At 71.1% G+C, this 55252-nt stretch carries 45 protein-coding genes and 1 pseudogene (1 of these 46 running past the window's edge); 15 read left to right on the top strand and 31 right to left on the bottom strand.

What is annotated here, in order from left to right:
* A partial coding sequence (gene tmk / locus AB0C12_RS22760; RefSeq protein WP_360551939.1) for a dTMP kinase occupies positions 1-2311 on the bottom strand: 2311 nt, incomplete at its 3' end.
* Positions 2312-2556: 245 nt separating this feature from the next.
* Between tmk and AB0C12_RS22755 the strand changes: the two genes are divergently transcribed.
* Complete coding sequence (locus AB0C12_RS22755; RefSeq protein WP_360550970.1) at positions 2557-3762, top strand: amino acid deaminase/aldolase; 1206 nt, start codon at positions 2557-2559, stop codon at positions 3760-3762.
* A 1-nt stretch (position 3763) separates the two neighbouring features.
* Here AB0C12_RS22755 and AB0C12_RS22750 read toward each other — a convergent pair whose 3' ends face one another.
* Complete coding sequence (locus tag AB0C12_RS22750) at positions 3764-4393, bottom strand: TetR family transcriptional regulator (protein WP_360550968.1); 630 nt, start codon at positions 4391-4393, stop codon at positions 3764-3766.
* Positions 4394-4530: 137 nt separating this feature from the next.
* Here AB0C12_RS22750 and AB0C12_RS22745 point away from each other — a divergent pair, with 137 nt between their 5' ends.
* Positions 4531-5820, top strand: coding sequence for a D-arabinono-1,4-lactone oxidase (locus AB0C12_RS22745; protein WP_360550966.1), 1290 nt, complete (start codon positions 4531-4533; stop codon positions 5818-5820).
* Positions 5821-6397: 577 nt separating this feature from the next.
* On the opposite strand, the gene topA is transcribed toward AB0C12_RS22745, so the two are convergent.
* The 6 genes from topA to AB0C12_RS22715 form a co-directional block, all read right to left on the bottom strand.
* Positions 6398-9226, bottom strand: a complete 2829-nt coding sequence (topA, locus tag AB0C12_RS22740) for a type I DNA topoisomerase (protein WP_360550964.1) — start codon at positions 9224-9226, stop codon at positions 6398-6400.
* A gap of 198 nt (positions 9227-9424) precedes the next feature.
* Positions 9425-10285: a hypothetical protein gene (locus tag AB0C12_RS22735; protein ID WP_360550962.1), complete on the bottom strand. Its 861-nt coding sequence runs from the start codon at positions 10283-10285 to the stop codon at positions 9425-9427.
* Positions 10286-10318: 33 nt separating this feature from the next.
* Complete coding sequence (locus tag AB0C12_RS22730; protein ID WP_360550960.1) at positions 10319-10849, bottom strand: hypothetical protein; 531 nt, start codon at positions 10847-10849, stop codon at positions 10319-10321.
* Between the two features lie 74 nt (positions 10850-10923).
* Complete coding sequence (locus AB0C12_RS22725; RefSeq protein ID WP_360550958.1) at positions 10924-13290, bottom strand: sodium-translocating pyrophosphatase; 2367 nt, start codon at positions 13288-13290, stop codon at positions 10924-10926.
* 308 nt (positions 13291-13598) lie between these two features.
* Positions 13599-14039, bottom strand: coding sequence for an ATP-binding protein (locus AB0C12_RS22720; RefSeq protein ID WP_212993691.1), 441 nt, complete (start codon positions 14037-14039; stop codon positions 13599-13601).
* The gene (locus AB0C12_RS22715; protein ID WP_212993692.1) at positions 14036-14407 is read right to left on the bottom strand and encodes an STAS domain-containing protein; all 372 of its coding nucleotides are present in this window, start codon (positions 14405-14407) and stop codon (positions 14036-14038) included. The genes AB0C12_RS22720 and AB0C12_RS22715 overlap by 4 nt, the downstream gene beginning before the upstream one ends.
* A 141-nt stretch (positions 14408-14548) precedes the next feature.
* Here AB0C12_RS22715 and AB0C12_RS22710 point away from each other — a divergent pair, with 141 nt between their 5' ends.
* Entirely contained in the window at positions 14549-16978 is a 2430-nt protein-coding gene (locus tag AB0C12_RS22710) for a DEAD/DEAH box helicase (protein WP_360550955.1), read from the top strand.
* Here the strand turns inward: AB0C12_RS22710 and AB0C12_RS22705 are convergent.
* The 7 genes from AB0C12_RS22705 to ssd form a co-directional block, all read right to left on the bottom strand.
* On the bottom strand, positions 16949-17296 hold the full coding sequence (locus tag AB0C12_RS22705) for an Rv3654c family TadE-like protein (RefSeq protein WP_360550953.1): 348 nt from the start codon (positions 17294-17296) through the stop codon (positions 16949-16951). The two genes, AB0C12_RS22710 and AB0C12_RS22705, sit on opposite strands and share 30 nt — an antisense overlap.
* Positions 17293-17610: a TadE family type IV pilus minor pilin gene (locus tag AB0C12_RS22700; RefSeq protein ID WP_360551937.1), complete on the bottom strand. Its 318-nt coding sequence runs from the start codon at positions 17608-17610 to the stop codon at positions 17293-17295. Before AB0C12_RS22700 ends, AB0C12_RS22705 begins: the two co-directional genes overlap by 4 nt.
* A gap of 65 nt (positions 17611-17675) precedes the next feature.
* Positions 17676-17804, bottom strand: a complete 129-nt coding sequence (locus tag AB0C12_RS22695) for a DUF4244 domain-containing protein (RefSeq protein WP_360551935.1) — start codon at positions 17802-17804, stop codon at positions 17676-17678.
* Positions 17805-17973: 169 nt separating this feature from the next.
* A complete protein-coding gene (locus AB0C12_RS22690; protein WP_360550951.1) occupies positions 17974-18684 on the bottom strand; it encodes a type II secretion system F family protein in 711 nt (236 codons plus the stop codon).
* A gap of 196 nt (positions 18685-18880) precedes the next feature.
* Positions 18881-19654, bottom strand: coding sequence for a hypothetical protein (locus AB0C12_RS22685; protein WP_360550949.1), 774 nt, complete (start codon positions 19652-19654; stop codon positions 18881-18883).
* Positions 19651-20865, bottom strand: coding sequence for a TadA family conjugal transfer-associated ATPase (locus AB0C12_RS22680; protein ID WP_360550947.1), 1215 nt, complete (start codon positions 20863-20865; stop codon positions 19651-19653). Before AB0C12_RS22680 ends, AB0C12_RS22685 begins: the two co-directional genes overlap by 4 nt.
* On the bottom strand, positions 20862-21959 hold the full coding sequence (ssd, locus tag AB0C12_RS22675; RefSeq protein ID WP_360550945.1) for a septum site-determining protein Ssd: 1098 nt from the start codon (positions 21957-21959) through the stop codon (positions 20862-20864). The genes AB0C12_RS22680 and ssd overlap by 4 nt, the downstream gene beginning before the upstream one ends.
* Before the next feature lie 243 nt (positions 21960-22202).
* Between ssd and AB0C12_RS22670 the strand changes: the two genes are divergently transcribed.
* Positions 22203-22583, top strand: a complete 381-nt coding sequence (locus AB0C12_RS22670; RefSeq protein WP_360550943.1) for an STAS domain-containing protein — start codon at positions 22203-22205, stop codon at positions 22581-22583.
* Between the two features lie 324 nt (positions 22584-22907).
* Positions 22908-23708 (top strand): HAD family hydrolase, encoded by an 801-nt coding sequence (locus AB0C12_RS22665; protein ID WP_360550941.1) that lies wholly within the window; start codon positions 22908-22910, stop codon positions 23706-23708.
* Positions 23709-23981: 273 nt separating this feature from the next.
* Here AB0C12_RS22665 and AB0C12_RS22660 read toward each other — a convergent pair whose 3' ends face one another.
* Together AB0C12_RS22660 and AB0C12_RS22655 are read right to left on the bottom strand one after the other, a co-directional pair.
* Positions 23982-24461 carry a PH domain-containing protein gene (locus AB0C12_RS22660; protein WP_360550939.1) on the bottom strand — a complete coding sequence of 160 codons (480 nt, stop codon included), beginning with the start codon at positions 24459-24461 and terminating at the stop codon, positions 23982-23984.
* Positions 24462-24542: 81 nt separating this feature from the next.
* Entirely contained in the window at positions 24543-25286 is a 744-nt protein-coding gene (locus AB0C12_RS22655) for an oxidoreductase (RefSeq protein ID WP_360550937.1), read from the bottom strand.
* 220 nt (positions 25287-25506) lie between these two features.
* Between AB0C12_RS22655 and acs the strand changes: the two genes are divergently transcribed.
* From acs to AB0C12_RS22625, 6 genes are all read left to right on the top strand, one after another.
* Complete coding sequence (acs, locus tag AB0C12_RS22650) at positions 25507-27492, top strand: acetate--CoA ligase (protein WP_360550935.1); 1986 nt, start codon at positions 25507-25509, stop codon at positions 27490-27492.
* A 273-nt stretch (positions 27493-27765) separates the two neighbouring features.
* On the top strand, positions 27766-30174 hold the full coding sequence (locus tag AB0C12_RS22645; protein WP_360551933.1) for an immune inhibitor A domain-containing protein: 2409 nt from the start codon (positions 27766-27768) through the stop codon (positions 30172-30174).
* Between the two features lie 115 nt (positions 30175-30289).
* Positions 30290-30649, top strand: coding sequence for a hypothetical protein (locus AB0C12_RS22640; RefSeq protein WP_360550933.1), 360 nt, complete (start codon positions 30290-30292; stop codon positions 30647-30649).
* A 149-nt stretch (positions 30650-30798) separates the two neighbouring features.
* Positions 30799-33183 carry an immune inhibitor A domain-containing protein gene (locus AB0C12_RS22635; RefSeq protein WP_360550931.1) on the top strand — a complete coding sequence of 795 codons (2385 nt, stop codon included), beginning with the start codon at positions 30799-30801 and terminating at the stop codon, positions 33181-33183.
* Between the two features lie 109 nt (positions 33184-33292).
* Complete coding sequence (locus tag AB0C12_RS22630) at positions 33293-33757, top strand: hypothetical protein (protein WP_360550929.1); 465 nt, start codon at positions 33293-33295, stop codon at positions 33755-33757.
* 18 nt (positions 33758-33775) lie between these two features.
* Positions 33776-34696 carry an alpha/beta hydrolase gene (locus tag AB0C12_RS22625; protein ID WP_360550927.1) on the top strand — a complete coding sequence of 307 codons (921 nt, stop codon included), beginning with the start codon at positions 33776-33778 and terminating at the stop codon, positions 34694-34696.
* A 6-nt stretch (positions 34697-34702) separates the two neighbouring features.
* Here AB0C12_RS22625 and AB0C12_RS22620 read toward each other — a convergent pair whose 3' ends face one another.
* From AB0C12_RS22620 to AB0C12_RS22600, 5 genes and pseudogenes are all read right to left on the bottom strand, one after another.
* The gene (locus tag AB0C12_RS22620) at positions 34703-35068 is read right to left on the bottom strand and encodes a hypothetical protein (protein WP_360550925.1); all 366 of its coding nucleotides are present in this window, start codon (positions 35066-35068) and stop codon (positions 34703-34705) included.
* Positions 35065-36063: an SseB family protein gene (locus AB0C12_RS22615; protein WP_360551931.1), complete on the bottom strand. Its 999-nt coding sequence runs from the start codon at positions 36061-36063 to the stop codon at positions 35065-35067. Before AB0C12_RS22615 ends, AB0C12_RS22620 begins: the two co-directional genes overlap by 4 nt.
* Positions 36064-38379: 2316 nt before the next feature.
* Positions 38380-38769, bottom strand: a pseudogene (locus AB0C12_RS22610) (SseB family protein); the annotation flags it as partial.
* A gap of 252 nt (positions 38770-39021) precedes the next feature.
* Complete coding sequence (locus tag AB0C12_RS22605) at positions 39022-39315, bottom strand: WXG100 family type VII secretion target (protein ID WP_360550923.1); 294 nt, start codon at positions 39313-39315, stop codon at positions 39022-39024.
* A 24-nt stretch (positions 39316-39339) separates the two neighbouring features.
* Positions 39340-39663 (bottom strand): WXG100 family type VII secretion target, encoded by a 324-nt coding sequence (locus AB0C12_RS22600; RefSeq protein WP_360550921.1) that lies wholly within the window; start codon positions 39661-39663, stop codon positions 39340-39342.
* 313 nt (positions 39664-39976) lie between these two features.
* On the opposite strand from AB0C12_RS22600, the gene eccE reads away from it, so the two are divergent.
* The 3 genes from eccE to rarD all read left to right on the top strand — a co-directional run bounded on the left by eccE (position 39977) and on the right by rarD (position 43590).
* Positions 39977-41839, top strand: coding sequence for a type VII secretion protein EccE (gene eccE / locus AB0C12_RS22595; protein ID WP_360550919.1), 1863 nt, complete (start codon positions 39977-39979; stop codon positions 41837-41839).
* Between the two features lie 328 nt (positions 41840-42167).
* Positions 42168-42551, top strand: coding sequence for a phage holin family protein (locus AB0C12_RS22590; RefSeq protein WP_360550917.1), 384 nt, complete (start codon positions 42168-42170; stop codon positions 42549-42551).
* A 91-nt stretch (positions 42552-42642) separates the two neighbouring features.
* A complete protein-coding gene (gene rarD / locus AB0C12_RS22585; protein ID WP_360550915.1) occupies positions 42643-43590 on the top strand; it encodes an EamA family transporter RarD in 948 nt (315 codons plus the stop codon).
* Between the two features lie 13 nt (positions 43591-43603).
* On the opposite strand, the gene AB0C12_RS22580 is transcribed toward rarD, so the two are convergent.
* The 3 genes from AB0C12_RS22580 to AB0C12_RS22570 form a co-directional block, all read right to left on the bottom strand.
* Positions 43604-44311 carry a zf-HC2 domain-containing protein gene (locus AB0C12_RS22580; RefSeq protein WP_360550913.1) on the bottom strand — a complete coding sequence of 236 codons (708 nt, stop codon included), beginning with the start codon at positions 44309-44311 and terminating at the stop codon, positions 43604-43606.
* On the bottom strand, positions 44308-44823 hold the full coding sequence (locus AB0C12_RS22575) for a sigma-70 family RNA polymerase sigma factor (protein ID WP_212989641.1): 516 nt from the start codon (positions 44821-44823) through the stop codon (positions 44308-44310). The genes AB0C12_RS22580 and AB0C12_RS22575 overlap by 4 nt, the downstream gene beginning before the upstream one ends.
* A gap of 90 nt (positions 44824-44913) precedes the next feature.
* A complete protein-coding gene (locus tag AB0C12_RS22570) occupies positions 44914-45708 on the bottom strand; it encodes an IclR family transcriptional regulator C-terminal domain-containing protein (RefSeq protein WP_212989640.1) in 795 nt (264 codons plus the stop codon).
* A gap of 153 nt (positions 45709-45861) precedes the next feature.
* On the opposite strand from AB0C12_RS22570, the gene AB0C12_RS22565 reads away from it, so the two are divergent.
* Complete coding sequence (locus tag AB0C12_RS22565) at positions 45862-47073, top strand: MFS transporter (protein WP_360550910.1); 1212 nt, start codon at positions 45862-45864, stop codon at positions 47071-47073.
* A 123-nt stretch (positions 47074-47196) separates the two neighbouring features.
* Here AB0C12_RS22565 and AB0C12_RS22560 read toward each other — a convergent pair whose 3' ends face one another.
* The 6 genes from AB0C12_RS22560 to AB0C12_RS22535 form a co-directional block, all read right to left on the bottom strand.
* Positions 47197-48168, bottom strand: coding sequence for a polyprenyl synthetase family protein (locus tag AB0C12_RS22560; protein ID WP_360551929.1), 972 nt, complete (start codon positions 48166-48168; stop codon positions 47197-47199).
* Between the two features lie 1680 nt (positions 48169-49848).
* A complete protein-coding gene (nuoN, locus tag AB0C12_RS22555; protein ID WP_360550908.1) occupies positions 49849-51381 on the bottom strand; it encodes an NADH-quinone oxidoreductase subunit NuoN in 1533 nt (510 codons plus the stop codon).
* Positions 51382-51383: 2 nt separating this feature from the next.
* Positions 51384-52922, bottom strand: coding sequence for an NADH-quinone oxidoreductase subunit M (locus AB0C12_RS22550; RefSeq protein ID WP_360550906.1), 1539 nt, complete (start codon positions 52920-52922; stop codon positions 51384-51386).
* Positions 52919-54844, bottom strand: coding sequence for an NADH-quinone oxidoreductase subunit L (nuoL, locus tag AB0C12_RS22545; protein ID WP_360550904.1), 1926 nt, complete (start codon positions 54842-54844; stop codon positions 52919-52921). Before nuoL ends, AB0C12_RS22550 begins: the two co-directional genes overlap by 4 nt.
* Before the next feature lie 12 nt (positions 54845-54856).
* Positions 54857-55156, bottom strand: coding sequence for an NADH-quinone oxidoreductase subunit NuoK (gene nuoK, locus AB0C12_RS22540; RefSeq protein WP_203772979.1), 300 nt, complete (start codon positions 55154-55156; stop codon positions 54857-54859).
* Positions 55153-55252, bottom strand: the final stretch of a protein-coding gene (locus AB0C12_RS22535; RefSeq protein WP_360550901.1) for an NADH-quinone oxidoreductase subunit J. 674 nt of this gene lie beyond the right edge of the window; the window shows 100 of its 774 coding nt (coding positions 675-774); its start codon lies off the right edge, out of view — the gene reads right to left on this strand; it ends in the stop codon at positions 55153-55155. Before AB0C12_RS22535 ends, nuoK begins: the two co-directional genes overlap by 4 nt.

Below are 55252 nucleotides of genomic sequence, written 5' to 3'. Positions count from 1 at the left end.
GGTCATCCGACGCGGGCCGGGACACCATCACGGTCGCGTTCGGGTCGTCCGGCGTGGACCGCGGTAAGGCCATGGTCGCGTCGGCAGGCAGGGCCATCGTGTCGTCCGGGCCCGCGCCCGGGCGGATCACCATCGTGTCGTCCGGGCCGGCGACCGAGGCCGGCCGGACCACGATCGTCTCGTCCGAGCCGCTCGTCGCCACCGCGCCCGACCCCGTGCGCATCACCAGCGTCTCGTCGGGTCCCGCGTGCGGCGGGACCACCATCGTGTCCGCCAGGTCCGGCGCGTTCAGGTCCGGGCCCGGCGGCACCGCGGTCGACGCCGGGTCCGGGTGGCTGTCGTCGCCTTCGGTGAGCATCGCGTTGAGCCGGGTCGCGACCGCGTCGGCGATCTCGTCCGCCGGGCGGGCCGCGTCCAGCACCAGGTAGCGCTTCGGGTCCGCCGAGGCCAGGTCGAGGAAGGCGTAGCGGACGCGTTCGTGGAAGGACCGGGACTCGCTCTCCAGCCGGTCGGTGCCGAGGCCACGCTTGTCGACCCGGCCCAGCCCCACGGTCGGGTCGACGTCGAGCAGCACCACCAGGTCCGGCTTGAGACCGCCGGTCGCCCAGGAGGACAGCCAGGAGATCTCCTGGACCGGCAACGTGCGACCGGCCCCCTGGTACGCCAGCGACGAGTCCACGTACCGGTCGCTGATCACCACCGCGCCGCGGCCCAGCGCCGGGCGCACGACGGTGGCCACGTGGTGGGCCCGGTCGGCGGCGTAGAGCAGCGCCTCGGCGCGCGGCGACGGCGCGTCGGCGCCCTCGCCGTTGGACAGCACCAGGCTGCGGATCCGCGCGCCCATGTCCGTCGCGCCCGGTTCGCGGGTCACCACCACGTCGTGCCCGGCCTCGATCAGGGCCTCCGACAGGCGGGTGACCTGCGTCGACTTGCCCGCGCCCTCGCCACCTTCGAAGACCACGAAGATGCCGTGCCGGGTGAAGTCCTCGCCTGGTGACAGCGGGCGGCCACGGATCGAGCTCCACAGGTCGGCCAGCACCGGTACGCCGCGCTTGTCGTCCATCTGGCGGAACGCACTGATCCCGGTCCAGACGCCGATGACGCCGGCGACCAGCAGCAGGATGCGGGTGGAGGAGATGTCGACCGAGAGGCTGCCGGCCGAGATGGTGCGGGAGCTGCCCAGGCCGACCAGGACACCGGCCAGCGAGATGGCCAGCAGCAGGACGAGCCGGGCGCCGATCTGCACGACGGCGAAGACCCGGCCGCGTACCTCGTCGTTGACCTGGCCGCCGAGCAGGGTGACGCCGGCCAGGAACGCCATGCCGGCGCCCGCGCCCACGAACAGCGCACCGAAGAGCGCCATGGACAGGTGGAACGCCACGGACAGGAAGCCGACCGCGCCGCTGGCCAGCACGATGCTCATGCCGAACCAGCGGCGCCGGGACAGCTCCTTGACGATCATCGGGCCGAGGCCGATGCCGGCCGCCAGGCCGATGAACAGGGTGGCGAAGAGCAGGTAGAACGCGGCGTCGCCGGCGCCCAGCGAGGCGGTGAAGAACCGGGCGGTGCCGATGACGATGCCCGCGCCGGCGAACGCGCCGAAGATGCCGAGCACCAGGCCGCGGACGAACGGGGTGCCGCCGATGTACTTCCAGCCCTCGACGAACTGGCGGAACATCGACGTCTCGGCGTTCTTCTCCTTGCGTTCGCGGTGGCCCTCGCTGATCTCCTTGATGCCGAAGAAGACGACGGCGGCCGTGGCGGCCCGGGAGAAGGCGTTGATCCAGAGCGCGATCTGCACCGGCTCGGCCCAGTCCGGCAGGCCGCCGATCGGGCCGCGGACGACACCGTCGAGGGCGGCGAGCGCGAGGGCGGCCAGGATCGGGGTGATGCCGTACGTGGTGATCAGCGTGAGCTGGTTGGAGACCTCGAGGCGGCCCTTGGGGATCAGGTTGGGGACCGCGGCCTCCTTGGCCGGGATCCACATCAGGGTGACCGTCTCGCCGATGAAGGTGGCGATGACCGCCCAGGTGACGATGAGGCCACCGGAGTCGCTGAGCAGGGCGACGACCGGGATCGAGCCGTACACGAAGAAGCGCAGGACGTCGCAGATGACCATGGTGTAGCGCCGGTCGAACCGGTCGGCCATGACGCCGGCGATCGGGCCGAGCAGCAGCGCCGGGAGCAGCCGGATCGCGATCGTGCTGCTGAACGCGCTGCCCTGCGCGACGCTGCCGGTGACCTGCTGGGAGGCGAACAGCGCGGTGGCCAGGGTGCCGATCCAGTCGCCGAACGAGGCCACGCTGAGCACGAGCCAGAGCCGCCGGAACGGGCGGATCCGCAGCACGGAACGCAGCGCCGCCGCCCCGGAGAGGTCCACCGGGGGGCTGGCCTCCTTGCGCGCCGAGCTCGTTTCGGTGTCGATGGCCCTACCTCCCCGTGGTCATTGCTCGAAGCACTCTAACGGGCGCCCCTGACAGACCGCGGGAACGCTCATTCGGGTGGCGCAAAAATGAAGGTGTTTCGCATAAGGCCGGGACCCGTTAAGTTGCCGTTGTGATCGTCGAACGCAGTGCGCTGCAGAAACGCCTGGACCGTGCCACCGACGGCCTGGAGACGCCGCTGGCGGTGGTGGATCTGGCCGCCTTCGACGCCAACGCCGCCGCGCTGTCGGCCCGGTCCAGCGGCAAGCCGATCCGGGTCGCCAGCAAGTCGGTCCGGGTCCGGGCCCTGCTCGACCGGGTGCTGGCCCGCCCCGGCTGGTCCGGCGTGATGGCGTACACCCTGCCGGAGGCGATCTGGCTGGTGCGCAGTGGTGTCACGGACGACGTGCTGGTGGCGTACCCCAGCGTCGACCGGACCGCGATCGCCCAGCTGGCCGCCGACCCGCAGCTGGCCGCCGCCATCACGATCATGGTCGACCATCCCGACCACCTGGACGTGGTCGATGCCGTCGTGGCGCCGGGCCGGCGGCCCGACGTGCGGATCTGTCTGGAACTCGACGCCTCCTGGCGGCCCGCCGGACCGCTGCACATCGGCGTCCGCCGCTCCCCCGTGCACTCCGCGGCCCAGGCCGGATCCCTCGCCGCCCGGCTGGTCAAGCGGCCGGGCTTCCGCCTGGTCGCGATGATGTCCTACGAGGCGCACATCGCCGGGCTCGGCGACGCCCCGCCCGGTCAGGCCCTGCGGGCCCGCGCCATCCGGATGATGCAGCGCCGGTCGCTGCCGGAGCTGCTGCGCCGCCGGCTGGCCGCGGTCCGGGCGGTACGCGAGCACGCCGACCTGGAATTCGTGAACGGCGGTGGCACCGGCAGCATGGCGCTGACCGCCGCCGACCCGTCGGTGACCGAGGTCGCTGCCGGCTCGGGCCTGTTCGGACCCACCCTGTTCGACGGCTACCGCGCCTGGCAGCCGACCCCGGCGGCGTTCTTCGCGCTGTCGGTGGTCCGCCGGCCGGGCCCGCGGATCGCGACCGTGCTCGGCGGCGGCTGGATCGCCTCCGGGCCGACCGGACCGTCCCGCCAGCCCACCCCGTGGCTGCCCGAGGGCCTGCACATGCGCGGCGACGAGGGCGCCGGCGAGGTGCAGACGCCGTTGCTGGGCGCCGCGGCGGAGAACCTGCGGCCGGGCGACCGGGTGTGGTTCCGCCACGCCAAGGCCGGCGAGCTGTGTGAGCACGTCAACGAGGTGCACCTCGTCGACGGCGACACGGCCGCGCCGACCCCGACGTACCGGGGAGAGGGGTATGCGTTCCTCGGTTGACTCAGGCGGGCACGTGCCGGTGCAGATACTCCCTGATCAGCGCCTTGGCCTCGGTCAGCACGGCCTCGTCGCCGGTCAGGTCGCGCCGGAACGCCAGCTTGATCAGCGCGTCCGACGCCTCCACCGCGATGAGCAGGGCGAAGCGCAGCCGCGCCCGGTCCATCAGCTGGAACTGCTCCACCAGCAGCTCGGCCAGCCGGTCGGCGATGACCGCGTTGTTGTCGCGTTCGGCGTCGAGCAGGTGCAGGTCCACCACGTCGCCGAAGTGCAGCGTCCGGAAGCCCGGGACGCTGCGGTGCATGTGGATGTAGGCGTCTATCGCCGCGTCCACGCCGTCCCACCAGTGGGCGAACGTCTCGTTGGCGAAGCGTGCCGACAGCGACTGCAGGTACGCGTCCATGTTGCGCATGGCGAGGGCCTGGACGATGGCCCGCTTGTCGGGGAAGAACTGGTAGACCGAGCCGATGGCGACCTCGGCCCGCTCGGCGAGCAGGGTCGTGGTCAGGCCCTCGTACCCGACCTCGTCCACCAGCTCCGCGCAGGCGTCGAGCATGCGCTGGACCCGGGCAACGCTTCTGCCCTGCACCGGAACCCGCCGCAGCGGTCCGGTGGTGACGGTTGGTGTCGACACGCGTCGCCACTCCCTCTCAGCAGTGATAATGGGAACGTTACTCGGATCAACGAGCGAGATGCATCGACGGGACGCCGGGGACACGCGGCATTCCCGGTTTTGTGCGACTGTCCGCTCGTCGGGAGGACAAAGCCGGAATGACTATGTCTCTGCACTGGCGTAACTGGGGCGGTAACCAGCACTCCGTGGCCGCCGAGGTCCTGACCCCTGGCACTGTCGACGAGGTGGCCGCCCTCGTCAAGGAGGCGTCCGCCACCGGACACAAAGTCAAGGCGGTCGGCAGCGGGCACTCGTTCACCGCGATCGCGGTGGCCGACGACCGGCGGCTGCTGCTGCACCGGCTCAGCGAGCTGATCGCGGTCGACGGCGACCTGGTCACGGTGCAGGCGGGCATGCCGCTGCACCGGCTCAACCGGCTCCTGGCTGAGCACGGCCTGGCGATGCCCAATCTGGGCGATATCGACCAGCAGACGGTCGCCGGGGCCATCTCCACCGGTACGCATGGCAGTGGTCAAGCCCACTCCACGCTCGCCTCGTGCGTCGAGGCGGTCACCCTGGTCACCGGTACGGGCGAAGTGCAGCGCATCGATGCGAGCTCGCCCCTGTTCCCCGCGGCCCGCCTGGGCATCGGGGCGCTGGGCGTCCTCGTCGAGGTGACGCTGCGCTGCGTGCCGGCGTTCGTGCTGCTGGCCGACGAACGGCCGATGGCCCTGTCCGAGGTGCTCGCGAGCCTGGACGAGGGCATCGCCACCAACGACCACCTCGAGTTCTACTGGTACCCGTACACGGACCGGGCCCAGCTCAAGCGCAACAACAAGGTGCCGGTGTCGGACCGGCCGCTGTCGGCGTTCCGGGGCTGGCTGGACGATGAGCTGCTGGCCAACACGGTCTTCCAGGCCGCCTGCCGGCTGGGCCGGGCTGTCCCGGCGACCGTGCCGGGCATCAGCGCCGTCGCTGCTCGTGCGCTGACCGCCCGCACGTACACGGACCGCTCCGACCGGGTCTTCTGCACACCGCGCCGGGTCCGGTTCACCGAGATGGAGTACGAGATCCCCCGGGAGTGTCTGGGCGAGGCGCTGGGGGCGCTGCCCCGGATCATCGAGGCTCTGCCGTTCAAGGTGCAGTTCCCGGTCGAGGTGCGGTTCACCGGCCCGGACGACATCTGGCTGTCGCACGGCTACGGGCGCGACTCGGCGTACATCGCGGTGCACCAGTTCAGCGGCAGCCCGTACGAGCCGTACTTCCGGGCGTTCGAGGCGGTGTGCGAGCCGCTGGGCGGACGGCCGCACTGGGGCAAGATGCACTACCGCGACGCGGAATCGCTGCGCCGGGCCTACCCGAAGTTCGACGACTTCGTGGCAGTCCGCGACCAGCTCGACCCGGCCCGCACCTTCACCAACGCCTACCTGGACCGCGTCCTCGGCTAGTTATCCACAGGCTTGTCCACAGGCAGGCGACGTCCGGCACGCTGGCCCGGTGAATTCAGTGTCTCCGTGGCACAGGCCGTCGGGCTGACCTCCCGCAAGGCGGTGCGTCACCGACTCGCGACCGGCCGCCGGCAGCAACCGACGCGGTCGGTGCTCGTCACGCACAGCGGCCCGATCTCTGCCGACGAGCGCCGATAAATCGCCGTGCTCGCCGCCGGTCAGCAGACGATGCTGGCCGGGGTCAGCGCAGCGCAAGCCGGCGGTTTGCGCGGATACGAGGAGCGCATCCACGTGCTCGTGCCGGCCGGTCGCCGACCTCCCGGCCGCCCACCGGACGTCGTCGTGCACCGCACCACTCACCCGGCTGAGGCCATCGGTGAGCCTCCACGCACCCGGATGCCACGGTCCGTGGTCGACGCGGCCGCATGGGCGCGCACCGATGATCAGGCGCGGGCTGTGGTCGCCGCCGCCTTCCAGCAGCTTGCCGCAACCCGCCCGCCAAGTGGTCCGGCGGGACGCCTCAGGCCGGCGGCGCCAAGGAGTGGCCCTCCTGAGGGCCACTTCTTACCGAGGTCCGCTATTCCGCGTTGGCAGTCGCTCTGGCGGGGGCGGTCTTCTTGGCGGCTGGGGAGGAGTTGGTGGCACGTTTGGCGGGGGTGGCCTTCTTGGCGGCGGCCTTTTTGGCGGGTGCCTTTTTGGCGGCAGCCTTCTTGGCGGGGGTGGCGTCGGAGGAGGCGGCTGCCGCCTTCTTGGCCGGCGCCTTCTTGGCCGCTGCCTTCTTCTTGGGGGCGGGTCCCTTGGCGCGCTTCTCGGCGAGCATCTCGGAGGCCTGCTGGACGGTCAGCTCTTCCGGCGTCTGGCCGCGGCGCAGCGACGCGTTGAACTCGCCGTCCGTCACGTACGGGCCGAAGCGGCCTTCCTTGATCACCATCGGCTTGTCGGTGGCCGGGTCGTTGCCCATCTCGCGCAGAGGCGGCGCGGCGGCCCGGCGCTGGCGGGTCTTCGGGGCGGCGAGCAGGGCCAGCGCCTCGTCCAGCGTCACGGTGAAGAGCTTGTCCTCGCTCTCCAGCGAGCGGAAGTCGTCACCGCGCTTCACGTACGGCCCGTAGCGACCGTTGGCCGCGACGATCTCCGCGCCCTCGGGGTCCTTGCCGACGGTGCGGGGCAGCTCCAGCAGCCGCAGGGCCTGCTCGAGGGTGAGGGTGTCCGGCGTCTGGGACTTGAACAGGCTGGACTTCTTCTCGCCGCTCTGCACGTACGGGCCGAAGCGACCCGACTTGAGCGTCACGGACTCGCCGGTGGCCGGGTCGTCGCCCAGGCTGCGCTCGCCGCCACCACCCAGGTACAGCTCGTTGACCTTCTCGACGGTCAGCTCGTCCGGGGCGACGCCCTCGGGGATCGACACCCGGTCCTCGGGCGCCTCCTCGGTGGCGTCGGGCAGGGCCCGCTGCAGGTACGGCCCGTAGCGGCCGACGCGGACCACCACGTTGCGGCCGGCGTCGTCGGTGAACAGCGGGATCGAGTTGACCGCGCGGGCGTCGATGTCGCTGAGGTTCTCGGTGACCATCTTCTTCAGGCCGCCGGCCTTGGCGATCGAGTCGTCCGCGCCCAGGTCGCTGCCGAAGTAGAAGGAGGTGAGGAAGTCCAGGGCCGCGTGGTCGCCGCCGGCGATGTCGTCGAGCTGGGTCTCCATCGCGGCGGTGAAGTTGTAGTCGACCAGCCGCGGGTAGTGGCCCTCGAGCAGGCCGATGACCGCGAACGCGATGAACGACGGGATCAGCGCCTGGCCGCGCTTGTCCACGTACCCCCGGTCCTGGATCGTCCGCATGATCGACTCGTAGGTCGACGGGCGGCCGATGCCCAGCTCTTCCAGGGCCTTGACCAGCGACGCCTCGGTGTAGCGGGCGGGCGGCGAGGTGTGGTGACCGATCGCGTTGAGCTCCTCGGCCGTCAGCGGCTGGTCCTTGACCAGGTTCGGCAGGCGGCGCTCGGCGTCCTCAGCCTCGGCGTTCTCGTCGTCGGACGACTCGACGTAGGCGCGCAGGAAGCCCGGGTCGGTGATGGTCTTGCCGCTGGCCCCGAAGTCGACCTCTTCACCGGCGGTGGAGATCGCGCGGATGCGCACCGAGACGGAGTTGCCGACGGCGTCGGTCATCTGCGACGCGACCGTACGGCGCCAGATCAGCTCGTAGAGCTTGAACTCGTCGGTGGACAGCTCGTTGGCGACCTCGCCAGGGGTACGGAAGTTGTCCCCCGCGGGGCGGATCGCCTCGTGCGCCTCCTGCGCGTTCTTGACCTTGCCGGTGTAACGGCGGGGCTGCGGCGGCACGTTGTTGGCCCCGTACAGCTCGGCGATCTGGCGGCGGGCCGCGCTGATCGCGGTCTCGGAGAGGTTCACCGAGTCCGTACGCATGTAGGTGATGTAGCCGTTCTCGTACAGCCGCTGGGCCGTGCGCATGGTCTGCGACGAGGAGAAGCGCATCTTGCGGGCGGCTTCCTGCTGCAGCGTCGAGGTGATGAACGGCGCGTACGGCTTGCGCCGGTACGGCTTCTCCTCCACCCGGGTGACCGTGAACGGGCGGTCCTCGAGACGCGCCGCGAGCCCGCGGGCCCCGTCGCCGTCCAGGTGGACCACGCCGGCGCCGGGCTTGACCTGGCCGGTGGTCGGCTCGAAGTCACGGCCGGTGGCGATCCGGTCGCCGTCCAGGGCGATCAGGGTGGCCGAGAACGACTTGGTGCCCTCGGTCCTGCCCTGCACGGACAGCAGAGCGTTGATGTCCCAGTACTCCGCGGTGCGGAACGCCATCCGCTGGCGCTCCCGCTCGACCACGATCCGGGTCGCCACGGACTGGACGCGCCCGGCGGACAGGCGGGGCATCACCTTCTTCCACAGGACGGGGCTGACCTCGTACCCGTAGAGCCGGTCCAGGATGCGCCGGGCCTCCTGCGCGTCGACCAGGTCCTTGTCGATCTCGCGGGGGTTGGCCACCGCGGCCTGGATGGCCGCCTTGGTGATCTCGTGGAAGACCATCCGCTTGATCGGGACCTTGGGCTTGATCGTCTCGACCAGGTGCCAGGCGATGGCCTCGCCCTCGCGGTCCTCATCGGTGGCGAGCAGGATCTCGTCGACCTCTTTGGCCAGCTTGGTCAGCTTGGCGATCTGGGCCTTGCGGTCCTGTGAGACCACGTAGAGCGCGTGGAAGCCGTTGTCGACGTCGACGCCGAGCCGCGCCCACGACTCGCCCTTGTACTTGGCGGGCACGTCGGCGGCGTTCTTCGGCAGGTCCCGGACATGACCGAAGGAGGCCTCGACAAAATAGTCGGGCCCCAGATAGCCGGCGATCGTCTTGGCCTTCGACGGGGACTCGACGATGACCAGACGGGTCGTCCTGGCTTTCTCCGGCACGGCACTCCCACACTTCTCGATCGATCGGCGGACCGTCGCGGACGACGGACACGCGGACGTTCAACGTAACGCGCCGGACGAGCAGGCATTCCCCGGGCAACGGAGAAGTCGGATGGTAACGGTCCGGCCACCGCATGCGTCCGACGGCGACACCGTACACCGCGAACATGGCGTCGTGTCGGACACAATCACCGAAGGTCAACCGGCGGCGGCGCCCGGCCACAGCCTTTCGGGGGCCGCGGCGGGCCGTTCGCCGACCAGCTCGGCGAGCCGGGCGAGACGCCTGCGACCTGCGATGACGTACGCCGGACCGGCCTGGATGGTGCCGGCCAGACCGACCCGGGTCAGCGCGGCGTCCGCGGCTTTGTCAAGAAAGCCGTCGGGATCCAGACCGAGCGCGTAGCCCTCGGGCCGCGGCGACCCGGCCGCGGCGACCCACAGCCGCAGCTGCGATCCGGTCAGGAAGAGCCGGTCGGCCGGCGGTGGCCAGGCCCGGGCGAGCGGGTCCAGCCGGCTGCTGTAAGCGGTCCGGACCTCGAAAGAGACGGTACGGGGCTCCGCGTTCTCCTTCTTATCTACCGTCGCGGCTTCGGCGGCCTCGGGCTCGTCACCGGTCGCGCCCTCGTCGTCGGCTGCGGCCGGTTCGTCGGCCGGCTCGGCGGGCTCCTCGACGGCCGCCAGGGTCAGCTCCACCGGCTCGGCCGTGAGTTCCGCCACGTGATCGTCGACGCCGTCGGTCGTCACCGGCGCCCAGGTGACCACCAGCCCCCGGGAGACCAGCTCCTCGACCAGCACGTGCACCCGCCAGGCGGCGTCCACCCGGACCGCCACTCTGGCCGTACCGCCCATCCGGCCCAGCCGCCCGGGACCGGTGAGCAGCCCGGCCAGGTCGGCCAGCGACGGATCGGCCGCCTCCACCCCGAAGATCGACAATTGTCGCCCGGCCGGCACCGTCAGCGCCGCGCGGCGCCGGACCTTCGGCGCGGCCGGGACCCGGGCGTCCGGAACCGGCGCGGGCAGCACCTCACGCGGGATCAGCGGCCACCCGGGCTCGGTCATGGTCAGCGGCGCTCCGTCATCAGCAGGTGCCCGTCAGCGGCATTCCGGCGCCTCGTCGAACGCCTTCTTCAGCTCTGCCGAGTCGAGCCGGCTGGTGTCCAGCTCACTCTGCTTGTATTCGACGTTGAGGGTCTCCACCACGGAGCCGACCTTGGTGTAGAAGTCCTTCGACGGGCTGGTGGCCAGCGCCGCGATGCCGCTCTTGGCCCGCCCGTACGCGTCGCGCATCGCGCTCAGCGAGGCGGTGAAGCTGTCGGCGACCTCTTTGCCCTGCTCGACGTCCGGTACGCCGGCCTTCCGCACGCCGGCCCGGGCCTTCTCACTGGCCGACTCGGCCCCGCCGAAGAGCCGGGTCAGGTTTTCCTTGGCCTGCGCCGGGGTGGTCTCGGCGGTCATCTGCTGCTGGGTGCGGGTCGCCAGGGTGCCGATCTCGGAACGCCAGGGCGCGAGCACCGTGCAGACCGAGGCGGCCCAGGCGCGGGGCGCGGGACCGCCCGCGCAACCACCCAGTGTCACGACGAACGAGAGAACAAGCAGTAAGGGTGTGGTGCGGGCCGTGCGCATGGATTGCAGCGTACGGCCAACCTCCGACAGAGGGCACCCGGCGAGTGCCGGGTGCCCTCTCCGTCGTGCTGGGATCAGGCGCTGATCCGCTCCGACTTGGTCTCCGTGGTCGGGCTGGGCTCGCCCATGGAGATCGGCTTGCGCTTGCTCCAGACCACCGCACCGGCCACGATCAGGGCCGCGACCACCGCGAGGATGATCCGGACCGGGTCGTTGGCGTCGGTGCCGATGCTCAGGGTCACCACGGCCGGGGCGATCAGCAGCGACACCAGGTTCATGACCTTGAGCAGCGGGTTGATGGCCGGACCGGCGGTGTCCTTGAACGGGTCACCCACCGTGTCGCCGATGACCGTGGCCGCGTGCGCCTCGGAGCCCTTGCCCCCGTACGCACCGTCCTCGACCAGCTTCTTGGCGTTGTCCCAGGCGCCACCCGAGTTGGCCAGGAAGACGGCCATCAGGGTGCCCGCGCCGATCGCACCGGCCAGGTAGGAGGCCAGCGCGCCGGCGCCCAGGCCGAAGCCCACCGCGATCGGCGCCAGGATGGCGAGCAGACCGGGAGTGAGCAGCTCACGCTGGGCGTCCCGGGTGCAGATGTCGACGACCTTGCCGTACTCGGGGCGCTGGGTGCGCTCCATGATGCCCGGGAACTCGCGGAACTGGCGGCGTACCTCCATCACGACCGCGCCCGCCGAGCGAGACACGGCGTTGATGGCCAGGCCGGAGAAGAGGAACACCACCGCGGCGCCGATCAGCAGGCCGACCAGGTTGCGCGGGTCCGAGATGTTCAGCAGGCCGAGGATCCGGGCGCCGATCTGGTCGGCCGGGATGCCCGCGTCGGCCAGCGACGACTGCAGGGTGTTGGTGTACGACCCGAACAGCGCCGTCGCGGCCAGTACGGCCGTGGCGATCGCGATGCCCTTGGTGATCGCCTTGGTGGTGTTGCCGACCGCGTCGAGCTCGGTCAGGATCCGCGCGCCGTTCTCGTCGATGTCGCCGGACATCTCCGCGATGCCCTGCGCGTTGTCCGAGATCGGGCCGAAGGTGTCCATCGCGACGATGACGCCGACCGTGGTGAGCAGGCCGGTGCCGGCCAGCGCGACCGCGAACAGCGACAGCGTGATCGAGGTGCCGCCGAGCAGGTACGCGCCGAAGACGCCCGCGCCGATGAGCAGCGCCGAGTAGACGGCCGACTCGAGGCCGACGCTGATACCGGCGAGCACGACGGTGGCCGCACCGGTCTGCGACGACTTGCCGATGTCCTGCACCGGGCGCTTCTCGGTCTCGGTGAAGTAGCCGGTCAGCGCCTGGATGGCGGCGGCCAGCACGATGCCGATGACGACGGCGCCGATGGCGACGAACTGCGGGTTGCGACCGCTCTCGATCACGCCCTGGTCGATGCCCGCGTCGGCGCCGAAGCCCGCGAAGGTGTCCGGCAGGTAGACGAAGCTGACGATCGCCACGATGACCGCGGACAGCACGGCCGAGATGTAGAAGGCGCGGTTGATGGCCGTCAGGCCGTTCTTGTCCGACGCGCGGAGCCGGGTGATGAAGACGCCGACGATGGCGATGACCACGCCGACCGTGGAGACGATCAGCGGGAAGATCAGGCCGTCCTGGCCGAACGCGGCCTGGCCCAGGATCAGCGCCGCGACCAGCGTCACCGCGTACGACTCGAAGAGGTCCGCGGCCATGCCGGCGCAGTCACCGACGTTGTCGCCGACGTTGTCCGCGATGGTCGCGGGGTTACGCGCGTCGTCCTCCGGGATGCCCTGCTCGACCTTGCCGACCAGGTCGGCGCCGACGTCGGCGGCCTTGGTGAAGATGCCGCCGCCGACCCGCATGAACATGGCGAGCAGCGCGGCGCCGAAGCCGAAGCCCTCGAGCACGGTCGGGGCGTCGCTGCGGTAGATCAGCACGACCAGCGCGCCACCGAACAGGCCCAGGCCCACGGTGAGGAAGCCGACCACGCCACCGGTGCGGAACGCGATACCCATCGCCTTCTCGCGGCCACCGGCCTCGCCGGCCGCCGCGGCGACCCGCAGGTTGGCCCGGGTGGCCAGGGCCATGCCCGCGCCGCCGATGAACGAGCTGAACACCGCACCGACGATGAAGAACAGCGACCGGCCGACCTTGACGGCAGTCTCACTGTCGGTGTTGTGCACCGGCAGCAGGAACAGCAGCACGACCGCGATGACGACGAAAATGGCGAGGGTCTTGAACTGCCGGAACAGGTAGGCCGAAGCGCCTTCCTGGACCGCCCCCGCGATCTCTTGCATGTTGGTGGTGCCGCGGCCCGCGGAAAGCACCGACTTGACGAAGACAGCCGCGAAGGCCAGCGCCACCAGCGCGAAAACGATCGCGACGATGACGAACGTGACGTTCGAACTGTCGAGCGACCCCCCGCTGCTTTCCGCAGCGAGGGTTATGGAGGTCCCGGACATCAATGTCCTCCTGTACACCGACCGCACCCGGGCAGCGGACGAAACCGCCGGGCGCACTCCCTGCTCTAGGAGACGACAACCTGGTCCCGCGGACGCGGAACCAGGGAGCAGTAGCTGATTACCGGCGTACTGTAGCGGCCGAACGTGGTGATGGTCACACCTGGATCCGGCCGTGTCAGGGTGATGTTTACCGCTGTGTTAGCGGTTGGCACGCGAATCGGTTACCGCCTAGGCTCCACGCCCCCAGCAGGGGTTTCCCATGCCATGCGCCGAACGGTGTGATTTGTGCGCTCAACGGCGCCTTTGTCTCAGCGCCGGTGGACGGGCCAGACCATCCGGACCTCGGTGCCGGCGCCTTCTTCCACCGGGCGCACCTGCAGGTCGTCAACGAAGCCGGCGAGCAGGGCGAAGCCCACACCGGTGGTCAGCGCCTCGTCGGTGAGCGACTCGTCGGCCAGCTCGTCCGGCGGCAGCTTGGCCAGGCCGACGCTGGCCTCGATCGGCGCCCGGTCGATGACCCGGACCGTGTACGAGTCGGTGTCGGACATCTCGACCATCACCAGGTCGGGCAGGTTGTACTGCCGGTGCAGGGCGACCGCCCGGGTGCACGCCTCACCGATGGCCAGCCGGACCTCGTCGAGCAGCTCCTCGGCGACGCCCGCCCGCCGGGCCACCGCCACGCCGACCAGCCGGGCCGTACGCACGTGCACCGGGGCCGGGGAGAACGACAGCCGAACCGTGGCCATCACGCCGTCGGGGGGTTGTCGTCGCGATCGCCGGACGAGGTCGAGGTGGCCGCCTCGACGGAGGGGTAGATCGGGAACACCTGGTCCAGCGCGGTGATCCGGAAGATCTTGAGCAGCGGCTCCTTGGCGCAGACCAGGCCGAACGTCCCGTTGGCGGCGCGCAGCCGCTTCAGCGCACCGACCAGCACACCGAGGCCGGTCGAGTCGAGGAAGTCGACGCGGGCGAGATCCACCACGACGTTGCGCGACCCACCGTCGACCAGCTCCACGAGCCGCTCACGCAGGCGTGGCGCCGTGTAGACATCGACCTCACCACCGACGTCGAGCACCGTGTGCTCGCCGACGGTACGGGTCGTCAGCGACAGCTCCATCGGTCCTCCTCCCTCGGGGTCAAGCCTTCAGGCAGCCGATCTCCACAGCGAATCTAACCACCGACGCTCCGGGCACGACGCGTCGCACCCTCCCGTCGTACCCGTTTGAGGTTCGGGCCATACCGATGTCACAGTGCAGACGTGACCACGACCGTCCCGGGGATCCCGGCCGCACGCGGCGCACTGACCGGGCTCGGACCGGCCGAACTGCTGCACCGGCTGCGCGCCCGCAGCGCCGGCCAGTCGCCGGTCACCCACGTGGAGGAGCTGCCCGCCCGGGCCGGCCGCCCGGTCCCGTGGCCGCACTGGGCGGCGCCCGCGGTGATCTCCGCGCTCGCCGACCGGGGCATCACCGCGCCCTGGGAGCATCAGGCCGAGGCGGCGGAGCTGGCCCGCGCGGGCCGCCACGTCGTGCTGGCGACCGGCACGGCCTCGGGCAAGTCGATGGCGTACCAGCTGCCCGCGCTGACCGCGCTGGTGGAAGATCCCCGCGCGACGGTGCTCTACCTGTCCCCGACCAAGGCGCTGGCGGCGGACCAGCTGCGCGCCCTGGTCCGGCTGGGCGTCGACGGGGTCCGGCCGGCCACATACGACGGTGACACTCCGCGCGAGGAACGCGAGTGGATCCGCCAGCACTCGAGGTTCGTGCTGACCAACCCGGACATGCTGCACCACGCGCTGCTGCCGGGCCACGCGCGCTGGGGTGCGTTCCTGCGCCGCCTGCGGTACGTGGTGATCGACGAGTGTCACACGTACCGGGGGGTCTTCGGCTCGCACGTGGCGCACGTCCTGCGCCGCCTCCGCCGCGTCGCGTCCCGGTACGGCGGCGAACCGACGTTCATCCTGGCCTCGGCGACCTCGGGCGACCCGGCCCAGGCGGCGAGCCGCCTCACCGGCCTGCCGGTCGAGGCGGTGACCGAGGACGCGTCGCCGCGCGGGGCGACGACCTTCGCGCTGTGGGAACCGCCGCTGCTGCCGCGCGAGCTCGACGACCTGGCGGCCGAGCTGCCACCGGTACGCCGGTCGGCGCTGAGCGAGACGGCTGATCTGCTGACCGACGCCGTGGTGGCGGGCACCCGGACCCTGGCGTTCGTCAGGTCCCGGCGTGGTGCCGAGGTGGTGGCGACGATGACCCGGCGCGCGCTGGACGAGGTGGTACCGGGCCTGGGTGACCGGGTGGCGGCGTACCGGGCGGGGTATTTGAAGGAGGACCGCCGGGCGATCGAACGGGCCCTGCTGACGGGCGAGCTGCTGGCGCTGGCCTCGACGAACGCGCTGGAGCTGGGCGTCGACCTGGTCGGGCTGGACGCGGTGCTGATCTGCGGCTATCCGGGCACCCGGGCGTCGCTGTGGCAGCAGGCGGGGCGGGCGGGCCGGGCCGGCGGCGAGGCGCTGGCGGTGCTGGTGGCCCGGGACGATCCGCTGGACACGTACCTGGTGCATCACCCGGAGGCGCTGTTCGGCCGCCCGGTCGAGGCGACGGTGCTGGACCCGGCGAACCCGTACGTGCTGGGCCCGCAACTGTGCTGCGCCGCCGTGGAGGCCCCGCTGACGAAGGCGGACCTGGAGCTGTTCGGGGGTGCGCCGGCGCTCGCCGCGGTGGAGGCGCTGACGGAGTCGGGAGCGCTGCGCCGCCGGCCGTCGGGCTGGTACTGGACGCACCGCGGCCGCCCTGACGTGGACCTGCGCGGCACGGGCGGGGCCCCGATCTCGGTGGTCGAGTCGGCGACCGGCCGCCTGCTCGGCACGGTGGACCAGGGCTCGTCCCACGTCATGCTGCACACCGGGGCGGTGTACCTGCACCAGGGCGTGTCGTACCTGGTGGACGACCTGGACCTGGAGGACGCGGTGGCCCTGGTGCACGCGGCCGAGCCGGACTGCCCGGCCGACCACCCCGCCGCCGCCCTTGACCAGACTGAAGGCTTCTGGACTCACGCCCGGGACGTGACGGACCTGTCGGTGGTCTCGATCCGCGAGTACGTGGACGCCGGCCCGGTCGGCCTTTTCCTGGGCGAGGTCGACGTGACGAACCAGGTGGTCTCGTACCAGCGCCGGCGGATCGGCTCGGGCGAGGTGATCGACACCCGGCCCCTGGACCTGCCACCGAGAGAACTTCGGACGGTGGCGGTCTGGTTCACGCTCTCACCGAACCTCCTCGTGGCGTCGGGGGTGGAACCGGCGGACTTCCCGGGGGCGCTGCACGCGGCGGAACACGCGGCGATCGGCCTGCTGCCGCTGATGGCGACGTGCGACCGCTGGGACATCGGTGGCCTGTCGACGGCGAACCACCAGGACACGGAAGCGCCGACGGTGTTCGTCTACGACGGCCACCCGGGCGGGGCGGGCTTCGCGGAACGCGCCTACGCAACGGCGGCGGACTGGCTGCAGGCGACGAGGGAAGCGATCGCCAGCTGCGGCTGCGAGACCGGCTGCCCGTCGTGCGTGCAGTCCCCGAAGTGCGGCAACGGCAACAACCCCCTGGACAAGAAGGGCGCGGTGGCCGTCCTGGACGCGTTCCTCGCTCAGCTCTCCCGAGTTGACTCAGACCGGTCCCGCGCGGGCGGCAGCTGACGCGTAGCGGGTGAGTCCCGGGAGTGGCGTCACGGTGACCCGGACGGCGATGACGATCTCCAGGCCCTCGACACGGCAGGAGATCATCCGCGCACCGTTGGCGAGGACGAACCGCTCGGCTCTTCGACAAGCTGCCTCCACGCCTTCCCCCGCGCGGACTGCGCCGGCCAGTGCGCCCAGATCAGCCGCTGTCCGAGCCTGATGCCGCCCGACCCGCGCCGCGCCGACAGCCGCCCCGGCGACCCCGGCTGCGACGAGCACCAGCCCGATGGCCAGCACGAAGATCGAGGCGGCACCCCGATCGTCAGCCGTCCTCATGGGACCGTCCCGGTCGACTCGGGCTCGCGGGCGGCGACTGCTTCCGCGCGTACCGAAATGGCCGGAAGGTGGCCGCCCAGGATCGGAACCGGAGCACGCACCATGACCGTCACCGTCTCCTCGCCCTCCACCAGATCGATCTGAGCATCCGCCGGAGCTATCCGGGCGGCCGCCGCAACGCCCGGTCCGCCGCGGGCGGCGACCAGCGCGCCCTCCCTGGCGGCGTCCACGCACCGGCCCTGAGCGGTCACCGCCCCGACCGCCGTCAGCCCGGCGAACAGCAGCAGCATGAGCGCCGGCAGCCCGGCCGCCATCTCGGCGGTGAACGCACCCCTGTCCGTCCCGAGTGCCCGCAGACGACCGGGCCACCGGCGCCCACTCACTTCAGGGCGTCGTTGATCACGCCGGTCAGCGCCGCCTGCACGGCCGGGCTGCTGAGAACCTTGAGCAGAATGCCGGCGAACGCCACGGCCGCGAGGGTGCCCACCGCGTATTCGGCGGTATTCATGCCGTCGTCGTCGCCTCGCAGGCCGGCCAGGCGGAGGAACAGTCTGTGCACGTGGATCTCCTTCTTGTGGTGGATTCTCGCGGGACGTCGCCGCGGACGGCGACCAGCACCGGCAACCAGGCCGGCGAGCTTGCGGTTGGTTCTCACCGGGCCTTGCCGGCGGCGGCTCTCACAGGACGTCGCCCAGGACCGCGGCGACCACCGGTACGAGGCCGGCGAGCACGAAGGCGGGCAGGAAGCACAGCCCGAGCGGCAGAACGATGAGGACTCCGGCACGGTGGGCCGCCGCCTCGACCGCCACCGACCGGTCGCCGCGCAGGTCGTCGGCGAGCCGGGTCAGCGCGCCGGCCAGCGCGCCGCCGCTGGCGCTGGACCGGACGGCTGCCGCGACGAGCCGGTCCGCGCCGGGCACACCGGCCAGGTGCGCCCACGCTTCCGGTGGTTCGGCTCCCAGGCGCAAGGAGCGGCCCACCCGGTCGAGCCGCTCCCCGAGCGGGCCGCCGAGGGCGTCCGCGACGGCGGAGACCGCCCGGTCGACGGGAGCTCCGGCGCGCAGGACCGCGGCGAGGAGGTCGGCTCCCAGGGGTAGATCCTCGACGGCTCGCCGGCGGGCCGCGCGCACGTCGGCGGGTTCACGGCGCCGCAGGAACTGATCCACCCCGGCACCGGTGGCGATCCCGAACGGCACGGCCCACCAGTGCCCGACCAGCCCGACCACCGCGAGGCCGGCAGCGACGCCGATCAGGAAGCGCGGGCTGCGGCCGGGCGAGCCGCCGGGTGATCTGCCCAGCCGGAGTAGTCGCCGCCGCACCGCCCACCGCCGGGCGAAGGACAAGCCGAGGAGCGCCGCCAGCCCGGCCAGGCCGAGGACGGCGATCAAGGGATCACCTCGCGGACCGGCGTCAGCGCGAAGCGCGCTGCGGTGACGTTCAGCAGCTCAGCCCGTGGACAGGGTGGAGGGGATTCGGGAGCTCGTGCGGCGTGCAGGATCGCGGCAGCGCAGCAAGGCTTGAAAGGAACTCGGGCCGGTCGACCCGGTCGAAGAAACGCGGCAGCTCCGCACATCGGCTCGGTTGTCATCGCGCCGGTCCGTTCGAAAGCCGGTCGGCCCAGAGAAGGCCGGCGCACTGCAGCAGGACCGCGCCGATAGCGCACGCTGCTCCCATCGGCGTCCCCAGCAAGACGTCCAGCGGGTCGACCCCGATCCCGTAGCCGAGCGCGATCCCGCCGACCGGCAACCCCGCCAGCAGCACCGCGGTGGCCTGGGCGCCGGCCGCCTGCGCAGCCGCTGTGGCCCGCGAACGGTCACCGGCCCGGGCGTCAGCCTCGATCCGTTCGACGAGGTCAGCAGCGGGCGCGCCGGTCCGCTCGGCCAGCCGCATCACCGCGGCGGTCAACTCGGCCAGCCGACGATCGGAGTCGCGGGAGCCCGCCGGTGAGGCGGCGAGGGGCATCGCCCCTACCGCCGAGCCAGCACGCAGATCGGCGGCCAGCGCGGTCAACCCGTCGAGGCTGCGGGACCGCGCCGCGACACCCCGGCGACGGGCAGCGCGGCGGACAGCAGCCCGAGCCCCGAGCCCCCCGTAGACCGCGAGCACCAGCCCAGCCACCGGCCCACCCCCGATCGTGCCCGCCGCCGCGCCCGCCGCGACCGCGATGCCGACCGCCCGCCGCGGTGAACCGTCGGCCACCCTCCGCGCCTCGGCCCACAGCCAGCGAAAACTCACGGCGCTGACACTGCCCGGCCGGCGCCCGTTGAGCCGCCGCAGCACCGCCCCTGCCGGCCAGGCCGCAACGGCAGCCGCCCCCGCCAGCAACCCGGCGGCGAGCATCCACGCCACCCCGCTCACGGCTTTGCGCCCTGGAGGATCGGCGGGACCGTAAACCCTCGATCGGTCAGCTGGCGGGCCAGCGTCTCGGCACCCGGCCCCGCACCTCGCCCCAGCTGCCAGGCCGGTACGACAGTCACCAGCCGCTGCTCCCCCGCCGCCCGCAGCACCCCGACGGACTCCAGCACCCGGCCCCGGTCGGTACGCCGTACCTGCAGAACCACCTGAAGCGCCGCCAGCACCTGTGCGTGCAGCGCCGCCCGGGGCAGACCACCGAGCATGCCCAGCGCCTCGAGCCGGGCCGGTACGTCACCAGCCGCATTCGCGTGCAGCGTGCCCGCCCCACCGTCATGCCCGGTGTTCAATGCGCCCAGCAGGTCGACGATCTCCGCGCCCCGGCACTCGCCGACCACCAGTCGGTCCGGCCGCATCCGCAATGCCTGCCGTACCAGGTCGGTGAGCCCCACCGCCCCGGCACCCTCGACATTGGCCGTACGCGCCTGCAACGCCACCACATGCGGATGCACCGGCCGCAACTCGGCGGCGTCCTCCACCAGCACGATCCGCTCGGTATGCGGTACGAGCCCCAGCAACGTCCCCAGCAGCGTCGTCTTCCCCGACCCCGTTCCCCCGGTGACCAGGTACGCGAGCCGAGCCGCCACCACCGCAGCGAGCAGCGGAGCCAGCGCCGGCGGAACAGTGCCGTGCTCGACCAGGTCGCCGAGGCTGAACGGCCGCTGCCGGAACGTCCGCAGCGACAGGTACGGCCCACTCGTCGCCACCGGCGGGAGCACAGCATGCAGGCGGGTCCCGTCCGCGAGCCGCGCGTCGGCGTACGGCTGACCGTCGTCCAGCCGCCGTCCGCAGGCAGCCGCCAGCCGCTGGGCCAGCCGTCGTACGTCGTCGGCATCCCCGAGCGCTATGGCCGCACGCTGCAGCCCCGCACCCCGGTCCACCCACACCTGCACGCCGTTGACCAGCACGTCAGTGACCGTGGGGTCGGCCAGCAGCGGTGCCAGCGGCCCGGCGCCGACGAGTTGGTCGTGCACCCGGTCCGCGAGTCGCAGCACGGCGGTGTCGCCCAGCACGGCAGCACCCGGCTCGGCCCGCACCGCCGACACGACGGCCGCCGGGGTCGCCTCCACGCCGTCAGCGGCGAACTGTCGCCGTACCCGTTCTGCGACCTCGGGGTAGAACTTGCCGGCAGCGTGCCGGCCGACGGTGACGCTCACGCGGCCACCTCCGCGCGCTCTTCCTGGACCAGTTGCCGGATCAGGCGTTTGCACAGCTCGGCGAGCGGCCCACGACCGTCGGCGGCCGGGGCGTCCCCCTTCTCCAGCGCCTGGCAGATAGCCGCTTCCGGCCGAAGTGACCCGGCCAGCGGAAGTCCGATCGACCGCGCCACCTCTCGCGCCTTCAGTTTTCCGGGCGCCGGGCCGCGGACCACGACCGCGAGGTTGTCGCAGTGCATCTTGACCATCGCCGCGATCCGGGAAGCCGCCGCGGTCGCCCGCAGCTCGGCCGGCACGATCATGATCGTCTGATCGGCCGCCGCCAGGGCCAGCGTCGCCGCGTCGTCGAGCCGGCGGGGCAGGTCCGCGATGATCACGTCGCGACCGCGGCGGGCCGCGTCCAGGGTCGCCGCCATCGCTTCGGCCGGCACCGGCAGCACCTCGTCGCGGGCGAACGACAGCAGCACCAGGTCCCCGCGGTGCGGCAGGGCCTTGAGCAGCGCCGGCGGGTTCACCCGGCCGCCCGTGGCGGCCAGGGCCGGCCAGCGCAGGCCGTCCATCCCCTCCCAGCCCAGCACCAGGTCGAGGCCGCCGCCCACCGGGTCGGCGTCGACCAGGAGTGTGCGGTGGCCGCTGCTCGTCGCGGTCACCGCCAGGGCGCCCGCGAGGATGCTCGCTCCCGCGCCACCCCGGCCGCCGATCACGGCGAGCACCCGGCCCGGTGGGGCCGGCTCGATGCGTTCGGCGAAGCGGTCGACGAGCCACGGCTCGGCCGTCGGCAGCGCGGCCACGTGCTCGGCGCCGAGGTCCCCGGCGACTTCCCAGGCCGCCTCGATCGCCGGGAGGTGGCCGACGATGACCATGCGAGGGCGGCGCGGGAGCCGGGCGCGCAGGCAGGCCGCGGCCTGGTCGGCCCCGATCACCACCAGCGGGGCGGCCGCGAAGCGGGGACGGGCCGCCACCGGGTCGGGCGCCACGTCGACCTCGGTGCCGCCGGCGGCGGCCAGGCGCAGCAGGTCGTCGAGGAGGTCCGGATCGGCCGTCACGACGAGCGGCAGGCGCGGTCCGGTACGGACGGGAGTGCGGGCTGGCATCGTGGCTCCACGGGTAGGCGGGCTGTTGGGCGCTCACCGTCGCGCTGAGACCCGGCAACCCTCAACCGGCCCGGCCCCGGCCTGTGGACAACCCGTGGGTGTGGACGACGCCCCGGGCCGGAAAGTGATCTGTTATCGCGTGGCGATCGTGGGTAACCTCGGGGGTCGCCCAGCCGATACGTGAGGGGAATGAACGTCCGCGGGGTTGGGTATGTTGGGCCGACCCGGACCGATGGAGTTGGCATGGAGCACCCGACCGAGAGCTCGCTCGGCGATGACGGGACGGCCTGCGTCGCCGTGGTGGGCGAGATCGACTTCACCAACGCCGACGAGGTCGCCCAGGCCATGCGGGACGCCGTCGCCGAATGGTCCCCGCCGGAGCTGCGGGTCGACCTGCGCGCGGCCACCTTCATCGACTCGACCGGCCTCGGCGCGCTCATCGAGGGTTACCGGGTCGCCACCGAGCGCGACGCGCGTTTCGTCGTGACGAACCCCAGCCCGAGCTTTCGCCAGGTGCTCACCGTCACCGGCCTGTGCGATCTCTTCGGCCTGTCCGAGGCGGACGGACGCGCCGAGCAGGATGAGAGCCGGCGCCTGAGCAGCGCGGAAGCAGCCGGCGCCTGAGCGGCACAGAAGGGAACGACCCCCGACGGGGGAGTCGGGGGCCGTCCTGGGATTCGGCTCCGGGGGGGGGTCGAGCCGAATCGGACCCGGTGACCGCGGGGGGCGCAATCACCGAGAATCTGTGAGCGGGAAAGTGAGTGCGACTCGCTGGATCCCACCTGTTGCACACAGACAACATGAATCACAGTCGCACCACAAGCATGCCTCAGGAGTCCGCCACCGTCGAGTACCCACGGTGACCGACTACCGTCCCGGGGTATTTTCATCGCGGTCCGTGGCCCGAGGCGGCCGGGACGGTGCGTCGTGCGGCTAGACTTTCGGCCCGTGGGCCCCAGTGCCGCCTTCTTCGACCTAGACAAGACCGTCATCGCCAAGTCCAGCGCGCTGGCCTTCGGACGGCCGTTCTACCGCGATGGGCTGATCAGCCGCCGCGACGTGGTCAAATCCGCCTACGCCCAGTTGATGTTCCGGCTGGGCGGCACGGACGAGCAGACCATGGCCCGCACGCGCGACTACCTCGCCGCGCTGTGCAAGGGCTGGAAGGTCGAGCAGGTCCAGCAGATCGTGGCGGAGACCCTGGAAGAGCTGATCAACCCGTACGTGTACGCGGAAGCGGCCATCCTGATCGGCGAGCACCAGGCCGCCGGCCGGGACGTCGTGCTGGTGTCGGCCTCCGGTGACGAGATGGTCCGGCCGATCGGGGCGCTGCTCGGGGTGACCGACGTGATCGCCACCCGGATGGGCATCGTCGACGGCCGGTTCAGCGGCGAGGTCGAGTTCTACGCGGCCGGCGCGCGCAAGGTCGACGGCGTCCGCGAGCTGGCCGAGGAGCGCGGGTACGACCTGGCGGAGTGTTACGCGTACTCGGACTCGAGCAGTGATCTGCCGCTGCTGGAGGCGGTCGGCCATCCCAGCACGGTGAACCCGGACCGCACGCTGCGCCGGGTCGCGCTGGAGCGGTCCTGGCCGGTGCTGGAGTTCCGGCACCCCGTACCGCTGGGTCGCAGATTGCGGGAACGCCCGGCCGTGCCGGTGGCCGCGGCCGCGCTCGGCGTGGGGGTCGGGGTCGCGATCGGAATAGCCATCTACGGCCGCCACCGCCGCACCCGCGCCGCCCTCGCCTGAGCCCCCGGATGGGTCTGACTAATCCCTTCGGGTGGCTTCACGCTGCCGAAACTCTGGCGATCAAGGGCGGCCGGGCGTAGAAAGAAAGAGCGGAGCCCGTCAAGGAGCACCGTGTACGGCCACCGGGAACCCACGCGCGATCAGCCACGGCAGGCACGTTGCGGCGGCACCTCATCAGGACTGCCGACAACGACCCAGGTGCACGCTTGATAGCCCGGTAGGACGTGCGAAGCGACGGCGCCTCACCTGTGAGGCGCCGTCCTCATGTCCGGCTCAGGCCGGGGCGACCGCGGCCAGGTGCCGCTCCCGCAGCTCGCGATAGACCGCGCGGAAGACGTGCGGCCGGGAGTGGAAGTCCATCCCCTGGGCCCACAGTTCGGTGTTGACCATCGTCCCGTCGCGGCGCTCGATCAGCACGGTCATGCCGGCTTCGATCTCCCAGCGGCCGAGCTTGTGGGTGTGCCGGTGCAGCCGGACGTGGGCGATCTCCTCCCACCGCATCGTGCGGGAGCGCAGCAGCCCGCGGACGCGCAGGCCGGCCGGGCCGACGTAGACGCCCATCTCGCGGATCCGCCAGCCGCCGATCACCCAGACCGCCGTGATCACCGTGGCCAGGATGCGAACCCCGGCGCCGGCCAGCCCGAACTGCTCGACCGTGCTCCAGCCGAGCAGGGCCAGCGCGATGGCTTCCCAGCCGATCACCAGCCAGCGGCCCGAGCCCGGGGTGTACGGACGCTTCCAGTCGTCTCCCACCCGGCCGAGTATGCCAATCGAGCCCGGCATAAACCGGGTGTTCCGGACATCGACGCAGATGGCAGCCAACCGGGCGAGGAGTTACGTACCCGAAGGGCTCAGCACGGTGTCACCGATCTCCGCGATCTCGTCGGCTCCCGCGGACACCGCTGCCGCGTAGTGCCGCAGCCAGGACCGCACACCGTCGGGCGTGCCGGTGGCGTAGGCCCCCGCCGCGCCCACGTACTCGGGCTCGCGGGCCAGGTGCCCGGCCTCCACGCCGACCAGGCCGCGGGGGTCGAAGCCGCGGCCGATGAGGGTGAGCCGGGCCGCCGCGCGGGCGACGATGCCGGCCGGACCCGCGAACGGCTTGAGGGTCAGCAGCTCGGCGTGCACGACGGCCGCGAGCAGCAGCGGCGGGGTGCGGTCGTTGCCGGCCACGAGCCCGGCCAGCGCATCGATGCGCTCGGCGCCCGTCTCCAGCCGGCCCAGCGCCGACTCCGGGACGACGCCGCGGGCCGCCAGCACATGCAGCCGGGCGAGCACCTGACGCGGCGCTCGGGGCCACAGGTCGACGAGTCCGCCCAGCGCCTCGGCGACGCGTAGCGCACCTTGAACCACCGGGTCGGTGACCGTGCCGGCGCGTACCTCTTCGAGGTCGTACCGGTGCTCCTCCAGGGCCGCACTGGCCACCGCGGCCCGCAGGCTCACCTCGGCGGCCACCTGGCCGCCGTTGCGGCGCAGCGCGCGATGGCGCATCGCGCTGTCGACGCGCTCGCGCGCGGCGGTGAACGCGGGCTCGACGTCGGCCAGCGCGAGCAGCGGGGCCAGTGGATCTGCAGTCACGGGCCAACCGTAGCCGGAAAAAGCCCGGAAACCCGGGGTGCGCGAAGTGGCTCGTAAGTGGCAAGATTCGCGCAGTACCGATCATCTGGTGCCCGATCGGCGCGCGCGGATTGCCATTCGGCGCGGCCACAGGGCACTACAGCTTGCAACTCTCGCCGGGCCACCCCGGCAGAACTAGTGTTCAGACGAAGCGACCGGTCATGGCAGAGGAGCCGCCCTCATGAGCGAGACACTGGAGAACCTGTACTCGGAGACGCGGACGTTCCCGCCGCCGGCCGAGCTTGCCGCCGCCGCCAACGTCAAGGCCGCGGCATACCAGGAGGCCGACGACAACCGGGAAGCGTTCTGGGAGCAGCAGGCCCGGCGGCTGCACTGGGCCAAGCCCTGGGACCAGGTGCTGGACTGGTCGAACGCGCCGTTCGCCAAGTGGTTCGTCGGCGGTGAGCTCAACATCGCCTACAACTGCGTGGACCGCCACGTCGAGGCCGGCCACGGCGACAAGGTGGCCATCCACTGGGAGGGCGAGCCCGGCGACACCCGCACCATCACTTATGCGGACCTGCTCCGCAGCGTCAGCCAGGCGGCCAACACGCTGACCGAGCTCGGCGTGACGGCCGGCGACCGGGTGGCCATCTACCTGCCGATGATCCCGGAGGCCGCGGTCGCGATGCTGGCCTGCGCCCGGATCGGCGCGCTGCACAGCGTGGTCTTCGGCGGCTTCTCCGTCGACGCGCTCGCCACCCGCATCCAGGACGCCGACTGCAAGCTGGTCATCACGGCCGACGGCGGCTACCGGCGGGGCAAGCCCTCGGCGCTCAAGCCGACCGTGGACGAGGCCGTCGCGCAGTGCCCGAGCATCGAGCACGTGCTGGTCGTACGCCGCACCGGCGAGGACGTCACCTGGGGTGACAAGGACCTGTGGTGGCACGAGACCGTCGAGCAGGCCAGTGACCAGCACGAGGCGCAGGCGTTCGACTCCGAGCACCCGCTCTTCATCCTCTACACCTCGGGTACGACCGGGAAGCCCAAGGGCATTCTGCACACCACCGGCGGCTACCTGACCCAGGTCTCGTACACCCACCACGCGGTCTTCGACGTCAAGCCGGAGACCGACGTCTACTGGTGCACGGCCGACATCGGCTGGGTGACCGGCCATTCGTACATCGTCTACGGTCCGCTGTCCAACGGCGCCACCCAGGTCATGTACGAGGGCACCCCGGACACCCCGCACCGCGGCCGGTTCTGGGAGATCGTCGACAAGTACAAGGTGAGCCTGCTCTACACCGCACCCACCCTCATCCGCACCATGATGAAGTGGGGCGACGACATCCCGGCCAAGTACGACCTGTCGTCGCTGCGCATCCTGGGCAGCGTCGGCGAGCCGATCAACCCCGAGGCCTGGATGTGGTACCGCGAGCACGTCGGCCACGACAACGCCCCCATTGTGGACACCTGGTGGCAGACCGAGACCGGAGCGATGATGATCTCGCCGCTGCCCGGCGTGACCGCCTCGAAGCCCGGCTCGGCGATGACCCCGCTGCCGGGCATCTCGGCCGACGTGGTCAACGACGAGGCCGAGTCGGTGCCGGACGGCGGTGGCGGTTTCCTGGTGCTGCGTGAGCCGTGGCCGTCGATGCTGCGCGGCATCTGGGGTGACGAGCAGCGCTTCAAGGACACGTACTGGTCGCGCTTCGGCAAGGGCGCGGGCGTCGGTGACGAGTGGATCTACTTCGCCGGTGACGGAGCCAAGAAGGACGACGACGGCGCGCTCTGGCTGCTCGGCCGGGTCGACGACGTCATGCTCATCTCCGGGCACAACATCTCGACCACCGAGGTGGAGTCGGCCCTGGTGTCGCACCCGTCGGTGGCCGAGGCCGCGGTGGTCGGCGCGACCGACCCGACCACCGGACAGGCTATTGTGGCTTTCACCATTCCACGCGGCAATGTGGACACTTCGGGCGATGCCGGCGAGAAGCTCATCCAGGATCTGCGCAACCACGTCGCCAAGAAGCTCGGTCCGATCGCCAAGCCGCGCCAGATCATGCTGGTGGCCGAGCTGCCCAAGACGCGGTCCGGCAAAATCATGCGGCGCCTGCTCAAGGACGTCGCGGAGAACCGTTCGCTGGGTGACGTCACGACGTTGCAGGACTCCGCGGTGATGGATCTGATCTCCTCCGGCATGCAGGCCGGTAAGTCCGAAGACTGAGACAGTTATCGATAAACGGCGGCAGCCCTGCGATCGTGCAGGTCTGCCGCCGTTTCATGGGCACAGTCCACTTTCGGCTAAATGCCGGTACTTGCATGATGGAAAAACCATAATGCGTAACCATCGCTCATCAATATCTCCGGGCTCTTCCAAGACATAGGTGCGTTTGCATACGTTCACGTGAGCCTCGAATCCGAGGCCGGTTTACCGCCGTCCGCTGCACCCCAGCGCTCGGTCACGTCAACGGAGGTACACGTAGTGCGCAAGGTGGTCGTGGGACTACTCGGCGCCGCGATGGTCACCAGCGTCGGGGTCATGCTCCCCGCCGGTGCCAACGCCGCCCCGCCAGTGGATCCAGCGCCGGTCGCGAAGGCCGATGCCAACTCAGCACCAGTCGACGATCTGCCCAACCCGCTCGAGGACAAGCGCCGCGCGCTGCGCGAGGGCGCTGTCGCGGACGTGGTCAGCGGCAAGGCGAAGGCGGTGACCAAGAACGGCAGTTCGGTCGTCAAGGTCGGACGCACGCAGGGTTCCGGTGCGAGCAACCGCGCTGTGGCCAAGGCGGGCCAGGACCAGTACGTCGAGATCAGCCGGGAGCGCACCGACCGGATCTTCGTGATTCTCACGGAGTTCGGCAACGAGCGCAGCCCGAGTTTCCCGGACAAGGACACCAACGCCACCATCCCGGGGCCGGCCCGTTTCGACGGTCCGCTGCACAACGAGATCCCCAAGCCGAACCGGGCCGTGGACAACTCGACGGTGTGGCAGGCGGACTACTCGGCGGACTTCTACCGCAACCTGTACTTCGGTGAGGGCACGGGCGTCGAGTCGGTCAAGACCTACTTCGAGAGCCAGTCCTCCGGCCGGTACAGCGTCGACGGCGAGGTCACCGACTGGGTGAAGGTGCCGTACAACGAGGCCCGTTACGGCCGCTCCGACGACCTGCCGACCGACGCCAACGGCGACGACCCGGCGGTCTGCGCGAGCAACGTCTGCAACAACACCTGGGCGCTGGTCCGCGACGCCGCCAACACGTGGGTCGCCAACCAGAAGGCCGCCGGCCGCACGGATGCGCAGATCGCCGCCGACATGAAGTCGTTCGACCAGTACGACCGCTACGACTTCGACGGCGACGGCAACTTCAACGAGTCCGACGGCTACATCGACCACTTCCAGATCGTCCACTCCGGCGGCGACCAGGCCGACGGCGACCCGAACCAGGGTGAGGACGCCATCTGGAGCCACCGCTGGTACGCCTACGGCACCGACCAGGGTCGCACCGGCCCGGCCGGCAACCTGCTCGGCGGCACCCAGATCGGCACCACCGGCATCTGGATCGGCGACTACACGATCCAGCCCGAGAACGGCGGCCTGTCCGTCTTCGTGCACGAGTACACGCACGACCTCGGCCTGCCGGACGACTACGACACCTCCGGTGGCGGCGACAACAACAACGAGCACTGGACCCTCATGGCCCAGAGCCGGCTCAGCGCCGCCGGCGACGAGGGCATCGGCACCCGCCCGGGCGACCTCGGTGCCTGGAACAAGCTCCAGCTGGGCTGGCTCGACTACGAGACGATCGTGGCCGGCCAGTCCAAGACCCTGAACATGGGTCCGGAGGAGTACAACACCGCCAAGGCGCAGGCCGCGGTGGTCGTGCTGCCCGACAAGGAGGTCTCCACCGATCTCGGTGCGCCGTTCGCGGGTGAGGGCCAGTTCTTCTCCGGCAACGCCGACGACCTGAACAACTCGATGAGCAAGACCATCGACCTCGCCGGCAAGACCACGGCCGGGGTCACGCTCAAGGGCCGCTACGACATCGAGGTGGACTACGACTACCTCTACTTCGAGGCCTCGACGGACAACGGCGCCACCTGGACCCGGCTCAACGGCACGGTCAACGGCGCCGCCTTCCCGACGGACGCCAGCGGGACGCCGGCGCTGACCGGCAGCACCGCCGGCGCGTGGGTCGACATCGCGGTGCCGCTGAACGCGTACGCGGGCAAGAAGGTCGACTTCCGCCTGCACTACCTGACCGACGGCGGTGTCTCCGAGGGCGGCTTCTTCGGTGACGACGTCACCATCACCGCGGACGGCGCGACCGTGCTGGCCGACGGCGCCGAGGGGGCCACCACCTGGACCCTCGACGGCTTCTCGATCGTCGGCGCCACCTCGACCGAGGAGTTCGACAACTTCTACATCGCCGGCCACCGCAGCTACGTGTCCTACGACAAGTACCTGAAGACCGGCCCGTACTTCTTCGGCTACCTCCCGGCCCTGCCGGACAAGGTCGACCACTACTCCTACCAGGAGGGTCTGCTCATCTCCTACTGGGACACCTCGCAGGTCGACAACAACACCAACGTCCACCCGGGCACCGGGCGCAACCTGTACATCGACGCCCACCCGGCGCCGTTCTACAACCTCGAGGGGCTGCCCTGGCGGGCCCGCATCCAGGTGTACGACGCGCCGTTCAGCCTGAAGAAGGCGGACTCGTTCACGCTGCACATCAACGGCAAGCCCAGCTACATCCGGGGCCAGGCCGCGCAGCCGCTGTTCGACGACACCAAGAAGTACTTCTACGACGAGCTGCCGAACCACGGCGTCAAGCTCCCCGCCGCCGGCGTCAAGATCAAGGTCGTCGACGTCAACGGTACGTCCATGAAGGTCAAGTTCAGCTGATCGTCAGCAGCACGAGCGGCGCCCGGGGAGTCCACTCCCCGGGCGCTGTCCCGTTTCCGGGAACCGCGAAGGTTGCCGGCTCGTCCAAGGGGCCGTGACCAGAACCGGGATCCTCGTGCTCGCCGCCACCATGACCCTGCTGTCCGGGTGCGCCGCCGGCCAGGAGCCCACCGCCGAACCTCCGCGGACCGTCTCCCCCCTGCCGACCCTGACCCGGCCCACCACCCCGCCGAGCGAGCCGACCGACGCCATCAAGGCCACCGAGCTCATCGTCGGCACGGTCAACCGGGGCGGTTCCGGACCGTGCTACGGCCTCGTCACCGACGACGGCGTCCAATATGCCCTCTATGAAGCCAAGGGCCGGGCATTGACCATCGGCATTCGCATAAAAGCCGATGTCAGCCCGTCGATGCTGGATATCGCTTGCGGGGCCGGCACTCTGGTCGAGGTCGAGACTTTGATGCCGGTCGGCTGAGCGCTTCCGCGTAAAGATTTCCTTTCTTTTGGCCCCAGCACTTCCATACATCTGACTGTTTGCATACGTTCACGTGAGCCCCGAATCACGGGGCCGTTCTCCGCCGATTCGCTGCACCCAGCGATCGGTCACGTCAACGGAGGTAGTACGTGCGCAAAGTAGTCGTGGGACTACTCGGTGCCGCAATGGTCAGCAGCGCCGGGATCATGCTCCCGGCCGCGGCGATGGCGGCCCCTCCGGTGGACCCGGCCCCGGCGACGGCCAGCAAGAAGGCCCCCGTGGACGAGCTGCCCAACCCGTTCGAGGACAAGCGTCGCGAGCTGCGCCAGGAGGCCATCAACGGCATCCTCAAGGGCACGGTCAAGACGCAGCAGCGTGGCGGCAGCACCGTGGCCAAGGTCGGCAAGACGCGCGGTGGTGGCGAGACCAACCGCCGCGTCGCCAGCGCCGGCCAGGACCAGTACGTCGAGCTCAACAACGAGCGGACCGACAAGATCTTCGTGATCCTGGCGGAGTTCGGCAACGACCGGCACCCGAACTACCCGGACGTCGACAGCGACCCGCTCACCCCGGGCCCGACCACGTTCGAGGGTCCGCTGCACAACAAGATCCCCTCGCCCGATCGCACCAAGGACAACAGCACGGTGTGGCAGCCCGACTACAACCGGGCCCACTACCAGGAGCTGTACTTCGGTGAGGGCAAGGGCGTCGAGTCGCTGAAGACCTACTACGAGACCCAGTCGTCCGGCCGCTACAGCGTCGACGGCGAGGTCTCCGACTGGGTCAAGGTCAACTACAACGAGGCCCGCTACGGTCGCGACTGTGACATCAACGGCGTCTGCACCGACACCAACATGTGGGCGCTCGTCACCGACGCCGCCAACAAGTGGGTCGCCGACCAGAAGGCCGCCGGCCGCACGGATGCGCAGATCGCCGCCGACATGAAGTCCTACGACCAGTGGGACCGGTACGACTTCGACGGTGACGGCGACTTCAACGAGTCGGACGGCTACATCGACCACTTCCAGATCGTCCACGCCGGCGGCGACCAGTCCGACGGTGACCCGCAGCAGGGTGAGGACGCCATCTGGGCGCACCGCTGGTACGCGTACAACACCTCGGCCGGGATCACCGGCCCCGCCACCAACAAGGCGGGTGGCACGCAGATCGGCAACACCGGCGTCTGGATCGGTGACTACACCGTCCAGCCCGAGAACGGCGGCCTGAGCGTCTTCGCTCACGAGTACGGCCACGACCTCGGCCTGCCGGACGACTACGACACCTCCGGTGGCACGAACAACAACAGCGAGTTCTGGACCCTGATGGCCCAGAGCCGTCTCTCCGGCGCCGGCGAGCCCCTCGGCACGCGCCCGGGTGACCTCGGTGCCTGGCAGAAGCTGCAGCTCGGCTGGCTGGACTACGAGACCCTGGTCGCGGGCCAGAAGCGGACCCTCGAGCTGGGCCCGCAGGAGTACAACAGCGCCAAGGCGCAGGCCGCCGTCGTGGTCCTGCCCGACAAGGAGGTCACCACCGACCTCGGTGCGCCGTTCGCCGGCGAGAAGCAGTACTTCTCCGGCAACGACGACAACCTCAACACCACGCTGACCAAGTCGGTCGACCTCACCGGGGCCACCTCGGCGTCGTTCGACCTCAAGGGCCGCTACAACATCGAAGAGGGTTACGACTACCTCTACTTCGAGGCCTCCACCGACGGCAAGGCGTGGACCGCGCTCAACGGCACGGTCGACGGTGCCCCGCTGGGCGTCGACGGCGCTGTGCCGCCGCGTCCGGCCCTGGGTGGCGACAGCGGTGGCGAGTGGAAGAACATCAGCATCCCGCTGACCGCGTACGCCGGTAAGACGGTGCAGGTCCGCCTGCACTACATCACCGACGGTGGTCTGTCCGCGGGCGGCTTCTTCGGCGACGACCTCACCATCACGGTGAACGGTGCCGCGGTCTCCACCGACGGTGCCGAGGGCACGCCGACGTGGACAGCTGCCGGCTTCAGCGTCGAGGGTGACTCGATCACCGCCGAGTACGACAACTTCTACATCGCCGGTAACCGCACGTACACGTCGTACGACAAGTACCTGAAGACCGGCCCGTACAACTTCGGCTGGCCGACCAGCAAGCCGGACTGGGCCGAGCACTTCTCGTACCAGCAGGGTCTGCTGATCTCGTACAACGACACGTCGTTCGCCGACAACAACGTCAACCAGCACCCCGGTCAGGGCCGCAACCTGATCGTGGACAGCCACCCGGCGCCGTTCTACAACCTCGAGGGCCAGCCCTGGCGGGCGCGCATCCAGCTCTACGACGCGCCGTTCGGCACGACCAAGGCCGACTCGTTCACGCTGCACATCAACGAGAAGGCGAGTTACGTGCGGGGCCAGGCGGCTCAGCCGACCTTCGACGACACCAAGAAGTACTTCTACGACGAGATCCCGTGGGCCGGCGTCAAGCTGCCGGCTGTGGGCGTCAAGATCAAGGTCGTCGAGCAGAGCGGCACCTCGCTCAAGGTCAAGTTCTCCTGATCCACCGCAGCACAGCGACGCCCGGGGCCGCGGCCCCGGGCGTCGCCCTTTTCTCACCCCCACGGGAACCCGCAGGGCCGGGCCCGGGTCTCACTCACGGAGGTGGGTCATGATCTCGTTTTCCCGTACGGCCACAGCAACGTTCCTGGTCCTCACGAGCCTGACGGCCTGTTCAGCCGGGTCTCCCGTGGCACCGGGCACCTCCGTGCCGGTCCCGCCCAGCGCCTCGGCGACCTCCGTCACGCCGCCCAACGAGCCCGCCGTCTCGCCCAGCGGCCCGTACAACTCGGTGCCCACCGGCCCGGCGCCCTCGAAGCCGGCCGGCATCCCCAAGACGCCGACGGACATCGTCCGCTCACCCGGCTGGATCGAGGGCACCATCACCCGCGGCGGCACCGGCCCCTGCTACGGCCTGGTCACCTTCGACGGCGTGGCCTACGCGATGTACTCGGACAAGGGCGCGAAGCTGACCCAGGGTGACCACATCAAGGCCGAACTGACCCCGGCCAGACTGCGCATCGACTGTGGCCCGGGCATCCCGGTGAGCATGGGTGCCATCCAGCACTTTCCCTAGGCCCGTACGCTGGTTCGCATGAGTGCCCAGGTGGACGAGGCGTGCGTACTGACGGAGGGTCCCTGGACCCACCGTTTCGTCGGCGCCAACGGCAGCCGCTTCCACGTGGTCGAGGCGGGCACCGGACCGCTCGTCCTGCTGCTGCACGGCTTCCCCGAGTTCTGGTGGGCGTGGCACGACGTGCTGACCCGGCTCGCCGACGCGGGCTTCCGGGCGGTGGCGATCGACCTGCGCGGCTACGGCGCCAGCGACAAGCCGCCGCGCGGCTACGACGGCTACACGATGGCTGCCGACGTGACCGGCCTGATCCGCGCCCTCGGCGAACGCTCCGCGATGATCGTCGGGGCGGGCGCCGGCGGCATGATCGGCTGGGCGGCGGCGGCCTTCCACCCCAAGATGGTCAGCCGGCTCGTGGTGCTCGGTGCGGCGCACCCGTTGCGGCTGCGCGCGGCACTGTTCGCCGACCCCCGCGGCCAGGCGGCGGCGAGCGCGTCGATCCTGCGCTTCCAGGTCCCCCGCTACGAGCACGTGCTGACCAAGAACGACGCGGCGCTGGTCGGCGAGCTGATCGGGCAGTGGAGCGGTCCGAGGTGGACGCAGACGGCCGCGTACGAGGAATACGCCGCGCGGTGCCGGGAGGCCATGCAGATCCCGCAGGCGGCGTTCTGCGCGCTGGAGGCGTACAGGTGGGTGTTCCGTTCGGCGCTGCGACTGCAGGGTTACCGGTTCGTCAAGCTGATGCAGCAGCCGCTGGTCACCCCGACGCTACAGATGCACGGCGAGCTGGACACGGCGGTGCTGCCCCGCACGGCGCAGGGGTCAGGCCGCTACGTGATCGCGCCGTACGAGTGGCGCCTGATCCCGGACGCCGGCCACTTCCTGCACCAGGAAGCGCCGGATCTCGTCACCGGCGAGATCCTGCGCTGGCTCAAGGCGTGAGGCCGGTCAGACCCGGTGCTCGTAGAGCTGGGTGACCTCGTTCGCCGGCGCCCAGCCCTGGTAGACCCCGAAGTCGAACTCCTCCAGCCCCAGCTCACGGGCGACCGGCGCCCGGCCCCCGGTGTACTCCAGGCGCAGCCAGTTGTCGGCCTCAGCGAGCACGATGAACGGCTCACCCCGCCACGAACACGTCGTGCGGATGTAGACGAGCTCACCGAACTCGCCCGGCTTGAGCACCCGTACGTAGCGACCGGGCCGCACCTCGGTGAAGCCGTCGGCGGGCTCGGGCGCATAGACCCGCACGTTCTCCCCGTCGGGCGCGGCGTCGTACTCCCGGCCGTGCCAGTTGACCACGTAGCCGTCGCGCATCACCGCTCACCGACCCGGCGCCACACCGGCGCGTCACAGTCGAAGACGGCGATCAGCTGCTCGGCGCCGTCGGCGATCCGCCACAACTGCGCACCGTGCGGCAACCGCACACTGTCCACCTTGAACTCCGCGATGACGTCCTTGCCCTCACCGGGGGCGAAACCGTTGCCCCGGAACGGAGGCCGCTCGATGACCCAGCCGTCCATGGCCCGCAATGCCTGTTCGTTCTGGCCGCCGTACGGGATGCGGTAGAGGCTGGGCCGGTGCGCCGGCCAGCGGAGCACAAAGGCCTCCTTGGCATCCGCCTGATAGGGCGAACCGTCGTAGACCAGCCCGAGCGCCGAGAAGAGCTCGCCGGGCGCCCGCAGATGCTCGACCTCACCGGCGCGGTGCACGAACCCGGCGACCCGGTCGTAACCCCGCTCGAGGTAGTAGTCGATCTGCTCGGCCGGCACGGCCTTCTGCATGACGGTGAGCTGCGCGGTCGGCTCAGCCGGCCGCTGCGGCAACTCGGCGGGCGCGTCGACCGGGTCACCGCCCAGCCCGGCCTCCACGGCCCAGCTGGCCAGCGCGATGACCTGCGGCCCGGGATACCTGGCGCCGATCGGCGAGGCCGGATTGACGGCGAACGACCAGGCCGGGTCGGGCCAGTTGCGGATCAGATCGACGAACCGGACCCCGACCGTGCGGGTGGGCTCGGCGAAATGCTCGGCGAGCCGGTCCCGGCTGGTGAAGACGACCAGGAACCGGTCACCGTCGATCTCCTCGGTCCGGAACGCAAAACCGGACTCGCCGGGAGCGCTGCCGGGCCGCGAGTTGGACGCGACAGGCACGAGCACGGTGGCGAGCAGGAGGGTGGAGAGGAAAGAGTCGGTGCTGGCCTCATCGACGGCGCGGTAGAGGTCACGCTCGACCTCGTTCGCCGGGACGAAGTCTTCCTCGAAGTCTTCGCTGGTGTCGCCGGTCATGCCCGAGCCGGTCATGCCCGCGCCGGTCATGCCCGAGGTTGCCGCAGCCGGGCCTGACGCGGCCGCGCCGGTCATGCCTGGGCCGGTTGCGGCTGGGCCGGTCGGGCCTCGGCCGGTTTCGGCTGAGTCGGTCGTGGCTGGGCCGGTGGTGGCTGGCTCTTGCTGGTCGGCGCTCGGCTGGGGGCTGAAGGTGTTGCGGCCGTCGGAGGATGCTTGCGGCTGGTCGGTCGGCGCCTGATCGTCCGGTGTGGGGACATTTCGGGGCCGATCGGCGGGTGCAGGGGTGGACGGCCGCTGGTCGGTCGATCCCGGTGCGGCCGTCTGCTGAGCCCTTGCTTCTGGCGCAGCCGACCGCTGATCTGTAGACCCCGGCGTGGCCGACCGCTGGTCTGTAGACCCCGGCGTGGCCGACCGCTGGTCTGTAGACCCCGGCGTGGCCGACCGCTGGTCTGTAGACCCCGGGGTGGCCGACCGCTGGTCTGTAGACCCCGGGGTGGCCGACCGCTGGTCTGTAGACCCCGGCGTGGCCGGCCGCTGGGCCGTCGATCCGGGCCCGGCAGACCGCTGATCGGACGATCCTGGTGTGGCCGGCCGCTGGGCCGTCGATCCGAGCCCGGCAGACCGCTGGTCGGTTGATCCCGGCGTGGCCGACCGCTGGTCGGTTGATGACGGCGGGATCGTGGGGCGTGCCGCTGCGGCCGGGACGAATGTGGACCGACCGGCACCGCCCGCGCCGGGGATGACGGGTGGGGCCAGCCCGGGCTGCGGCTGGCCGCCCTGCGACCGAGCTGAACCCCCCGGCGAATTCCCGCTGGCCGGCCCGGTCGAGGGTGGCTGAGTGGTCGACGGCTGGGTCGAGGCCGGGTTGCGGTTCCCGGCGAGCGCCTGGGCGGCCGCGGCCATGGAGGAAGGCCGTTCCTCGGGCGGCGTGACCTGGCGGCGGGGCAGACCACCGGGGCCCTTGCCCTGGTCGTCGGCACCCTGCTCGGCCCGATCCGAGGTGGCCGGCGCGGAACCGGCCTCCGTGGCGGCAGCCTGACCGGCGAGCTTGGCGGAGATCGCCCCGTCACGCGCGGCGAGCTTGGCCGAGATCGCTCCGGCGCCACCCTCACCCGGCTGACCCGGCGTCTCGTCGTCGGTGTCCGGCGGCGGGATGTGGGCGGGCAGGGGCGGCGTCTGCGCCATCGGGGTTCGCGTGGGCAGCGGCGAGTCCGGCCGCGGCGAAGCAGCCGAGGGTGTGCTGCCGGAACCCGGGGAGCCACCCCGGCTGCCCAGAGCGTCGAGCGCGCTGGGAGCGGAAGCAGACCGCGCAGGCACCCCGGAGCTGCCGGCACGGGCCGGGTCACTCGGGGGCAGGGTCGGTGGCCGGTAGGCGGCAGGCACGTCACCGGCGGACCGGCCCGGCGTCACCGGCTGGGATGCAGGCCCGCCGGACTCACCCGCGAACGCACGAGGGCCCCGCGCGCCAGCAGGTGGCTGCGCGCCCGCGTCGGACTGATCGCCGTAGCCCGCGGGCTGGTCGGCGTAGCCACCCGGCTGGGCCGGACGGGCACCACCAGACGTGCCGAAGCCGTTGAACTGCCCGCCGGGAATGCCACCGTCCTGCCCGGCCGGAGTGCCCGGCACGCGGGACGGAAGCCCACTCGGCAGCACGGCACCCGGCGTCCGCAGCGGCAGCCCACCAGGACCGACCTGTCCGCCGGAACCGGCGTCGGCCGGTTGCTCAGCGGGCGAGTCGGAGTACCGGCTTCCCGGCGTGGCTCCACCGGCATACCCGGAACCGGTCGAAGCCGACCCCCCAGGCGCAGCCGGACCGGCCACAGCCCCACCTGAGGCTGCGGCACTGGACCCCGAACCGCCATAAGCCGGACCACCCGAGGTGGCACTGCCATGAGCCGAACCGCCAGGCCCCGAACTCCCGGACCCCGGACCGCCATAAGCCGGGCCGCCGGAGCCGGGACCGCCCGAGCCCGAACCGCCGTAAGCCGGACCGCCGGAGCCGGGACCGCCCGAGCCCGAACCGCCGTAAGCCGGACCGCCGGAGCCTGGGCCGCCAGCGCCTGGGCCGCCGTAAGCCGGACCGCCCGAGCCCGGACTGCCGTAAGCCGAGCCACCCGAGTCGGGGCCGCTGTAGGAGGCGGCGCCGGAGCCGGGAGCGTCAGAGCCCGGAGCACTGTAAGAAGGCGCAGGCGCCGGGCTGCCCTGGATCGGCCCGCCGGATGCCGGAGCCGCGTAGGCCGAGGCGTTGTAGCCCTGAGCCGCCGCCGTCGCCGCCAGGGTCGCGGCCGCGTGCAGGTCCTGGATGCGGTTCGGGGCGTTGCTGCCCGCCGGGCCCGGGCCCCGGGTCGGCAGACGCAGGTCACCCCGGGAGAGCTGGGCCACGAACCAGGCCGGCAGGTAGCCCTCGATGGGCAGGCCGGGGTTGACCGCCAGCCACCATTCGAGGTTGGGCCAGGTGTCGGCCAGTTCCGCGTACGCGACGCGGCGGGCCGAGCCGGTGTAGTCGGCCAGGCAGGCCTGCAGCGCCGACGGCGAGGTGAAGGCGAGGACGTGCGTACGGCCGCCGGTGCTCCACGTGCCCCAGCCGAGCGGGGCGAGGCCGGCGAGGGCGTCGGCCGAGACCGGAAGGAGCAGGTCGACACCGGCGAGAATGCGGAAGTAGGACTCCTGGTCGTCGGTGCGCAGTGCGTTGCGCATCGCGATCTCGGCGTCCGTAGCCGGTTCCCACTCGGTCACGTCCACCTCTCCCTTCGCGGCGAACGGGCCATCTCAACGCGTACAACCTACAAGGTCAGGCCGCGATCACAATGGGCGGCTGTACGCATACAGCCGAGAAGGTGTCCAGCGGCGTCATCGGTGCCCGCCAGAGCATGATTGTGTCGCGCAGCGATACTGCCCGATGACCCGGGGTAGCCGACCCGTCCGGTGACACGGAGACGGCCGGAACGGGACGTCCCGGCCGTGCCGCGAGATGGGTGCCTCGGAGACTCAGAGGAAGCGCTTCTCCGCGTTGCTCTCGGTCGTCGCGTAGTCCTGCGCGGACTGCTCGACGGCGCCCTGGATGTCGCGGAGGATGTTCTTGAGGTCGGTGGCGGCATTTGTCCACTTCAGCTGACGCTGGTGGTACGCCGTCTGGGCCTTGCCCTCCCAGGTGTCCACCAGCGGACGCGCGACGGCGTCGAGGTGGGCGAGCTTGGTGTCGAGCTCGTTGACAGCCTTGTTGATGTCGACGCCGGCCTGAGCCAGGGAACTGAAGTTGACGCGAAGCAGACCGTCACTCATGTCGTGCTCCTTTCCAGGTCGGAGTTAGAGGGGAAGGCTGACGCCGCCGCCACCGGACTTGGTCACCAGACTGGCGGCCGAGGAGTCCGAGGTCTGGTAGCCCGTGCCGGAGGTCTTGATCGACTCGGCGGTGTCCGCGAGAGCCTTGTTGAGCTGGGCGAGGTCCTGCTGGTACTGGTTCTTCACGGACTCGAAGGCCCGGCCGCCGCTGCCGACCCAGGCGGTCTGCAGCACGGAAAGCTCGTTCATGAGCTTCTTCAGCATCCTGGTCAGCTCGTGGTTGACCTGGTCGAACTCACCGGCAACCTTCGCCATGTCCCCGGAATTTGCCTGCGTCGTCTCGGACACCCCGGACGTCACCCCGCTTTCTCGATCGTCTGCCTCGCACCGGGTCCGGTATGGATGAGCCCCGTTGGACGAGCCCTGCTGGACGAGCCCGGGTGCGCTGACGTGGCCCTCAGATTAACCGCTCCCGCACAGTGGTGGGGGGCGCCCCTGAGCTGCCGTTCATTCATTGCCGTCGCTGAGGGTAACGGGCCGGACGCAGCGACGGTAGCCCCGTCGGACAACCTGTGGATATCGACGCCGCCCCCTGCGTACGCGGCGCGCGCCATACGATGAGGCCGCTCAGGCAGCGATTCAGGGAGAGGCGGGCGCGACGGTGACGGCAGACCTGGTGGGTGGCCGGGACTTCCCCGAGCTGAGCGGCGCGGGCGAGCGGCTCCCGAAGGTACGCACCCAGCGTGTCCGACATGGACGATTGTTCGGTATTCGCACCGGTCAGTGGGTCAGCACCCAGGTGGCCGCCGTCGCCTTACTGGTCGGGGCCCTGAACGGCCCGATCGCGCTGGCCGCCGCGGCCTTCGTGGCGATCGTGCTGCTGGCCGTCACGTGGCTGCGGCTGCGCGGGCGCTGGGCGTTCGAGTGGCTCGGCACCGCGATGCGCTTCGCCGGCCGCCGGCACACCGCGCCGGCCGTGGACGGTCCGGCCGCCCTGCTCGAGTTCGTCGCGCCCGGCGCCCGGATCGAGCAGACCGAGCTCGCCGGCGACCCGGCCGCGGTCATCGTCGACGGCTACGGCCTGACCGCGGTTCTGGAGCTGGGCGACCCGAACGGTCTGCTCGCCGAGGAGACGGTGATCCTGCCGTCCCCCGCGGGCCTGCTGCCACCCACCGGCCCCGAGCACCCGCCGTGCCGCCTCCAGCTCATCCTCGTGGGGGCGCCGGCCCCGTCGCTGCGGGCCGGCGGCGGCACCCCGGCGAACTCGTACCGTCAGCTCACCGATGGCCGCCTGCTCGGCCACAGCCGGGCCTTGCTGGCTGTGCGCGTGTTGCGTGCCGAGGGCTGGCCGGAGGAGGACCTCCGGCGGGCCCTGTCCGGACTCGTGCGCAAGCTGCTGCGCCGGCTCGGCCCGACGCCGGCCCGGCCGCTCGGCGAGGCCGCGGCCCTGCGGGTGGTCGCGGAGCTGGCCCACGACGACGGCATCGGCGCGGCCCAGGAGACCTGGCCCGGCCTGCGCGTGGGCAGCCTCACCCAGGCCACGTTCCGGCTGCGCCGCTGGCCCGACCTGCGCATCGAGACCTCCCGCCGGCTGGTGGCCCGGATGCTGACCCTGCCGGCGGCCGCGACGACGGTCGCGCTGGGCGTCGGCCCACGCTCCGCCACCGGTACGGACACAGCCACCGACCTGACCGTCCGGCTGGCCGCCCCCGACACCGCGGCCCTCTCCTTCGCCACCCAGGCCCTGCGCAAGCTGCTCGCCGGCGAACACGCCACCGCCCGCCGGCTGGACGGCGAGCACCTCGACGGACTGACCGCCACCCTGCCGCTGGGCATCCCGACGAGCCCGGGGCTGCCCGGCCGGCCCAGCCCGGACGTGGCCCGCACCGACCTGCTCGACGACCTGCAGCTCCCGATCAGCAACGCCGGCCTGATGATCGGCAGCAACCGCAAGGGCGAGCCGGTGATCGCCCGGCTGTTCCGGCCCGAGCAGACCCGGGCACTGCTGGTCGGCGGCGTGCGCTGCGCCCAGCTGGTGGCCTTGCGGGCGATGGCCCTGGGCGCCCGGGTGGTCGTGCAGACCGCACGCCCGCAGGCCTGGGAACCGTTCGTCCGGGGTGCGGCGGTGCCCGGTGAGGCGATCGCGGTCATCCCGCCGGGCCGGGCCGTGGAGATCCCGCCCGGCTCGGCGCTGCACCCGCTGCTCGTGGTGGTCGACATCGGCCCGGTGGGCGCCGACAACCGCCCGGGCGCCGGCTGGCAGGCCACGCTGGTGGTCCGCGACGACTTCAGCCCGGCCGACGCCGACGCGGCGTCCCGGGCCGACCTGCTGCTCGTGCAGCCGCTGCGCCCGGAGGAGGCGACCCTCGTCGGCGCGGCCCTGGGCCTGGGCGAGGCGGCGAAGTGGCTGACCCAGATCCGCGCCGACATGGTCGGCGTGATCAACCGGCGCGCGGTCCGCTGGGCCGTGCTCTCCCAGACCCCGATCGAGGCCCAGCTGATCGGCCCACCGGTCCGCGACTGATCCCAGCCCGGCGGACAAAGGCCCGGCCGGCCGATCCAGGCCAGGCCGATCCAGGCCAAACCGATCCAAGCCAAACCGATCCAAGCCAGGCCGACCCAAGCCAGGCCGACCCAAGCCAGGCCGACCCAAGCCAGGCCGACCCAAGCCAGGCCGACCCAAGCCAGGCCGACCCAAGCCAGGCCGACCCAAGCCAGGCTTCATCGGGCCGGCTCAGCCGGCGGGCTGACCGGGCCCGGCGAGCGACGCCGGTGGATCGAGCACAACGACCTGGACAAGATCGTGGAGTGTCGCCCCGCCGGGTGGCCCGGGCATGGCACCATCCCGTGCCATGGGCATCCTCATCCGGCTGGTCATCACCGCCGTATCGCTGTGGATCGCGACCGTGCTGATCGACGGCATCCGCCTCACCACGGACTCCCTCGGGGGTCAGATCGGCACGCTGCTGGCCGTCGCGGCGATCTTCGGGATCGTCAACGCGGTGCTGCGCCCGATCATCAAGACCATCGGCTGCGGGCTCTACGTGCTGACCCTGGGACTCATCTCCCTGGTCATCAACGGCCTGCTGTTCCTGCTGGTCAGCTGGATCGCCGGGCAGTTCGACCTGCCGTTCCACGTGGACGACTTCTGGCCCAGCGCGATCCTGGGCGCCCTGCTGGTCGGCGTCGTGAGCTGGGTGCTCAACATGCTGGTCCCGGACGGCGGCGACGACTGAGCCCCAGCGGGGGCCGCCACCGCCCGATTGGCCTGGTGAGCTAGAACATAAGCAAGGAGCGGACCCGCCGCCGGCACCTTACGGTGAGGGCATGGGCGAGGAACGGCGAGGCTATCTGTACGGCCTCACGGCGTACGCGTTGTGGGGCTTCTTCCCGATCTACTTCAAGCTGCTCGCGCCCTCCCCGCCGCTGGAGATCCTCGCGCACCGGGTGATCTGGTCCGTGGTGTTCGTCAGCCTCGTGCTGCTCGCCCTGCGCAACCTGCGCTTCCTCGGCCGCATCGTGCGCGACCGCCGGCTGCTCGGCGGCATCACCCTGGCCGCCGTGCTGATCGGCGTGAACTGGGCGACCTACATCTACGGCGTCAACTCGTCGCGGGTGGTCGAGACGGCGCTGGGCTACTTCATCACGCCGCTGGTCGTCGTGCTGCTCGGCGTGACCGTGCAGCGTGAACGGCTGCGGTTGTGGCAGTGGATCGCCATCGGTTTCGGTGCGCTGGCCGTCGCGGTGCTGACCGTGGACTACGGGCACCTGCCGTACATCGCGCTCGTGCTGGCCGCCAGCTTCGGGTCGTACAGCTTGATCAAGAAGCGGCTCGCGCTGCCGCCCGCCGAGGGTCTGTTCATCGAGTCCGCCGTGCTGGCGCTGCCCGCGCTGGGCTACCTGGGCTGGCTGAACGCGACCGGCGGCGCGGAGTTCGGGCATGTGTCGGCCTGGCACACGGTGCTGATGCTGCTGGCCGGCGTCGCTACCGCCGTACCGTTGATGCTCTTTGCCGCCGCGGCCAACCGCGTGCCGCTGGTCGGCATCGGCATCCTGCAATATGTCGCGCCGATCCTGCAGCTCGCCTGCGGAGTGCTGCTCTTCCACGAGCCGATGCCGCCGGCCCGGCTGGCCGGCTTCGCGCTGGTCTGGGTCGCGTTGATCATCTTCACCGTGGACGGGCTGCGGGGCGCCCGGGCCGCCGCCAAAGGGAGGACGGCGGCCGCCGCAGCGGCCGCCACCGCCGAGCCGGCCGCCGCCCTTCCGCCGCGCTGACGAGCGGAACCCGTCAGGGCACGTCGTAGGAGAGCAGAGTCCGATCGTCCGTACGCACCAGCGCCAGCCGGGAGAGCGTCCCCGCGGTGAAGTGCGTCAGGCCGGACATCTTGACCTCTTTGCCGGGTGCCGCCGTCCACGAGCCGAGCTGCTCCTTCTCGTCGTCAGGCCCGTACGCCATCAGCCGGATCGTGTACGGCTCGGACGCCGCGTCACCCTTGTTGTAGAAGCAGATCAGGTTGATCCGGGTGCCGCCGCCGGCTGCGGCCAGGTTGATCCGGGCGGTCACCGGCACCCGTTCGTTCGCCGGCGTCATCGCGATCGTCGGGCCCGGCACCGACGGATCCGGTGCGCCACCGCGGCCCATCCAGAACACCGCGCCGATGCCGACGATCAGCGCCAGGCAGGCCGCCGCCAGCGCCGAGCCGAGGACCCGCCAGCGGACCCGGCGGCGTTCCTCCCGCCGCGTCGACTGGGCGGCCATGACCAGGTCCGGCATACTGTTGCGCCGGGATCGCGGGGGCGGCAGGTCGGGGGCCAGCAGCTTGGAGAAGTCGTCGGGGTCGAGCCGGCCCAGCAGGCCGGGCAGGACAGCGATGTCAGCCACGGCTTCGCGGCAGAAGGAACAGGTGGCCAGGTGCCGCTCGTAGGCGGCGCGCTCGGCCGGCGACAGGGCGCCGAGGACGTACGCGCCGTCGTCGTGCTCGTGGTCGCATCTCATCCCGTCACCCCCATCTCGTCCAGAACCAGGCGCAGCGAACGCAGCGCGTAGTGCGTGCGCGACTTGACCGTGCCGGGCGGCACCCCCAGCCGCGCGGCGGCCTCGGCCACCGAACGCCCCTGGTAGAAGCACTCCACCAGGACCTCGCGGTGACTCTGGGACAGCCGTCCCAGGGCTTCCGCGACCGTCCAGGCCTCCACAGCCCGGTCGGCTTCGTCCGCGCTGGGCGGCGGCTCGGGAATCATGTCGGTGACCACCTCGCCCACCCGGACCGACCGGCGTCGCCAGGCGTCGATAGCCAGGTTGCGCGCGGTGGTGAACAGCCATGACCGCACCGCGCCGCGTTCCGGGTCGAGCGCTTCCGGGTAGCGCCAGGCCCGCAGCAGCGTTTCCTGCACCAGGTCCTCCGCCCGCTGCCGGTCGCCCCCGGAAAGGCGTACGGCGTGCGCGAACAGCGCTTCCCCGTGCTCGTCCTGCAGCGCACGCAACAGCTCGGCATCCTGATCCTCCAAGCCTGCCGACCTCCTCCGCGCGTTCCAACCCGTACTACGTGCAGTGGGGTCGGGCGGTTCAACGGAGGCTGGAGCCGACAGTTCAGCAGGTCAGGCGGTGGCGGCGTCCCCCGCGGAGAGGGCTTCGGCGACGCTGCGGGCGGCGGCGGTGAGCTTGGCCCGTACGACCCGGGCGGAGGTCAGCATCTCGGCGGCCGGCAGGGCGCAGGCCAGCACGAGCCGGCGTTCCATGTCCCGGTCGGCGACGACGTTGACCGCGGCGCAGGCCAGACCCTGACGGAACTGGCCCATCTCCAGCTGCATCCCGCGGCGTTCGCCGGCGGCCAGGTCGGCCTCGAGCGCCTCCGGCGAGGTCAGCGTGGCCGGGGTGAACGCCCGCATGCCCCAGTCGCGCAGATAGCGGGCGCGCTGGTCGGCGGTGAGCGTGGCGAGCAGCGCCTTGCCGAGCGCGGTGGCGTGACCGCCCTCGTCGAAGCCGGGCACCATGTCGTCCATGAACGGCGACCGGGCACCCTCGGCGGACGCGGTCACCGCGATCCGGCCGCCGACGAAGCGGCCGAGATAGTGGCTGTAACCGGTCTCGACCGCGGCCCGGCGCAGCGCCTCACCGACCGAAGGCGGACCACGGAAGGCGGAGACCAGTTCACGGTACCGATCCGCGATCTCCAGACCGACGATGTAGGTGCCGTCCTCGCGACGGATCACGTAGCCCTCGTACGCCAAGGTACGGACAAGGTGATACGTCGTCGCAACGGTCAGCTCGCATCGCCGAGCGATCTGTTTCACGGTGAGTCCGCGCGGGGCCCGACCCACCGATTCGAGTACACGCAAGGCGCGTGACACGCTCCGGATGAGATCTGACGGCTCCGCCAGGGGGTCGCGCACAGCCACCTCCGACGCCGGGGACTTACACCATATGAATAATCTTCCTCGGACGGAATGCCTGAAGCGTGTCGACCATGACTGATATCTACGCGACGTGTGGTCATTAACACTCACCGTCTTGGCTTCCGCCGGTCCGGGCATACTCTGCGACTGATGGCCGAACCGTCGAGCAGCCCCGCCGAAACCGCCGCGACCAGCGCGAACGCGATATCCCCGCGGCGGGCCGTGACGGGCGCCCTCACCACCACCATCGCCTGTTCGGTTCCGGTATTTCTCGTCGGCGGTCTCGCCGTCCAGATCAGCGACGAACTCGGATTCAGCCCGGCGGGTCTGGGACTGGCGGTCGCGGCCTACTTCGGCGCCAGCGCACTCGCCTCCGTGCCGGCCGGCGCACTCGTGGAACGCTACGGCTCGACCACGATCGCCCGGGCCGGGATCGCCCTGGCGGCGGCGTCCCTGCTGACGATCGCGGTGGCGGCCCGCTCACTGTGGAGCCTCATCGCGATCCTGGCCCTGGGCGCGGGCGCGAACGCCATGGGCCAGCTGGCGAGCAACACCAGCCTGTCCCGGCACGTACCGGTCCGGCGGCAGGGCCTGTCGTTCGGCGTGAAACAGGCGGCGATCCCCGTCAGCTCGTTGCTCGCGGGCGCGGCCGTACCGGTGGTGGCTCTGACCGTGGGGTGGCGGTGGGCGTTCGTGTTCGCCGCAGCCGGCGCGGTCGCCGCGCTGTGGCTGGTCCCGGTCGAACGCGAGGACGGCCGGGCGGCCAAGGCCGCCGGTGGCGAACGGGCCACGGCGGCGCTGATCGTGATCGGCATCGGCGCGGCCCTGGCGGCCGGCTCGGCGAACGCGCTCGGCACGTTCCTGGTCGACTCCGCGGTCGCGGACGGCGTCGCGCCCGCCCCGGCCGGACTGGCCCTGACCCTGGGCAGCGCGGTCGGGGTCGCCGCCCGGATCGTCGGCGGCTGGCTGGCCGACCGCATGCCGGACCGGCAGATCAGCGTGATCGCGGGCATGTTGACGGTGGGTGCGGGCGGCCTGGCGATGCTCGCGGTGCTCAACACGGCGACGCTGATCGTGGGGGTCGTGCTGGGCTTCGGGCTCGGATGGGCGTGGCCGGGGCTGATGAACTTCGCGGTGGTCCGGCTGCACCCGCAGGCGCCGGCGGCGGCCACGTCGATCACTCAGACCGGCGTGTATGCGGGCGGGTGCATCGGGCCACTGGGGCTGGGAACGCTGGCGGCGGCGGCCGGGTACCCGGCTATGTGGACGGTGGCGGGGATCGCGATGTTGTGGGCGGCGGGGGCGATGGTGCTCGGAAGCCGGATGCTGCGCCGGCACGCGGACCGTGCGGCGGTGGCCTGAGACGGCGGCTGACGCCCCGAAGGCCGGGTTCCGCGGTCGTTGGCTCGGCTCGCTGGCGGATTGGCTCTGAGCCTGTGGCGGTCGGCTCAGCTGGTGCGGTCGGCTCAGCCTGTGGCGGTCGGCTCAGCTGGTGCGGTCGGCGATGAAGTCGCAGAGGGACTCCATGGCCTGGCGCGGTGAGCCCTGCGGCAGCGGCGCGAGCTGCGACCGGGCCTCTTCCGCGTACGTCCGGACGGTTTCGCGGGCCCGCTTCATCGCGCCGGACTCGCGGAGCAAACCGAGCGCCTCGGCGTGCAGAGCGTCGTCGACCAGCGGCCCGGAGGCGAGCAGCTCACGGAGCCGCACGGCGGAAGCGTCGGTGTCGTCGCCGGCGAGGGCGTAGAGGACCGGCAGCGTCGGGACACCTTCGCGGAGGTCGGTGCCCGGCGTCTTGCCCGACTGCACCGACTCCGACGCGATGTCGAGGAGGTCGTCGGAGAGCTGGAATGCGATGCCGATCGTCTCGCCGTACCCGGTCAGGGCCTCGACCTGCTCGGGGGTGACGCCGGAGAAGAGGCCGCCGAAGCGCGCCGACGTCGCGATGAGCGACGCCGTCTTTTCGGCGATGACGCCGAGGTAGTGCTCGATCGGATCGGACCCACGCGGCCCGACGGTCTCGGCGATCTGGCCGTGCACGAGCCGGGCGAACGTCCGCGCCTGCAGCCGCACCGCCTCGGGCCCCAGCGACGCGGCGATGTCGGCCGCCCGCGCGAAGAGATAGTCGCCGACGAGAATCGCGACGGAATTGCCCCACCGGGCGTTGGCGCTGGGAGCGCCGCGCCGCACGGTGGCCTCGTCCATGACGTCGTCGTGGTAGAGCGTCGCGAGGTGGGTGAGCTCGACGACCAGGGCGGCCGGAACGATCTCAGCCCGGGTCGGGTCACCCATCTGCGCACCGAGCGCGAGAATCAGCGGCCGGAACCGCTTGCCACCGGCATCCATGAGATGCCGGGCGGCCTCGGCCACGAGCGGATCGGCACTGGCGACATTGCTGCGCAGCGCATCCTCCACAACCGCAAGCGTCGCCGACACCGACGCGTCGACCGCAGGGTCGATGTCGAGGCCGAACGACGTCAGCGCGCTGTCCCGGGTGCTCACCACACTTTCACGATGCCATACGACCCCGACCCGGGCGGGCCCAGGGGTCCCACCAGCAAGATCAAAAAGAGCCTACGGGTACGGATCCGGAAAAGTCCCCTCCGCGCAGGCCACGGCCTGGGTGCCCGCTCCCGCTGATCAGGCGGCTGCCGGCCGGGTCGCCGCTCAGGGTGGGCGAAATCACCGCCCCTTCGGAAAGATGGCACACCCGCCTGCCGCCGTGGCCGGCCGGCTGTGGGGCTTCGTCGGGGTCGTCGGTCGCCGCGTCGGTGTTGCGTGCTGGGCGGCTCGGCCGCGTGTGCGGAGGGAGTGCGGCTGCGCTTGCTGGATGGTTCGGGTTGCATTGCTGGCTGCCGCCGGGGCGACTTGGGGGCTGCCGCAGCGGGGGGTCGTCGTGGCGCAGCAGTGCGGTGGCGGCTGTCGGATGGCGAGGGCCGGCCGGTTCGGCGAGGCCGGAGGCCGCGGTTAGGGCGCTGCGGGCGGGCGCCGCAGGCAGCAGGGGCGGCTCGGCGACGCGGCGCTCACGGGCAGCGCGGGCAGCGCGGGCAGCCTGGCGGAGGCGGCTCGGGCGGGCTGTGCGGGCAGTGCGGGTGGACGACGCCGCGTCGGCGTCGCGGTGCGGGCCGGGTGGGGGCGGCGCGGCGCGGCGCGGCGTGGGCGGTGCGGCGTCAGCGGCGCAGCGCAGCGTCGACAGCACGGTGCGGGCGGCCGGCCGCGGGCGGTGCAGCGTGGGCGGTGCAGCATTAGCGGCGCGGGCGACGCTGGCAGCGCAGCGCAGCGGTTGGCGACGCAGGCAGCGCAGCGCGGCGCGGCGTGGCCAGCGCGGCGTAGCGCAGTGTGGGCGACGCGGACAGCGCGGCGTGGCGCGGCCTGGCGTGGGAGGCATGGGCAGCGCAGCGTGGGCGACGCGGGCAGCGCAGCGTGCGCGGCGCGCGCGAGTGGCGTGGCGTGGGCGGCGCGGCGTTGGCGGCGTGGCGTGGGGGGCGTGGCGTGGTCCCCGAAATCCTTGGGTATTGGGACGGCCTGGAGGGTCCACCCGGGTTCGGAACACTGCGGGCGCGGGACGACACGGGCGCGGGACGACGTAGGCGCGAGCCTGCGCGGGCGGTGAGCCTGTGCGGGCGGCGAGGCGGACTGCAGAACTGCTCTGTCCAAGCGCATAGATCAAGAGTGGGCCGGCCACGGACGGCGCCGATCGAGCCCGGACAACCGTCCGCGAGGCGACCCGGCCCCCAAATGCTTCGCGCCGGAGGCAAGCCGTCCGGACAACCCGGCAAGCGAGTGTCCGCGCGCTGCCTTCGTCCCGCACGATCCGAGCTGCATCCTGCATCCGGATCGAGAACGTCGCTGGCCATTCCGGGGCGCCTGACGCGAGGGCGGTCGGCACCCCGCGATTACGAGCCAAGGTCCGTAATCCAGCCGCCGCCGTGGGGGCGTCTTGGAGCACGTAGCTGGCAGGGTGGGGCCGCCCGGTCATGAGCCGCCAGGCGATTGGGTGGCCCCGCCCGGTCTCGGCGGGAGCGACGTCCAGGGCCATGCAACCAGGTACGACATCAAGCTCTTGACCGTGATCCCGCGGACAGCAGGCGGCCCCGGCCGGAACGAGTCCGACCGGGGCCGCCGCCGATGATTTCCTCGCTACCGGACGAATTGAGCCGCGTCGTTGGTCAGGTCGAGCAGCGGCGCCGGGATCACGCCGAGCGCCAGCGTCACGATCACGCCGATGACCAGCGCTGCCGAGGTCAGGAAGCCCGGGATCGACACCGTCGGGGTGCTTTCGCCCGGCTCGGACAGCCACATCATCACGATCACCCGCAGATAGGGGAACGCCAGCACCATGCTCGTGATCACGCCGACGATGACCAGCCAGGTCTGGCCGCCTTCGATCGCCGCGCCGAAGACTGCGAACTTGCTTGTGAAGCCGCTGGTCAGTGGGATGCCTGCGAAGGCCAGCATGATGAACGAGAAGGCGCCCGCGTAGAGCGGGTTGCGGCGGCCCAGACCCGCCCAGCGGGACAGGTGGGTTGCTTCGCCGTCCGCGTCGCGCACCAGCGAGACGATGCCGAATGCCGCCAGCACCGAGAAGCCGTACGCCACCAGGTAGAACATCGTGCTGGACAGGCCCTCCTTGTTGAGCGCCAGGACGCCCACCAGCAGATAGCCCGCGTTGGCGATCGACGAGTACGCCAGCAGCCGCTTCATGTCGGTCTGGGTGACCGCCAGGATCGCGCCCGTCAGCATCGTCAGGATCGCGATCGCGCCGAGGACCGGCTGGAAGTCCCAGCGGACCCCGTCGAAGGCGACGTAGAGGATGCGCAGCAGGGCCCCGAACGCCGCGACCTTGGTGCAGGCCGCCATCAGCGCCGTGATCGGGGTGGGTGCGCCCTGGTACACGTCGGGCGTCCACACGTGGAACGGCGCCGCCGCGCTCTTGAAGAGCAGGCCGATGGCCACCAGGGCGAGGCCGCCGAAGAGCAGCACCTCGTTGCGGACCGGGTCGGCGACCGCGGCGTGGATCGACGCCAGGTCGACCGCGCCGGCGAAGCCGTAGATCAGGGCCACGCCGAACAGGAAGAACGCCGACGCGTACGAGCCGAGCAGGAAGTACTTCAGGGCCGCTTCCTGGCTGAGCAGGCGGCGGCGCCGGGCCAACGCGCACAGCAGGTACAGCGGCAGGGACAGGACCTCGAGCGCGACGAACATCGTCAGCAGGTCGTTCGCCGCCACGAACAGCAGCATGCCGCCCAGCGAGAAGATCGTCAGCGGGTACACCTCGGTGTTGCCGGGGTCGCTGCCCGCCTGCCGCAGGTCCTTCTCGGAACCGACGGTGAGCGCCGCCTGCGAGACGAACGCGCCGCCGTTCTCGACCGCGCGCTCACCGATCAGCAGCAGCGACACCACGCCGAGCAGCAGGATGCTGCCCTGCAGGAACAGTGTCGGGCCGTCGATCGCCACCGCGCCGCCGATGGTGACGGTGCGGGTGTTCCGGCCGAGGATCACCGCGACGAGCGCGGCGACCAGCGACACCAGGGCGAGGGTCAGCTGGACCCCGTTGCGCCGGCCGCGCGGCAGCACCGCTTCGAGCAGGATGCCGAGGCAGGCCGCTCCGAAGAGGATCAGCATCGGCGCCAGGGCGCCGTAGTTGATCGCGGGTAGTTGGAGGTCGTCCATGGCTACGGCGCCACCTTTCCGTTTGCGACCGCCGTCGGCGCCGGGTCGGTCGTGCCCACGTCCTGCATGGTGGCCTCGACCGCCGGGTTGATCACATCGGTGACCGGCTTCGGGTAGAAGCCGAGAACCAGCAGCAGCAGGATCAGCGGCGCGACCACGATCTTCTCGCGGAGGCTGATGTCCTTGTGCATCGCCGGGACCTCGGTCAGCGCCGGGTTGAGCGTGCCCTGCGTGGTGCGCTGCACCATCCACAGCACGTACGCGGCGGCGAGGATGATGCCCACGGTGGCGATCACCGCGTACACCTTGTGCACCGTGAACGTGCCGATCAGCACCAGGAACTCGCTGACGAACGGCGCCGTGCCGGGCAGGGCCAGCGACGCCAGACCGGCGAAGAACAGGACGCCGGCCAGCACCGGGAGCAGCTTGCCGGCCCCGCCGAAGTCGCTGACCAGAGCCGAGCCGCGACGGGCCACGAACATGCCGACCACCAGGAACAGCAGGCCGGTGGCCAGGCCGTGGTTGACCATGTACAGCACCGCGCCGGTGCCGGCCTGGGTGGTGAAGGCAAAGATGCCGATGCCGATGAAGCCGAAGTGGGCGATCGACGTGTACGACACCAGCCGCTTCAGATCATGCTGGCCGACCGCGAGCAGCGCGGCGTAGATGATCCCGATGACACCGAGGACCAGCGCCGCCGGGGCGAACCAGCGCGACGCCTCCGGGAACAGCGAGAGGCAGTAGCGCAGGATGCCGAACGTGCCGACCTTGTCCATGACACCGACCAGCAGCGCGGCGGCGGGCGCCGGAGCGGCGACACCGGCGTCGGGCAGCCAGGTGTGGAACGGGAAGAACGGCGCCTTGACCGCGAACGCGATGAAGAAGCCCAGGAACAGCCAGCGGGCGGTGTTGGTGTCGAACGCCGCCGACACGTCGCTCAGCTTCTGCCAGTCGAACGTGTGCCCGCCGACGACCCAGAGGCCGATCACGGCGGCCAGCATGAACAGACCGCCGACCAGCGAGTACAGGAAGAACTTGACCGCCGCGTACTGCCGCCGGGCACCGCCGAACGAACCGATGATGAAGTACATCGGCACGAGCATGACCTCGAAGAACACGTAGAACAGGAACACGTCGGCGGCCGCGAAGACGCCGATCATCGTGCACTCGAGCGCCAGCAGCAGCGCGAAGTAGACCGGCACCGACCGCTGGGTCTCGTCGATGTCGTTCCAGGAGGCCAGGATGATGATCGGCACCAGGACCGCGATCAGCATCAGCATCACCAGCGCGATGCCGTCAGCCGCGAACGTGAAGCGCGCGTCCCAAGTGGGGATCCACTGGTAGGACTCGCGGAACTGGAACCGGTCGCCGCCCGCCTCGAACACGATCCACATGACGATGCTCAGCGCGAGCACCGCCAGCGACCAGCCCAGGGCGATCGTCTTGGCCAGTTGGCCCCTGGTCTTCGGGAGGAAGGCCACCACCGCCGCCCCCACCAGGGGGAAGAGCGTCAGGATGGACAGGAACGGAAAGTCGGTCACGCCAACCATCCCAACTGGATTGCGAGGAAGGCACCGACGACCAGGACTACGCCGGTGAGCATGGACAACGCGTACGAGCGGACGAAACCGGTCTGCAGCCGGCGCAGGCGACCCGAGCTGCCACCGACAGCGGCCGCCAGGCCGTTGACCGCGCCGTCGATGCCCTTGTTGTCGAGGAAGACCAGCGCGCGGGTCAGGTAGATGCCGGGCCGCTCGAAGACCGCCTCGTTGAAGGCGTCGGTGTAGAGGTTTCGGCGGGCCGCGGTGACGAGCACGCCGGCCGGCTGCTCCTCCTTGGCCGTGCCGTTGCGGAACAACGCCCAGGCCAGACCCGCGCCCAGCACCGTGACGACCAGCGACAGCACCGTGATCAGCGCGTGCGGAATGACCGCCTCGTGCTCCACGGCCTCGGCGCCGAAGGTCGGCTCCAGCCAGTCCGGCACGCTGCTGGCCATCAGGAAGCCGGCCGCGATCGAGCCCAGGGCCAGCAGCATCAGCGGCACGGTCATGATGAACGGCGACTCGTGCGGGTGCTTGTTGTCCTCGGTGTAGCGCTCCGGGCCGTGGAAGGTCAGCACGAACAGGCGCGTCATGTAGAACGCGGTGAGGCCCGCGCCGATCAGGGCGGCCATGCCGTACAGCCAGGAGGTCCAGTCGCCGCGCTCGAAGGCCGCCGCGATGATCGGCTCCTTGGAGAAGTAGCCGGACAGCGGCGGGATGCCGATGATGGCGAGCCAGCCCATCATGAACGTCAGCCAGGTCCACTTCATGTACTTGTGCAGGCCACCGAAGCGCCGGATGTCGACCTGGTCGTGCATGCCGTGCATGACCGAGCCGGCGCCGAGGAACATGTTGGCCTTGAAGAAGCCGTGCGCGAGCAGGTGAATGATCGCCAGGGCGTACGCCCCGCCGCCCAGCCCGACGCCGAGGAACATGTAGCCGATCTGGCTCACCGTGGACCAGGCCAGGACCCGCTTGATGTCGTCCTTGGCCGCGCCGATGATGCAGCCCATCAGCAGGGTGAGCGCGCCGACGCTGACCACGATCGTCTGCAGCGTGGTGTTCGCCGAGAAGATCGGGTTGGACCGGGCGATCAGGTAGACGCCGGCGGTGACCATCGTCGCCGCGTGGATCAGGGCCGAGACCGGGGTCGGGCCCTCCATCGCGTCGGGGAGCCAGGCCTGCAGCGGGAACTGACCGGACTTACCGGCCGCACCGAGCAGCAGCAGGATGCCCAGCACCAGGATGGTCGCGCCGGAGAGCGCACCGACACCGTTGAAGACCTCGTCGTACTGGGTGGTGCCCAGCGTGGCGAACATCAGGAAGATGCCGATGGCCAGGCCGGCGTCGCCGACCCGGTTCATCAGGAAGGCCTTCTTGCCGGCGGTGGCCGCCGACGGCCGGGTGTACCAGAACGAGATCAGCAGGTACGACGCCAGACCGACGCCCTCCCAGCCGAAGTAGAGCATCACGTAGTTGTTGCCCAGGACCAGCAGCAGCATCGCGGCGACGAAGAGGTTGAAGTAGGCGAAGAACTTCCGCCGCCCCTCGTCGTGCTCCATGTAGCCCACCGCGTACAGGTGGATCAACGAGCCGACCCCGGTGATCAGCAGGACGAACACGCCGGAGAGCGGGTCGAAGAGCAACCCGAAGTCCACGTGCAGTCCGCCGACCACGATGAAGTCCCACAGGCTCTGTTCCGCCGAGCGCGCCTCGGCGTCCAGCCCGGCCAGGCTGAAGAACATCGACAAGCCCAGGACGAACGTCGCGGCGACCGCAGCGACGCCGAGCCAGTGACCCCACTTGTCGGCCTTCCTGCCCAGCAACAGCAGGACCGTGGCGCTGGCCAGCGGAATGGCCACCAGCAGCCAGATTCCGCTCAGCAGCCCCGTCGCGTGGGCATACTCCACTGTCTGTTCCACGTGAAGGCCCCTTTAGTACTTGAGGAGGTTGGCGTCGTCAACGCTGGCCGAGCGCCGCGTCCGGAAGATCGACATGATGATGGCCAGCCCGATGACGACCTCGGCCGCCGCGACCACCATCACGAAGAACGAGATGATCTGGCCGTCGAGCGTGCCGTTGATCCGGCTGAAGGTCACCAGCGCGAGGTTCGCGGCGTTCAGCATCAGCTCGATGCACATGAACAGCACGATCGCGTTGCGGCGGACCAGCACACCGGCGGCACCGATGGTGAAGAGGATCGCCGCCAGTACGAGGTAGTAGTCGGGAGTCACTTCTCAGTCCCCTTCGGTGCGATCTCCTTAGCAGTCAGCTCGCGCACAGGAAGGATCGCCGAGATGCTGCGCTCGGAGCCGTTGCCGTCCGGCAGC

The organism is Actinoplanes sp. NPDC048967, assembly GCF_040649415.1.
Classification (GTDB): domain Bacteria; phylum Actinomycetota; class Actinomycetes; order Mycobacteriales; family Micromonosporaceae; genus Actinoplanes.
This window is presented reverse-complemented; position numbering and strand designations above follow the sequence as displayed.

What these genes read in the sequence shown, in the direction of transcription:
- AB0C12_RS22580 (WP_360550913.1), bottom strand. Translation starts at nt 44,311, where the DNA reads ATGAGATGCGACCACGAGCACGACGACGGCGCGTACGTCCTCGGCGCC.
- AB0C12_RS22615 (WP_360551931.1), bottom strand. Translation starts at nt 36,063, where the DNA reads ATGACCGGCGCGGGCATGACCGGCTCGGGCATGACCGGCGACACCAGC.
- AB0C12_RS22745 (WP_360550966.1), top strand. Translation starts at nt 4,531, where the DNA reads ATGACTATGTCTCTGCACTGGCGTAACTGGGGCGGTAACCAGCACTCC.
- AB0C12_RS22735 (WP_360550962.1), bottom strand. Translation starts at nt 10,285, where the DNA reads ATGACCGAGCCCGGGTGGCCGCTGATCCCGCGTGAGGTGCTGCCCGCG.
- acs (WP_360550935.1), top strand. Translation starts at nt 25,507, where the DNA reads ATGAGCGAGACACTGGAGAACCTGTACTCGGAGACGCGGACGTTCCCG.
- AB0C12_RS22670 (WP_360550943.1), top strand. Translation starts at nt 22,203, where the DNA reads ATGGAGCACCCGACCGAGAGCTCGCTCGGCGATGACGGGACGGCCTGC.
- nuoN (WP_360550908.1), bottom strand. Translation starts at nt 51,381, where the DNA reads ATGGACGACCTCCAACTACCCGCGATCAACTACGGCGCCCTGGCGCCG.
- AB0C12_RS22700 (WP_360551937.1), bottom strand. Translation starts at nt 17,610, where the DNA reads ATGGCGGCCGGGCTGCCGGCGCTCATGCTGCTGCTGTTCGCCGGGCTG.
- AB0C12_RS22565 (WP_360550910.1), top strand. Translation starts at nt 45,862, where the DNA reads ATGGCCGAACCGTCGAGCAGCCCCGCCGAAACCGCCGCGACCAGCGCG.
- AB0C12_RS22725 (WP_360550958.1), bottom strand. Translation starts at nt 13,290, where the DNA reads ATGTCCGGGACCTCCATAACCCTCGCTGCGGAAAGCAGCGGGGGGTCG.
- AB0C12_RS22705 (WP_360550953.1), bottom strand. Translation starts at nt 17,296, where the DNA reads ATGAGGACGGCTGACGATCGGGGTGCCGCCTCGATCTTCGTGCTGGCC.
- AB0C12_RS22625 (WP_360550927.1), top strand. Translation starts at nt 33,776, where the DNA reads ATGAGTGCCCAGGTGGACGAGGCGTGCGTACTGACGGAGGGTCCCTGG.
- AB0C12_RS22630 (WP_360550929.1), top strand. Translation starts at nt 33,293, where the DNA reads ATGATCTCGTTTTCCCGTACGGCCACAGCAACGTTCCTGGTCCTCACG.
- rarD (WP_360550915.1), top strand. Translation starts at nt 42,643, where the DNA reads ATGGGCGAGGAACGGCGAGGCTATCTGTACGGCCTCACGGCGTACGCG.
- AB0C12_RS22730 (WP_360550960.1), bottom strand. Translation starts at nt 10,849, where the DNA reads ATGCGCACGGCCCGCACCACACCCTTACTGCTTGTTCTCTCGTTCGTC.
- AB0C12_RS22715 (WP_212993692.1), bottom strand. Translation starts at nt 14,407, where the DNA reads ATGGAGCTGTCGCTGACGACCCGTACCGTCGGCGAGCACACGGTGCTC.
- AB0C12_RS22590 (WP_360550917.1), top strand. Translation starts at nt 42,168, where the DNA reads ATGGGCATCCTCATCCGGCTGGTCATCACCGCCGTATCGCTGTGGATC.
- AB0C12_RS22695 (WP_360551935.1), bottom strand. Translation starts at nt 17,804, where the DNA reads ATGAATACCGCCGAATACGCGGTGGGCACCCTCGCGGCCGTGGCGTTC.
- AB0C12_RS22605 (WP_360550923.1), bottom strand. Translation starts at nt 39,315, where the DNA reads ATGAGTGACGGTCTGCTTCGCGTCAACTTCAGTTCCCTGGCTCAGGCC.
- ssd (WP_360550945.1), bottom strand. Translation starts at nt 21,959, where the DNA reads ATGCCAGCCCGCACTCCCGTCCGTACCGGACCGCGCCTGCCGCTCGTC.